This is a genomic window from Ruegeria sp. CH6 (genome assembly GCF_056537005.1).
The window spans coordinates 1-55,523 of the sequence record NZ_JBQFQS010000016.1 but is presented as its reverse complement, the minus strand read 5'-3'; the positions used below and the strand labels follow the sequence as shown (position 1 = coordinate 55,523).

General features: G+C 54.1%; 50 protein-coding genes and 1 pseudogene. 25 read left to right on the top strand and 26 right to left on the bottom strand.

Translation table 11 applies throughout. The annotated features are described in order from the left end of the window. Positions 1–346: 346 nt before the first annotated feature. A pseudogene (locus ACR0CW_RS20910) lies at positions 347–445 on the top strand (IS5/IS1182 family transposase); the annotation flags it as partial. A 49-nt stretch (positions 446–494) separates the two neighbouring features. Here ACR0CW_RS20910 and ACR0CW_RS20905 read toward each other — a convergent pair. From ACR0CW_RS20905 to ACR0CW_RS20890, 4 genes are all read right to left on the bottom strand, one after another. Further along, positions 495–1,130 carry an SGNH hydrolase domain-containing protein gene (locus tag ACR0CW_RS20905; protein ID WP_480789257.1) on the bottom strand — a complete coding sequence of 212 codons (636 nt, stop codon included), beginning with the start codon at positions 1,128–1,130 and terminating at the stop codon, positions 495–497. A 26-nt stretch (positions 1,131–1,156) separates the two neighbouring features. Further along, the gene (locus ACR0CW_RS20900) at positions 1,157–2,419 is read right to left on the bottom strand and encodes an acyltransferase family protein (protein ID WP_480789256.1); all 1,263 of its coding nucleotides are present in this window, start codon (positions 2,417–2,419) and stop codon (positions 1,157–1,159) included. A gap of 218 nt (positions 2,420–2,637) precedes the next feature. Further along, a complete protein-coding gene (locus ACR0CW_RS20895; protein ID WP_480789255.1) occupies positions 2,638–3,255 on the bottom strand; it encodes a prolyl hydroxylase family protein in 618 nt (205 codons plus the stop codon). A gap of 526 nt (positions 3,256–3,781) precedes the next feature. Beyond that, on the bottom strand, positions 3,782–4,666 hold the full coding sequence (locus ACR0CW_RS20890) for a LysR family transcriptional regulator (RefSeq protein WP_480789254.1): 885 nt from the start codon (positions 4,664–4,666) through the stop codon (positions 3,782–3,784). Positions 4,667–4,768: 102 nt separating this feature from the next. On the opposite strand from ACR0CW_RS20890, the gene ACR0CW_RS20885 reads away from it, so the two are divergent. From ACR0CW_RS20885 to ACR0CW_RS20860, 6 genes are all read left to right on the top strand, one after another. Next, on the top strand, positions 4,769–6,211 hold the full coding sequence (locus ACR0CW_RS20885) for an aldehyde dehydrogenase family protein (protein WP_480789253.1): 1,443 nt from the start codon (positions 4,769–4,771) through the stop codon (positions 6,209–6,211). After that, entirely contained in the window at positions 6,211–7,173 is a 963-nt protein-coding gene (locus ACR0CW_RS20880) for a membrane dipeptidase (RefSeq protein WP_480789252.1), read from the top strand. The genes ACR0CW_RS20885 and ACR0CW_RS20880 overlap by 1 nt, the downstream gene beginning before the upstream one ends. 11 nt (positions 7,174–7,184) lie before the next feature. Further along, on the top strand, positions 7,185–8,870 hold the full coding sequence (locus tag ACR0CW_RS20875) for a hypothetical protein (protein WP_480789251.1): 1,686 nt from the start codon (positions 7,185–7,187) through the stop codon (positions 8,868–8,870). Next, positions 8,867–9,496: a DUF3726 domain-containing protein gene (locus ACR0CW_RS20870; protein ID WP_480789250.1), complete on the top strand. Its 630-nt coding sequence runs from the start codon at positions 8,867–8,869 to the stop codon at positions 9,494–9,496. Before ACR0CW_RS20875 ends, ACR0CW_RS20870 begins: the two co-directional genes overlap by 4 nt. 12 nt (positions 9,497–9,508) lie before the next feature. Next, on the top strand, positions 9,509–10,519 hold the full coding sequence (locus tag ACR0CW_RS20865) for an Ldh family oxidoreductase (RefSeq protein ID WP_480789249.1): 1,011 nt from the start codon (positions 9,509–9,511) through the stop codon (positions 10,517–10,519). A 77-nt stretch (positions 10,520–10,596) separates the two neighbouring features. Further along, positions 10,597–12,411: a BCCT family transporter gene (locus ACR0CW_RS20860; RefSeq protein ID WP_480789248.1), complete on the top strand. Its 1,815-nt coding sequence runs from the start codon at positions 10,597–10,599 to the stop codon at positions 12,409–12,411. Positions 12,412–13,106: 695 nt separating this feature from the next. Here the strand turns inward: ACR0CW_RS20860 and ACR0CW_RS20855 are convergent. The 5 genes from ACR0CW_RS20855 to ACR0CW_RS20835 form a co-directional block, all read right to left on the bottom strand. Further along, positions 13,107–14,114: a DUF2955 domain-containing protein gene (locus ACR0CW_RS20855; RefSeq protein WP_480789247.1), complete on the bottom strand. Its 1,008-nt coding sequence runs from the start codon at positions 14,112–14,114 to the stop codon at positions 13,107–13,109. After that, entirely contained in the window at positions 14,104–15,168 is a 1,065-nt protein-coding gene (locus ACR0CW_RS20850; protein WP_170336192.1) for an HlyD family secretion protein, read from the bottom strand. Before ACR0CW_RS20850 ends, ACR0CW_RS20855 begins: the two co-directional genes overlap by 11 nt. Beyond that, positions 15,165–16,244, bottom strand: a complete 1,080-nt coding sequence (locus ACR0CW_RS20845) for an AI-2E family transporter (RefSeq protein WP_480789246.1) — start codon at positions 16,242–16,244, stop codon at positions 15,165–15,167. The genes ACR0CW_RS20850 and ACR0CW_RS20845 overlap by 4 nt, the downstream gene beginning before the upstream one ends. 179 nt (positions 16,245–16,423) lie before the next feature. Further along, positions 16,424–16,783, bottom strand: coding sequence for a potassium channel family protein (locus tag ACR0CW_RS20840; protein ID WP_480789245.1), 360 nt, complete (start codon positions 16,781–16,783; stop codon positions 16,424–16,426). Positions 16,784–16,971: 188 nt separating this feature from the next. Beyond that, complete coding sequence (locus tag ACR0CW_RS20835; protein ID WP_480789244.1) at positions 16,972–17,448, bottom strand: Lrp/AsnC family transcriptional regulator; 477 nt, start codon at positions 17,446–17,448, stop codon at positions 16,972–16,974. 140 nt (positions 17,449–17,588) lie between these two features. On the opposite strand from ACR0CW_RS20835, the gene ACR0CW_RS20830 reads away from it, so the two are divergent. The 4 genes from ACR0CW_RS20830 (at position 17,589) to ACR0CW_RS20815 (ending at position 20,378) form a co-directional block, all read left to right on the top strand. Then, positions 17,589–18,623, top strand: a complete 1,035-nt coding sequence (locus ACR0CW_RS20830) for a zinc-dependent alcohol dehydrogenase family protein (RefSeq protein WP_480789243.1) — start codon at positions 17,589–17,591, stop codon at positions 18,621–18,623. Between the two features lie 124 nt (positions 18,624–18,747). Beyond that, positions 18,748–18,942, top strand: a complete 195-nt coding sequence (locus ACR0CW_RS20825; protein WP_480789242.1) for a pyrroline-5-carboxylate reductase family protein — start codon at positions 18,748–18,750, stop codon at positions 18,940–18,942. Between the two features lie 120 nt (positions 18,943–19,062). Then, complete coding sequence (locus ACR0CW_RS20820; RefSeq protein ID WP_480789241.1) at positions 19,063–19,221, top strand: hypothetical protein; 159 nt, start codon at positions 19,063–19,065, stop codon at positions 19,219–19,221. 221 nt (positions 19,222–19,442) lie between these two features. Beyond that, the gene (locus ACR0CW_RS20815) at positions 19,443–20,378 is read left to right on the top strand and encodes a hypothetical protein (RefSeq protein ID WP_480789240.1); all 936 of its coding nucleotides are present in this window, start codon (positions 19,443–19,445) and stop codon (positions 20,376–20,378) included. Positions 20,379–20,673: 295 nt separating this feature from the next. Here ACR0CW_RS20815 and ACR0CW_RS20810 read toward each other — a convergent pair whose 3' ends face one another. Beyond that, positions 20,674–21,573: a LysR substrate-binding domain-containing protein gene (locus tag ACR0CW_RS20810; protein WP_480789239.1), complete on the bottom strand. Its 900-nt coding sequence runs from the start codon at positions 21,571–21,573 to the stop codon at positions 20,674–20,676. 138 nt (positions 21,574–21,711) lie between these two features. On the opposite strand from ACR0CW_RS20810, the gene ACR0CW_RS20805 reads away from it, so the two are divergent. From ACR0CW_RS20805 to ACR0CW_RS20785, 5 genes are read left to right on the top strand one after another with little or no spacing between them, the layout of a single operon-like run. Beyond that, a complete protein-coding gene (locus ACR0CW_RS20805) occupies positions 21,712–22,803 on the top strand; it encodes an aromatic ring-hydroxylating oxygenase subunit alpha (protein WP_480789238.1) in 1,092 nt (363 codons plus the stop codon). Next, the gene (locus ACR0CW_RS20800) at positions 22,800–23,528 is read left to right on the top strand and encodes a class II aldolase/adducin family protein (RefSeq protein ID WP_480789237.1); all 729 of its coding nucleotides are present in this window, start codon (positions 22,800–22,802) and stop codon (positions 23,526–23,528) included. Before ACR0CW_RS20805 ends, ACR0CW_RS20800 begins: the two co-directional genes overlap by 4 nt. After that, positions 23,525–24,172, top strand: coding sequence for an enoyl-CoA hydratase/isomerase family protein (locus ACR0CW_RS20795; protein ID WP_480789236.1), 648 nt, complete (start codon positions 23,525–23,527; stop codon positions 24,170–24,172). The genes ACR0CW_RS20800 and ACR0CW_RS20795 overlap by 4 nt, the downstream gene beginning before the upstream one ends. Then, positions 24,169–25,329, top strand: a complete 1,161-nt coding sequence (locus ACR0CW_RS20790) for a CaiB/BaiF CoA transferase family protein (RefSeq protein ID WP_480789235.1) — start codon at positions 24,169–24,171, stop codon at positions 25,327–25,329. The genes ACR0CW_RS20795 and ACR0CW_RS20790 overlap by 4 nt, the downstream gene beginning before the upstream one ends. 22 nt (positions 25,330–25,351) lie before the next feature. After that, complete coding sequence (locus ACR0CW_RS20785) at positions 25,352–26,182, top strand: alpha/beta fold hydrolase (RefSeq protein WP_480789234.1); 831 nt, start codon at positions 25,352–25,354, stop codon at positions 26,180–26,182. A 503-nt stretch (positions 26,183–26,685) separates the two neighbouring features. Here the strand turns inward: ACR0CW_RS20785 and ACR0CW_RS20780 are convergent. The 3 genes from ACR0CW_RS20780 to ACR0CW_RS20770 form a co-directional block, all read right to left on the bottom strand. Beyond that, on the bottom strand, positions 26,686–27,300 hold the full coding sequence (locus ACR0CW_RS20780) for a DUF2147 domain-containing protein (protein WP_480789233.1): 615 nt from the start codon (positions 27,298–27,300) through the stop codon (positions 26,686–26,688). A 122-nt stretch (positions 27,301–27,422) separates the two neighbouring features. Further along, complete coding sequence (locus ACR0CW_RS20775; RefSeq protein WP_480789232.1) at positions 27,423–28,643, bottom strand: sensor histidine kinase; 1,221 nt, start codon at positions 28,641–28,643, stop codon at positions 27,423–27,425. Then, a complete protein-coding gene (locus ACR0CW_RS20770) occupies positions 28,640–29,338 on the bottom strand; it encodes a response regulator (protein WP_480789231.1) in 699 nt (232 codons plus the stop codon). The genes ACR0CW_RS20775 and ACR0CW_RS20770 overlap by 4 nt, the downstream gene beginning before the upstream one ends. 229 nt (positions 29,339–29,567) lie before the next feature. Here ACR0CW_RS20770 and ACR0CW_RS20765 point away from each other — a divergent pair, with 229 nt between their 5' ends. Together ACR0CW_RS20765 and ACR0CW_RS20760 are read left to right on the top strand one after the other, a co-directional pair. Beyond that, a complete protein-coding gene (locus ACR0CW_RS20765; protein ID WP_480789230.1) occupies positions 29,568–30,617 on the top strand; it encodes an alpha/beta hydrolase family protein in 1,050 nt (349 codons plus the stop codon). 64 nt (positions 30,618–30,681) lie between these two features. Further along, positions 30,682–31,566 carry a sterol desaturase family protein gene (locus tag ACR0CW_RS20760; RefSeq protein WP_480789229.1) on the top strand — a complete coding sequence of 295 codons (885 nt, stop codon included), beginning with the start codon at positions 30,682–30,684 and terminating at the stop codon, positions 31,564–31,566. Between the two features lie 427 nt (positions 31,567–31,993). On the opposite strand, the gene trhA is transcribed toward ACR0CW_RS20760, so the two are convergent. From trhA to ACR0CW_RS20735, 5 genes are all read right to left on the bottom strand, one after another. Beyond that, entirely contained in the window at positions 31,994–32,641 is a 648-nt protein-coding gene (gene trhA / locus ACR0CW_RS20755) for a PAQR family membrane homeostasis protein TrhA (RefSeq protein ID WP_480789228.1), read from the bottom strand. A gap of 329 nt (positions 32,642–32,970) precedes the next feature. Then, entirely contained in the window at positions 32,971–33,492 is a 522-nt protein-coding gene (locus tag ACR0CW_RS20750) for a GNAT family N-acetyltransferase (RefSeq protein ID WP_480789227.1), read from the bottom strand. An 8-nt stretch (positions 33,493–33,500) separates the two neighbouring features. Next, positions 33,501–33,758, bottom strand: a complete 258-nt coding sequence (locus ACR0CW_RS20745) for a YjhX family toxin (RefSeq protein WP_155147823.1) — start codon at positions 33,756–33,758, stop codon at positions 33,501–33,503. 423 nt (positions 33,759–34,181) lie between these two features. Next, positions 34,182–35,093, bottom strand: a complete 912-nt coding sequence (locus ACR0CW_RS20740) for a hypothetical protein (RefSeq protein WP_480789226.1) — start codon at positions 35,091–35,093, stop codon at positions 34,182–34,184. A gap of 632 nt (positions 35,094–35,725) precedes the next feature. Continuing rightward, positions 35,726–35,953 (bottom strand): hypothetical protein, encoded by a 228-nt coding sequence (locus ACR0CW_RS20735; RefSeq protein WP_254436921.1) that lies wholly within the window; start codon positions 35,951–35,953, stop codon positions 35,726–35,728. 611 nt (positions 35,954–36,564) lie between these two features. Between ACR0CW_RS20735 and ACR0CW_RS20730 the strand changes: the two genes are divergently transcribed. Next, the gene (locus ACR0CW_RS20730; protein WP_480789225.1) at positions 36,565–37,227 is read left to right on the top strand and encodes a hypothetical protein; all 663 of its coding nucleotides are present in this window, start codon (positions 36,565–36,567) and stop codon (positions 37,225–37,227) included. A 429-nt stretch (positions 37,228–37,656) separates the two neighbouring features. Here ACR0CW_RS20730 and ACR0CW_RS20725 read toward each other — a convergent pair whose 3' ends face one another. Genes ACR0CW_RS20725 through ACR0CW_RS20710 form a run of 4 tightly spaced genes read right to left on the bottom strand, consistent with a single transcriptional unit; the run spans position 37,657 to position 42,986 of the window. After that, complete coding sequence (locus tag ACR0CW_RS20725; RefSeq protein WP_480789224.1) at positions 37,657–38,760, bottom strand: dimethylsulfoniopropionate demethylase; 1,104 nt, start codon at positions 38,758–38,760, stop codon at positions 37,657–37,659. A gap of 1 nt (position 38,761) precedes the next feature. After that, entirely contained in the window at positions 38,762–40,375 is a 1,614-nt protein-coding gene (locus ACR0CW_RS20720) for an AMP-binding protein (protein ID WP_480789223.1), read from the bottom strand. A 16-nt stretch (positions 40,376–40,391) separates the two neighbouring features. After that, positions 40,392–41,201: a methylthioacryloyl-CoA hydratase gene (dmdD, locus tag ACR0CW_RS20715; protein ID WP_480789222.1), complete on the bottom strand. Its 810-nt coding sequence runs from the start codon at positions 41,199–41,201 to the stop codon at positions 40,392–40,394. Between the two features lie 21 nt (positions 41,202–41,222). Further along, positions 41,223–42,986, bottom strand: coding sequence for an acyl-CoA dehydrogenase family protein (locus tag ACR0CW_RS20710; protein ID WP_480789221.1), 1,764 nt, complete (start codon positions 42,984–42,986; stop codon positions 41,223–41,225). Positions 42,987–43,098: 112 nt separating this feature from the next. Between ACR0CW_RS20710 and ACR0CW_RS20705 the strand changes: the two genes are divergently transcribed. Beyond that, a complete protein-coding gene (locus ACR0CW_RS20705) occupies positions 43,099–44,112 on the top strand; it encodes an AraC family transcriptional regulator (protein ID WP_480789220.1) in 1,014 nt (337 codons plus the stop codon). A 48-nt stretch (positions 44,113–44,160) separates the two neighbouring features. On the opposite strand, the gene ACR0CW_RS20700 is transcribed toward ACR0CW_RS20705, so the two are convergent. Further along, entirely contained in the window at positions 44,161–44,304 is a 144-nt protein-coding gene (locus tag ACR0CW_RS20700) for a DDE-type integrase/transposase/recombinase (protein WP_480789258.1), read from the bottom strand. Positions 44,305–44,481: 177 nt separating this feature from the next. Next, the gene (locus ACR0CW_RS20695) at positions 44,482–46,458 is read right to left on the bottom strand and encodes a TonB-dependent receptor domain-containing protein (RefSeq protein ID WP_480789219.1); all 1,977 of its coding nucleotides are present in this window, start codon (positions 46,456–46,458) and stop codon (positions 44,482–44,484) included. A 256-nt stretch (positions 46,459–46,714) separates the two neighbouring features. Between ACR0CW_RS20695 and ACR0CW_RS20690 the strand changes: the two genes are divergently transcribed. The 4 genes from ACR0CW_RS20690 to ACR0CW_RS20675 are packed head-to-tail and all read left to right on the top strand — an operon-like array spanning position 46,715 to position 50,257. Beyond that, on the top strand, positions 46,715–47,605 hold the full coding sequence (locus tag ACR0CW_RS20690) for a siderophore ABC transporter substrate-binding protein (RefSeq protein WP_480789218.1): 891 nt from the start codon (positions 46,715–46,717) through the stop codon (positions 47,603–47,605). 3 nt (positions 47,606–47,608) lie between these two features. Further along, positions 47,609–48,574, top strand: coding sequence for an ABC transporter permease (locus ACR0CW_RS20685; RefSeq protein ID WP_480789217.1), 966 nt, complete (start codon positions 47,609–47,611; stop codon positions 48,572–48,574). A gap of 49 nt (positions 48,575–48,623) precedes the next feature. Further along, positions 48,624–49,508: an iron chelate uptake ABC transporter family permease subunit gene (locus ACR0CW_RS20680; RefSeq protein ID WP_480789216.1), complete on the top strand. Its 885-nt coding sequence runs from the start codon at positions 48,624–48,626 to the stop codon at positions 49,506–49,508. Beyond that, entirely contained in the window at positions 49,505–50,257 is a 753-nt protein-coding gene (locus ACR0CW_RS20675) for an iron ABC transporter ATP-binding protein (protein WP_480789215.1), read from the top strand. Before ACR0CW_RS20680 ends, ACR0CW_RS20675 begins: the two co-directional genes overlap by 4 nt. Before the next feature lie 71 nt (positions 50,258–50,328). Here ACR0CW_RS20675 and ACR0CW_RS20670 read toward each other — a convergent pair whose 3' ends face one another. Beyond that, positions 50,329–51,171: an alpha/beta hydrolase gene (locus ACR0CW_RS20670; RefSeq protein WP_480789214.1), complete on the bottom strand. Its 843-nt coding sequence runs from the start codon at positions 51,169–51,171 to the stop codon at positions 50,329–50,331. Between the two features lie 104 nt (positions 51,172–51,275). Between ACR0CW_RS20670 and ACR0CW_RS20665 the strand changes: the two genes are divergently transcribed. Then, the gene (locus tag ACR0CW_RS20665; RefSeq protein WP_480789213.1) at positions 51,276–52,172 is read left to right on the top strand and encodes a GntR family transcriptional regulator; all 897 of its coding nucleotides are present in this window, start codon (positions 51,276–51,278) and stop codon (positions 52,170–52,172) included. A 446-nt stretch (positions 52,173–52,618) separates the two neighbouring features. Here ACR0CW_RS20665 and ACR0CW_RS20660 read toward each other — a convergent pair whose 3' ends face one another. Then, complete coding sequence (locus ACR0CW_RS20660; RefSeq protein ID WP_480789212.1) at positions 52,619–55,084, bottom strand: autotransporter domain-containing protein; 2,466 nt, start codon at positions 55,082–55,084, stop codon at positions 52,619–52,621. Between the last annotated feature and the right edge of the window lie 439 nt (positions 55,085–55,523).

Below are 55,523 nucleotides of genomic sequence, written 5' to 3'. Positions count from 1 at the left end.
TCCAGACCGCGATGGTCATCGGGGCGCTGCCATTCTCGATCGTCATGGCACTAATGTGCATCGCGCTGATCAAGGCCATCTGGAACGACGGACGCCGCGAAGCTGCAGGCGTCGCAACAACTATCTCGCCCGAGGCAACAACTATGCCTGCTGAATAAAGGTCGATTTGGTTTATATGAATGGCCTTCGATGTTTCGGAGGCCATTTTCTATACTACCCTTGGCCCGGCATAGGTAATCTGAATTCCCACCATTCTCTGAGTGTCAACGAAAAATCTGGTTCTCAAGCTGTAGCATACATTTTCTCACCACAACTGTCGTAGAACGGGCAACGCGGCCGCTGATGAGGTGGCTTCACGATCAAAATCCATCTCTTCGTCAATGCACACGGCCTGCCCATGAGGACGGAAATCACACCAGGCCAGACATCCGACTACCTCGGCTTCATCGACATCACACTAATCCGCCTCTGGCTGCGTCAATTGTAAACATGATCTAAGGTTCAATTATCGATCGCATGGAAGGATGATCTCTCAAACGCTCTCCGTAATATTTCATACCGGCTGGCGAAAAATGTTGAGAATCTGAATACAACAGATCATTGCCGACGATCACTGCGCATTTGAAATTCGGACAGACAACTTCACGTTTCAATACAAACGTGACTCCTGTCTCTTGCGCGATCTCTTGAAGCCTTTCGTCAATGCCATCGAAGTATGGGTGTCGCAGGGACCAAGCGCTGTCATTCAACTGCTCGACGTTATTAAAATCCCGGAAAATAGTCTCCGGCGTTCCGACCCACTGCGGCACCCTGCCCAGAACAACAATTTCAGCATTTGTAACGCTTTGCAGCTCCTCAATAGTCGCTTGGAGAAACTCCAATGACACCTTCCTCCAAGCCTCTGAAAAAACAATAAAGTCCGGTTTCTGAGCAGTTACGTGGTCCAGGAAACTCTGATGAAAGTCCAAGCACTTTTGGGCAGTAGCCTCCGGGTTCGTATGATTTTCATACAGCGCATCAAGCGAAATATTGATACTTCCGCTCGAAAGTGGGTCGCAGGCGCTGTTTCCGGAAAGCAATGTAAGATTGTATTTCTTCGGGGATAGCGAATACCTCAACGCTGCAAACACGTCATAAGCGTGAGAGTCTCCGAGAATCAGGATATTTTTTTCTCGCCATTGTAGTCTGGCCAGCTGATCTGCGAGATCTCACTTTCGGCAATTTGCACGACGTCTCGGCGTGCGGGGATCTTATCCAAGATTTCAGCGACCAAACCTCTATTGTGATGGATGGTCGAGTAGATGCGCTGATGCGTGAATTGGAAGGCCAGACCGAAAATGAATAGGCCAGCGACCATCCCGATCAGAGCTTTTGATCCTGTTTCCAATGAAATACGCGATGCGGGCTGCTCAATACAACGATACATGAACTCGGCGATGATCACTGTTGCGAGAATGAGCGCCAGAATGCCAATCGCTGAAATGTCTCCGGGGAAGTAAGTCTTGTAAACAACCACCAGGGGCCAGTGCGCAAGATAGATTGAATAGGAGATCAGGCCTATTCTCAGCATGGGAGCTGTTATGATTGTATCCTTTTGCAGCAATGGATGAGATGCGCTGATAATCCCAGCCGTACCCAGACATACTGCCAAAGTGCCCCAACTCGGGTTTGGATCGAGTTCCGAACTGAAGAAAAGTGACACTCCCACAAGCAGAAATGAAACGGGAAGCACGAATGCTCTGTAATGTACAAGTCTGGAGCTAAGAGCTGCGCTGGTTAGCAATGCGCCTATCGAGAACTCGTAGATCCTGAACGGGAACTGAAAGAATGTGGTTGAAGAGGAGAATGCGGGAACCAGTCCAAGCCCCAAGGAGAGCAGGCCCACGAGAACTATCGCTCTGGCATGTAGCCTGAGTGAAATGAGCATGAGAAACAACGGCCAAATTAAGTAAAACTGCTCTTCGACCGACAGAGACCATGTGTGCAGCAAAGGCTTGTAGATGCTCTCAAAGTCAAAATAATCAGCGCCTGACCAAAAGTGTATGTTGGAAAGATAGACGGAGGAAAAAATCAAAGATAACGCGAAATCCGAAATCAGATTCGGTGGGAATACGAAAAGAACAACGACCGCTGTAGCGAAAAGTGTAAACAAAAGTGCGGGATATAGTCGTCTGATCCTCTTCAGGAAAAATGAGGATAACTTAAAGCGCTCGTTTCGAATTTCACTTCGGATATGAGAGGTTATCAGATATCCGGAGATGACAAAAAACATGTCCACACCGAGAAATCCGCCGGAAAACCCAGGTGCCTCAAAGTGAAATAGAACCACCGCAGTTACCGCTACAAAGCGCAACAAGTCGATATCGCAACGTCTGCTTTTGGGATGAGAGTCTGGCCGATAGTCACTTAAAAGTTGCACCGCTACAGGCCTCTTCCTAATAAGCTCGTCTTGGTTGTTCGAACAGTTTGTTATAACAAGGTCGTGGGATCGTCCATCGTGTTACGCCCAATATCGGCCCTGAGCCGGAACTGTCGCAAACTCTAAGCTAGGTTGAGATGGATTGACGCTCGGGTTGGCCAATCCTGCCGACTGTACAACCTGTTTTTAGGGAGAGATTCCTGGCGTGCTTTGCGGCATCAGGCCTTAAAGACAGCAGCTTTGCGGGCAAAGCAGACGTAGGCTGCCTTCTCAAACATAACGTCAGTTCGTAAGACAAACTTCTCTCCGCTTATAACTGGGTCACCTCGGTGAGACAGCGGATGATTAAAGAAAAGTGCTTTTCCCGTCTTTGGCGTAATCGTGAAATCATTGAAAACATGCGGTGAGAACACATCGGCAAAGGATGTGCCGCCACCTTCGCAGGCTTCATTGAGGTATATCATCATCGTAAACATGCTGCGGTGACCAGTTGACGCCTGAAACTCGCCGTCCTGATGCCAATCGAAGAACTGATCGGCGCCATAGCGATACACGCGAAACCTTTCATTTAGGCCGACAGCGCGATGTCCTTTGAATGAGCTTGAAAACAGAGGATCCGCTTTTCTCCATAGTGCATTCGCTAGCTCCGGATCATCGAAGATCACTCGATCATTGTTACGAATTTCCTGTGCGACGCTTGTACCGCGTTCGGTTGTGATTGTTGCCGCACCAAAGCCAATTTTGTTGGCTCGACCAATTATCTGGTCACAAAATTCTGGTGTGCCCAAATCTGATACCTCAAAAACGAGGTGTTGCAGGCAAGTTGGAATGGTCATCGTCCATCTCCATGTGCAGTTCAAAAAAAGGGGTGTTCGCTAGATCGCCACGCGATCAACGATGGGAGCCCCTGAGAAGAGCTGAGTGGCAGGGCCACAGGAGGGAAATCGGCAATAGATCCATTACCGCTTATTGTCAGAAGGGCCTGTTTTAATCAACCAGTTTGCACTTGCAGCATATATGAATCTAGGCTCTTCGCTTACATTCTCTGCAAACGGGATCAATGTCTGCTACCAGGTAGACTTAAGTGATGGTGCATGGGATTCGCAGGGGAACTGACCACTCAACCACAGATCGCTTTACATACCACCGGTTCAGTGATGATCGTGTTTGGTGTGATACCCAACACACTCTTGGGAATCTGCGTCTTAGGCGAAAGCATAAGCTTCACCTCAGGCCCGAGTTACTGTGTGATGTCGACCTCAAGCAAACAATTCCTCCGCCATCTACGATGCCGTTAACACGAGTGCTTCATTTCAAACAGTCAGACTTTGTAGATTGCGACAGAACCCGAAAAGACAATAGCTACTCGGTTCGCCAATCATCAATACATTCCAAAATGAACGACTTGCACGCATCGGTTTGTTCCCGAAATCGTGTTCTGTTGTGGACATAAAGATAGACCTGTCTTTTATCCGGCAGGTCGGAAACGGACCGAAACGCTATGGTTTCCGGCATAAACCGTGAAACGGTTTGGGGCAGTATCGTGACCCATTTTCCGGTTTTGACCAAAGCAATCAACGAATGTGTGTTGTGGAGAGTTATCGCCGCGCCCTCCATTGCGCTCACGAAGGCTTGGGTTTGGATATTATCGCTCAGAGCGTTCCGCACGAACGGCGCGGCAACCACATCCTCGATTGTCGGAGGGGCCGTTTGCGTGATCAGAGGGTGATCCGCCGCACACACTAGTCCGAAGCGATCCTCAAACAGAGGGATCGCTTCAACGCCGTTGATCGGGTGGTAACCGGACGCGATCCCGATATCAGCCTCTCCTTCCGCAAGCGCATCCAGAACGCGCTGCGTGTCGGTATCGCGTATCTCGACTTTCAGTTTGGGAAACCGGGCTGCCAAGATGTCAAGAACGGTCGGAAAGATCAGCGCCCCAACCGACGGGACCGATACAATTCGAACCAGACCTTGCTCGGAATTTGCGGCTTCTCCGATGCTGTTTATAGTGTGTTCGAACTGGCGGACCTGTTTCAATGCCAGCTTAAACACTTCCTCGCCCAATACCGTTAGCCGGTTCTTGCGTTCGCCTTCGAACAGCGGCTTTCCGATGTGCTGTTCCAACTGCTTCAATGACATTGAAATAGCGGATTGTGTGCGGCCAAGCCGTTCTGCTGCTTCGGCAATGTTTCCGGTTTGCGCGACGGTGCAGAAGCAGCGCAGCATTTCGATTTTGATAGCCATACTTCAATTCCTCTGAAGTTCGGTCAATTTATTTGAATTTGACTGATGCAATTAAAAGAATCCATCCTTCTGCAACCCGAATTTCTGTTGGTGGGATCCAAAGTGACCAAATTGAACTTGATTGCTGGCGAGTGGCTGGCTGGCGAAAGCGAGATTGAAAACCGCAACCCGTCGGATTTGAGCGATCTGGTGGGCATGTTTGCCCAGGCCAGTGCCGATCAGCTGGACGCAACGCTGGATCAAGCCCGCATCGCACAGGCCGAATGGGCATCCTATGGGCTGGAGCGTAAGCAAGCCGTGCTCATGAACATCGGCAATGAGTTGATGGCGCGCGCTGAAGAACTGGGTACATTGCTCAGTCGTGAAGAGGGCAAACCACTGGCAGAAGGCAAGGGCGAGGTTTTCCGCGCCGGTCAGTTTTTTACCTACTATGCCGCTGAATGCTTGCGCCAAATCGGTGAGAACGCTGACTCCGTGCGCCCCGACATCGAGATCGACGTGCGGCGTGAGGCGGTTGGCGTTGTCGCGATCATCAGCCCATGGAACTTCCCTACTGCGACCGCCTCGTGGAAAATTGCGCCAGCGCTGTGTTATGGCAACGCGGTTGTGTGGAAGCCTGCGAACATCACGCCTGCCTCGGCTGTGGCGCTGACCGAAATCATCGAACGTCAGGATATTCCGAAGGGCCTGTTCAGCCTTGTGATGGGCTCGGGACGTTCAATCGGGCAGCGACTGGTAGAAAGCCCCAAGGTCAACGCGATTTCTTTCACTGGCTCCGTACCGGTGGGCAAGGGTATTGCCGCCGCTGCCATCCAGAACCTGACCAAGGTGCAAATGGAGATGGGTTCCAAGAATGCTCTGGTTGTCATGGATGACGCCGATCTGGATTTGGCGGTGACACTGGCATTGGGTGGAGCCTTTGGTGGTACAGGCCAGAAATGCACAGCCTCCTCTCGGCTGGTGGTGCATGAGGGTATCCATGATGCCTTTGTTGAAAAGCTGGTCGCGGGCGCACTGGGGATGAAGGTCGGTCACGCACTAGAACAGGGCACCCAAATGGGGCCTGTCGTGAGCCAACAGCAGCTGAACGAAAACCTCACCTATGTCGATCTGGGCAAATCTGAGGGCGCGGAACTGGCCTGCGGTGGTCAGCGGCTTGAGATGCCACATGACGGGTTCTACATGTCTCCCGGCGTGTTCCTGAACACTACCAACGACATGCGCATCAACCGCGAGGAAATGTTTGCGCCCCTGACCAGCGTCATCAAGGTCGGCAGCTATGACGAGGCGCTAAGCGTGGCCAATGACACCAACTTTGGTCTGACCTCGGGCATTGTGACCAAGTCGCTGGCCCGTGCCACCCATTTCCGCCGCAACGCGCGCACCGGTGTTGTGACCGTTAATCTGCCGACTGCAGGCACCGACTATCACGTGCCCTTCGGTGGCCGTGGTGACAGTTCCTATGGCCCGCGCGAGCAGGGCAAGGCTGCTGCCGAATTCTACACTACCGTCAAAACCGCCTATATCAGCGCAGGCCCTGTCTGATGCTGATCGATGGCCTGCAATATGCCAACTGGTCGGAAAAGATCTTCCGCCAACTGCGCGAAGGCGGCGTGGATGCGATCCACGTCACCATCGCCTATCATGAGAATTTCCGCGAAACTGTTCTGAACTTTGAGAAATGGAATCGCTGGTTCGAGCAATATCCGGACCTGATCATGAAAGGCCGCTGGGCCAGCGACATTGATTTAGCAAAGGAAACGGGCCGGACGGCTGTATTTTTCGGGTTCCAGAACCCTTCGCCCATCGAAGACGATATCGGTCTGGTCGAGATCCTGCACGATCTGGGTGCCCGGTTCATGCAGCTGACCTATAACAACCAGTCGCTGCTGGCGACCGGCTGTTACGAGGGCGAAGACACCGGCATCACCCGCATGGGCAAGCAGGTCATCAAGGAAATGAACCGCGTCGGGCTTGTGGTCGACATGAGCCATTCGGCAGACCGCTCGACCATCGAGGCGTCTGAAATTTCTGAACGTCCTATCGCCATCACGCACGCCAACCCGCACGAATGGTCTCCTGCGCTGCGCAACAAGCGCGAGGATGTGATCCGCGCGGTGACACATAACGGTGGGATGTTCGGGTTTTCGGTCTATCCGCATCACCTGAAGGGTAAATCTGACTGCACGCTGGAAAGCTTCTGCGAAATGATCGCCCGTACGGCCGACAAATATGGGGTAAAGCACCTGGGGATTGGCACGGACCTGTGTCAGGATCAATCCGACAGCGTGGTCGAATGGATGCGGGTTGGGCGCTGGACGAAAGAGATTGACTATGGCGAAGGCTCAGCCTCGGCGCCTGGCTTCCCTCCGATGCCGCACTGGTTCCGCGACAATCGCGACTTTGGCAACATCAAAGACGGGCTTCGCGCCGTTGGTATGAACGCCGAAGAGGTGGCGGGCATCATGGGCGGCAACTGGTATCGTTTCTTTACCGAAAACTTTTGATCGCAACAGTCATGACCACCACGCCCCAAAATGTTGATCGTCGTGACCCTGCCCGGGTGATGCGACTTTCGCGTCTTGGGTCATTGCATCAATGCCGGCTCAGCTTCATGCGCCAGCTCACCCGCCGCATGGCGGCTGAGAATTGGGTCTTTTCCCGGCCCGTTTTTGATATTGACGCTAACGGTGTGGGCCATGCGGTGTATTCCGCGCAAGGACCCGATCGCACCTATTCACTGGTCGCCTTCGCCCATGACCTGCCGCCTGAGCAGCGTTCGGATCGAGTGATAGCCGAGGCGTGGGATGCCACCTTCGCCTTGTTCGACGGTGTTCCCACCAAGGACGATATTCAACGTCTGTCCCGGAATGTACCGCTGCAAGAGGCCGGTCGGGTCAGCGAAAGCGAGTTGTCGCTGTCGCGTGCCAACCGCTCGGTTCGGTTGTGGGCCCATGTGGTAGACCGGCTGGCTACGGGTCAGCAACCGGATCTCGCGCAGATCTACAAGGTTGGGTATCTGATGCGCACCACAGCGGTTTACGGATCGGGCAAGTTCGGCGCGGCGGACCGGGAAAAGATCGCCGAACGCCCCGAGGTCAGCGGCCCGTTTCAGGCCGAGATGCTCTCGGTCTATCTGACCCGGATATTCGTACGTGATCTGGTGCAGCACATGGCAAAAGCCAAGGGCGGTGCGCAGACCGCGCAGCTTGACCCGAATATCGCCCGCTGGCTGGGGATCGGCAACTCGACCGGGCTGGGCATGGCGCCCTTCATCGTCAATCACCCGATCCTGTTCAACAATTGGATCATGGCACGCGAAGAGGCCATCGCCCGCGTTCGGTCCGTTGAGACTGCAACGGACGCCGAAGTGACCATGTTCCGTAGTGTATTCGAGCGCAGCAAATTGTCGATCTCGTGGTGGCTGTCTGAGCACCCGATCCAGATCGAAAAACTTGTCGCCCTGAATGCCGATCTGGACGCGATAGACGCGCATCTCGATCAGACAGATCTGACAAGAATCCAGCCCTGGGAACACCTGATCCAATGGTCTCAGACCGCCCTTAGCGAAGAAGGGCAAGAGTTGCTGGCCTCTCTGATCCTTGAACCATATGGCGAGTTGGTGGACGGGTTGAGCAGTTGCATGGCGGATGGCAACAGCGCGGCCTTTGCAATCGATGGTGCGATGCCGGTCAACCAGGTGCGCGAGCTGATCCGCACGAGCTTTGGCTGGGCGCTTGATCTGGATTGGAACGCCGCCGCACATTGCGCGCGCGCCTGGTATGTTTCCGAAGAAAAGCTTGAACCCCGCCTGGGGGAACGGTTCGACGAACCAATCGCGGACTATGAACAACCTCTTGCACCGGCGCGTGACGCGGCGCGTGCGTTTGATGCGCTGGACAAATGGTCGGGCGAAGCCCCGGTCGCAGAGTTCCTGTTGCGCCAACCGGAACATCGCCACACGGTGCGCCGCGCGCAGATGAACCGCGTCGCTCCGTATGGTGAAATCCGGGACAATACGATTGGCGCAGAGGTGATGCCCATCGACATGCTGCGCGCCAAACTCTCGTTTTTCGGCGCTACACATTTCGATCCGCGCTCAGACCGCTGGGTTCGCATCTGTATGTATGCAGGCGCGCCCTACCCCGAAGAGCTGAGCCCGGACAATGCTGATCTGTGGGTCTATCCGGAGCTTGCACTATGAGCTTTTCCCTCAACGAAGTCGAAGCCACCGCCAAACGTGCAACGCGCGGTGCAGGCTATGACTGGGGTGTGGCGGAAGAGGCTGGGAAGGCGACGCGCTGGCTCTGTTCGCAGGGTCTTGACGGGGTGGCCGAATTGGCACGCGTTTTGGAGCGCGGGTTTGCCAGTAATTTGGATGAACACGTCCCTAAACATATGGAACCCGACTGGGCAGGGGGTAAGGACTTGTGTCCGCTGATGACCGGGGCGTTGTTGTCGGATTGTTCGCATTTCCTGCAATCTGGGCCGCGACGGATCAGAAACTTGGCCACGCCTGCTGTCTTGCTGCCATTTGCGGCCCAAGCCGCACGTCGCCAATCCGCAATTGTTACCGTCATAGCGGGCGATTTCTTCGCAGCAACTGACGGGAGGCAACTGGTACTGAAAAACGAGTGTCCCGCCCACGCAAGCGTAATCGAGGTTGCGCTGGGTGATACCTTGACCAACCCGCGCGCGCAAAAGACCCGCGCGCTGCCCGATCTCGAGGCATGGAATACACTTAACCGCTTTGCACACCGCACCTACGCCCCGGCAACGGAAGAGTCCCGTATGCTCGGCGCTGGTGCAGGGCTTGCCGACAACGACTGAAAAGAGACCGTCATGATCCAGACCCGCACCCTGTCACTTGCTGAAATCGAAGAGCTGTCTTTCCGGGCACTGGTCGCTGCGGGCACAAGCGAGGAAAACGCGCGACCTCTGGCGGTCGCAACCGCCGCGACCGAAGCAGACGGAGTTGCCAGCCATGGCCTGGCATATATCCCGATCTACTGTGAGCATGTTCAATGCGGCAAGGTCGATGGGCAGGCCCGGCCGGTTCTGGCGAAGCCACGCCCCGGTGTGATCACTGTCGACGCTGCCACCGGGTTTGCACATGCAGCTATTGAGGTCGGGTTCAAAGCGCTGATCCCGGCTGCCCGCACGCAGGTGATTGCCGCGCTGGCGATACGCAACAGCTATAATTGCGGCGTTTTGGGGTATCACACTCACCAGCTGGCGCAGGCCGGGTTGGTCGGTCTAGGATTCACCAATGCTCCGGCTTCAATTGCACCTTCGGGTGGCTCTAAGCCGGTGGTTGGGACCAACCCGTTCTCGATCGCCGCTCCGGGCACCGATGGGCAACCTGCACTTCTGATCGACCAGAGCGCCAGCACCATCGCAAAAAGCGAAGTCATGAAACATGCCCGGGAAGGCAAGTCGATCCCTGTTGGCTGGGCGCTGGACCCCGATGGCAACCCCACCACCGACCCAAATGTCGGGCTCAAAGGATCGATGGCCCCTTCGGGGGGCTATAAAGGCGTCGGCGTGGCCTTGCTGACAGAGGTTTTGGCCGCGGCGCTAACCGGTGCCACGCTTGGAATCCACGCCTCACCCTTTTCGGGAACGGCTGGAGGCCCTCCCAAAACGGGCCAGTTCTTTATCGCGATTGACGCATCTGCGACCTCAGATGACGCTTTTTCGACCAAAATTGCCGATCTTGTCGAAGCGATCCGATTTCAGGACGGCGCACATTTGCCCGGTGATGGTCGCCGGGCAAAGCGTTTGGCGGCAAATTCTGAAGGTGTGGCCGTCAACGTGGCAACGCTGGAGAAAATTGAGGCCCTGCTCACTTAGGGCCCAAATGGTGAAGTTCCGGGACACCTGCCAATCTTTTCTGGACATCTGGACACGTGCGAACAGGGAGGTAACACATGTCAATGAAGGATCCTTTTACCGATCTGGAGATCAAGCGATCTTCGGGCGGTTTCTATGAAGGTCACAGCGTCGAAATTGCCTTGCTCAGCAAGTCGATCATGGTTGCGCTGGTCATCTGGGCACTGGTCTGGCCTGCAAACGCAAATGGAGTTCTGGGAAGCCTGAACTCGCGCCTACTTGAAGACTTCAATGCGTTCTACATTATTATCGTAGGCTTATTTGCCTTTTTCCTGTTTGTCGTAGCCGCGCTGCCGCAAACCGGTAAACGGCTTATGGGTCCCGAAGGTGAAAAGCCGGAATTCTCAGACTTTTCTTGGTTCTCGATGATGTTTGGTGCCGGTCTGGGTGTTGGTCTGATGGTCTTTGCGACCGCCGAACCTCTGGGCCTTTGGGGATCGAACCCGGTCGTTATTGCCGGGGACGTCGCCGGCAACACCGAAGAGGCGTTGCAGTCCGGGTATCGTTATACCTTCCTGCACTACGGGTTTCATGCGTGGTCGATCTATGTGGTGACCGGTCTTTCGCTGGCATACTACGCCTATACGCGTGACATGCCACTGACCATCCGTACCGCGCTGACGCCACTGTTTGGCAAGCTGATGAATGGTCTTCTGGGCCATGTCGTTGATGTACTTGGCGTGGTTGCGACCATTCTGGGTGTGTCGGTGACCATCGGCTACGGTGTCTCACAGTTCATTGACGGCCTGTATGCCATCTCGGGTATGGAATGGATGATGGACATGACCGGAGACGCACCTGCACCCAGCACCGTGGGTCTGCTGACAGGTCTGATCGTGATCATGGGTTTGTCGATCATTTCGGCGGTCTCGGGTGTTGGGCGAGGCGTTAAGTACCTGTCGAACCTTAATTTGGTACTGTCGCTGATCCTGCTTCTGGTCTTCGTTGTCTTTGGGTCGTTCCTATTTGCGATGACCACCTATGCAACAGCGTTTGTAGACTACATCCTGCACTTCATCTCGCTCAGCTTTGGTGCTTTCAACCCGCAATCGGCAACAGCGTTTGATGCGGCTCTGCCCAGCGAGGCCGCGCCGTTTGCCGACGCGCTTTATGCCGGTGCGACCAATCCTTGGGGATCGTTTGACGGGTTCGTGTCGGGCTTGGAAGGCGATGCTGCAGCGTTGCCGGAATCAGTTCTTGCTTCGGTCTACGCCGCAGGTGATCCTGGCCGTCAGTTCGGCTGGCAGGCTGGTTGGACTACGTTCTATTGGGCCTGGTGGATCGCGTTCTCACCCTTCGTCGGCCTGTTTCTGGCGCGTATCTCCAAAGGTCGCTCGGTTCGAGAGTTCATCATCGGCTGCGTGTTTGCACCGGCGCTGGTCTGCTTTGCATGGATGACCATACTGGGAGGCACAGCAATTGATCTTGAGCTGAACGGTACAGCCGAAGGTGCGATCATCGGCGCGTCGAACACAGCCAAGCTGTTTGTCACGCTGCAAGAGATGGTTACCGGCGGTTTGCTGTCGGGTATTACAGTGATGTGTGTTGTTCTGATCATGACCTTCCTGGTCACATCGGCGGACTCGGGCATTCTGGTGATGAACACCATCATGTCGGGTGGCGATCAGAACATCGGTAACAAGCACAAGATCATCTGGGGTCTGATCCTGACCGCGGTGATTGGTGCGCTGATCCTTGCAGCTGGCGAGAACAACCCGATGGATGCTTTGCGGAACGCGATGATCATCGGTGCCCTGCCCTTCACGATGGTCATGGGACTGATGTGCGTGGCTCTCGCCAAGGCCCTATACCGCGATGGCTTACGCCAGAAACTGACTGCCCCGGCTGAGTAGGCTCAATTCCGGGCAGTTGTAACACGATTGCCCGGATTTCCGCCCGACAGGGTTTGTTCTCGGATTTCGTGGGGCTCTCTTGCGAATATTTGGTAGGATGAAAAGTACGTGCCGTAGCAGCGGGGCTACCCTTCGAAGATATATTGTTTTCCAATGACGGCTTTGTCCCGCCGAACCGACGTTGAGCACCTCTAGCGCGGTGTTGGAGCCTAAACGGCTGCTTAGATGGGATGCATCGCAGCATTGTGACGACACGCTTAATGTCGGGAATGGGCGGTTCGTGACCTGCTGAACGCGCGAAGCCCGGGCCGCTGGCGAAAGACTGTTAAGGGCTCTTTCAGGCGGTTCTCAGCGCGTTAAATGAGGGACTGTCTTTCTATTTGTCTGAGTACGTAAATAATGGGGCTGAATTATTGGGACTCGCTTCCCATTGAATTCAACACCCTAAGATTTTTGTGCTTTTTTGAGTGTTTCGTCGGTTTAAGCCTACGTCAAACAGTAAGCCTATGAGCCGCTTCGCAATTTGGAAACCGGCGCAGTGGGTCTTATTTGGGCTTAGTTGATCAGCAGAATACCCTGCCCCAGCAGTCGGCCCAAACCCGATACTAGCGCGGACCGTAACGCTGATATCGAAGGGTAAACTTGCCGCTTACTTGTCACTGTAGTGGACTACTGGGCATCTTTTTTCAGACAACTCAAGAAACCTGCTTTTTTCTCTCAGGCCAGAACTCGTCCACTATGATATACGCAACAATCACGAAGAAGGCGGCGCCAGCGACTTGCAAAACGCGCGTGATGCTCTTGACGTCCGCCTCATCCGAAAACGGCGCAATCGATCCGCCATAAACGATCAGAACCGTTGTTAGCGCCGAGCCAGCCGCGGTGGCGAGCGGGATCTGAGATTTTCCAAGCGCTCCAAGTGCAAAACAAAAGAGCAGGCACAATAAAATGGGCGTCAGAATAACCGGTGCGATCACGTTCACCTCGTAGCAGATGATCGAAATAGCCGCCCCGAGCAGGTTTGCCGTAAGCATCGCTTTGGCGACGGCTTTGCCCATAGATGGCATGGCTGCCAATTGTTGACTAAGAAGAGCGACAAAGAACAGAACCAATAAAGCTGATGCGCCGGACACAAAAAATGCCAAGGCAAATGGAACTGTTACAAGCGACATTCTGACAATGCGGCGGTGTGGGTCAAAGTCTGGTGGCGTATCAGTTTTCTTCTGAGCGGCTGTCAAAGGTTCAGCTGGTATCAGCACAAACATCAGCGTCGATACGAACCCAGCAAATAGCAGGTTCATCGGTATCCAAAATACGAGCACCAGAGCCAGATCCTGCGATTGCAAAACAAGGTTCGGGATCATCAACGCCCCCATGAGCGCTATGACACCGGGCAAAACACCGGCACCTGAAACTGACCACATGAAGGACAGGATGATCCCGATGGCCACCAGAATAAGGAATACGATGGGATAAGGCGCGAAGACTGACGATAGTAGGAACGAGATGAACATCAATCCTATTGAGAAAACGAACAGCTTCGCGAATGCCGCTAACGGCAGCGCGGCAGGCGCTTGTAGGAACAGCGCGGTGAAAACTGCCCCCACAACTGCCAAAGGCCACCCCAGAAACAGGCCCAAGGCAAAAACGCCGGTTACACCCAGCGCGAGCCGAGCAATGGATTTTCGGTCCTCAATAGGCATAGGACAGGATTGAAACCAAACGGATATAGGTCCGACCGACCGCGTTCAGCAGAGAATTGTCGCTCAGATACATGATCACATCAGCCTGCCCATTAAGCTGGAAGCGCAGATCGTCTTCGGCACTACCGGCCTCATATCCCGGCAGTACGATCCGAACAGGGAACCGCTCTGGTTCGCGCAAGAAGCCTTTGGTGCTTGGCGGGCTCGCTAACTGGCCTGGCTCATCTCCACCGCTCAGGGATACTGCCGCGCTGAAGCTCTCAATGACACCCGGAACAATTTGACCGGGGTGCATATCCAATACGACATCAACAGGAGAACCTACCGCGGCCCGGCCAAGGTTGTTTTCGGTGAAATACGCCTCGATCCAAACGTCTGTTGCATCAAGGAATGTCAAAAGGTCCTGACCGGATCGGGCATAGGTTCCGGGGGCAATCAACAGATTAGATATGACACCTGTCGCCGGCGCACGCAGCTCAGTCCATTCAATGTTTAATTCTGCATCCGCCAAGGCCGCCAGTGCGCGCTGGATCTTTGGGTTTTCGATCCCTTCGTCACCCAACCTCTGCTTTGCTTTTTCCAGATCCGCTCTGGCGTTTTCATAGTTCGCCTCAGATTCCGCCAGCTGACCTCGGGCATCATCGGCCTTTGAGACGGCGATCAAACCTTTCTTCTCCAGCGCAAATACTCGCTCAGTTTGAATGCGCATGGTGTCGAGGTCACTCTGGGCGCGTGCCAGTTTGGCTTGTGCAGCACTCACCTCAGCCGAGGATGCGCCCACTTCCTGCGTGGCTGCCTCAAGATCAGCTTGCGCCTTGTCGCGTTGAATTTCGTATGGCCTGGAGTCGATCCGAACCAGAACATCACCTGCCGAGACAACCTGACCATTTTCGACAAGAACCTCTGTCACTGTCCCAGTGACCTGTGGGACGATCTGGGTCGCTATGGCCTTTACTCTGGCGTTCCCGGTAAACGGTGTCTTTCGGTCAGCGACAAGGTACCAGATCAGGAAGACAAGAATGACGGCCAAAGTGGTCCAAATCGTCTTTCTCATTTCGCCGCTCCTTCAGCGGCGGTTTCGGTTTCGACAGGCGCGTCGATCCATACTTTGAACAGCTCGTAGAAGACGGCGAACAGAACCGGCCCCATGAAGATCCCGATTAAACCGTAAGCCATCATGCCGCCAAGAACACCAATGAGGATGACCAACATAGGTGTTTCAAGCCCTTTCGAGATGAAAACAGGCCGTAAGAAACTATCCATTATGGTGACGGGAACGGCGAGTATAGTGAAGATCAACGCTGTGCCGCCTGACATAGTGCTCCAAGCGTAAATGATTACCGGCAATAGCACCAAACCAGGCCCGATCTGGATAATCGAGAGGATCAGGCAGATAAATGCCAACGTAGCGGCCGAGTTAATCCCGAACAGCACCAACAATAACCAAACGACGACTGCCTGAATGGCAGCAACGCCGATCACGCCTTTTGTCACATTGCGTATCGTCGCCCCGGCCAGTGTCACAAACTCGCCGCCGCGTGGTGCGAAGACACGGTTGGCAAAGCGCTGGAGGCCTTGCACAAGACTTGGCCCGGGGCTGAACAGTGCTCCCATGATCAACACGGACAAAGCCAGTCCCAAAAGCCCAATACCAATACCCAAAACCTTACCGAAAAGGGACTTTGTGATCTCTAGGATTTGTGCGCCATATTTGGCAAGCGCGCCATCCAGATTTCGTTCGAACAAGCCCCAAACGTCAGCTATTTTGTCCCCTACTAACGGCAATTCCTTTAAGCCTTGAGGCGCCGGTGGTATATTCAGCTCTCCTTTGTCAGCTTGTTCCGCAAATTCGGATCCAAGTTCTGCAGCTCCGGATACCGCTGTTGCGACCGGACCCAGGGTCAGAACGAGGCCCAACAAAACCAAGATTGTCGTGGCCAGTTTCTTCCTGCCACCCAACTTGGACTGCAGCCAATCGAAAACCGGATAAAGTGCGACGCAGAGTATCGTAGCCCAGATGACCACGCTTGCGAGCGGGGCAACCATAACCAGGGCGCTGTAGAGGAATAGTCCAAGAAACAGCAATCGTATCGCGAGATCGACAATCTTCGCGTCCTGGGTCTTTTCCATACCATCCCTCCATTATCAGTTTTCTAAATATTACACTCAAATAACGTGATATGTATATTTTTATTCCTTGGATGTTCCTGCAACATCTTAAGAACCCCGATGAAATCGGGTAGCGTCTTAGGCTGTTCGTTCAGAATAATATCTGTATAGAAATTCACTTTGCTTCGATTGGGAGTAACTCAATCGTCAGCCTTATCATCGCTCTGGGACAATATTGTATCTGCCACAGTAGTAGCCGCAGTTACGAAGATTCCGAGGCCCACGATGATATAGACCATAGTGAAGATTTTCCCCGCTGCGGTTTCAGGAGAAAAGTCTCCAAACCCTACAGTCGATATGGTCACAACGGAAAAATAGATGGAATCGAGCCAACTCCACCCTTCAACATAATGATAAAAAACTGAGGCCCAAAAGATCATACCAATCGTAAAGGCAAGAAGGCCTTTAACCCTGCCATCCTTTAAGGCGACGCCTATCCCTCGTGTTATTCTGGTTAGTGAGTTCATAAGGCCACCATACCAACAAATAAATACAATCAAATCTTTTAATGAATCGGCCAGAGTTTAGTCAAATCCAATTGACGGTTTCTCCAGCTTGCGTATCGCAATGGACTCAAGCATCGCTAGCGTCGCAACAGGATTACAGCTGCAGCGCAAGCCCGGAACAAGGGACGGAGTTGCCTTTAAATACGCATGCACAAATGTCTGCTGTCTGAGCGACGTGTTGATCATCGCTCCGAAACACGCACAGGCAGCTTGTTCGATGCCTTCATCTCTTTGAGTGAAAGGTTTGAGCGAATGCAGGTCACACCCGGCAGGCGCCGCAAAGTGCTGTCAACAAAGGCGCTGTAATCGTCCAAATCACGAGCGACCACGATAAGTAAGAAATCGCCCTCGCCCGTGGTGTTATGGCAGGCGAGAATATTGGGCGTGTTCTTGATAATACGTTGGAATTCGTCTGTAGCGGTCTGATCATGCTCTGAGCAACTAAGTTGAACAAAGGCCATGACGCCGAGCCCCAGCTTGCGGCGATTGAGGGGGGTCTGATAGCCTTCAATGATACCCGTCTCTTCCAGTTTCTTAAGTCGCCGCCAACAGGGCGTTTCGCTCATGTTCAGGTGCTCGGACAGTTTAGCATTGGTCATGCGCCCGTCGCTTTGAAGTAATTCAAGAATCTGTGCGTTGACTGTGTCGATGCTGTGCAAGGGAAGATTTTCCTCAATATTCCCTGGTGGCGAGGGCTTTCTGCTCAAAATGCTCTTAAAGTGAAGCAGATTAGCAAGTCAATTTCATCAGTGTTTGATAGCTTCCACTTAGCTAGTCGACACAACCGAAAGACCCCGCCATGAAAGCTGTCCTGTTCGAGAAGTTCCAAGAAGCCCCCAAGGTTGTGAGCGTGGCAGACCCGTCACCGGAACCGCATGGTGTTGTGCTTAAGGTCGAAGCCACCGGTGTGTGTCGCAGCGACTGGCACGGTTGGATGGGACACGACAGCGATATCGAGCTTCCACATATCCCCGGCCACGAGCTCGCGGGTGTTGTCGAGGCAGTAGGAAAGGACGTGAAGAACTGGAAGGAGGGCGACCGGGTCACCGTGCCGTTCATCTGCGGTTGCGGATCGTGCAGCGAATGCCATGCGGGTCATCAGCAAGTGTGTCTGCATCAGGAGCAGCCTGGTTTCACCCATTGGGGCAGCTTTGCGGAATATGTGCCGATCCACCAGGCTGACCTGAACGTGGTCGCCTTGCCAGAGGCGATGGATTTCGCCATCGCAGCAAGTTTGGGATGCCGGTTCGCCACATCGTTTCGGGCCGTGATCGACCAAGGCAAAGTCAGCGCGGGCCAGTGGGTTGCCGTGCATGGCTGCGGCGGAGTCGGATTGTCTGCTGTGATGATCGCCAGTGCGGCAGGGGCGAATGTGATCGGAGTTGATCTGGACCCTGCAAAACTGACCCTCGCCAAAAATCTTGGTGCGGTTGCGGCTATTGATGGCAAGGGGGACGTGGTCGAAGCGATCAAAGAAATCACCCAAGGTGGCGCGCATGTTTCGCTGGATGCGCTTGGACATCCGGCGACGATGACTAACTCGATTCTTTGCCTGCGGCCACGTGGCAAGCATATCCAGGTTGGCCTTATGCTAGGTGATCATGCAGCCCCTGCTGTGCCAATGCCTAAGATCGTGAGCCAAGAGATCGAACTGCTAGGTTCCCATGGGATGCAGGCTCATCGCTATGGTGCGATGCTCGATATGGTCGAGAACGGCAAACTCGACCCGGCTCGGCTGGTTGGCGACAAAATTAGCATCGACGCGGCTCCCGAGGCGCTCATGAACATGGACAAGTTCCAGTCCGTCGGCGCAACCGTCATCACGAACTTCTGAGCCATGGACAAGATAGCATTCATCGGCGGCAGCAACATGGCGTCGGCCATCATCCTAAGCTTGATTGCAAGTGGGTGAGTGCCTTTGCGGATTACGGTTGTCGATCCGAACCCCGACCAACGGAATGGGTTGGCAAATAAGTATCGTACTGGGGGTCAAGCCGCAGATCATCGCCGCTGTCGCCAGGCAAATAGACACAGACCTGTCCGGCAAACTGATCCTCAGCATTGCCGCCGGGATCACGATTGAATCGATTGAAGACCTCCTTGGTCCGGTGGCCAGCGCAAGCACTATGCTCAATACGCCCGCTTTTCTTTGACTGGGCGCGACAGGGCTCTATGTGAGCGGTCGCACAACCGCAGCGCAACGCGTGGCTGCTCAAGTGGTCATTGAGGCCTTCGGGATATGCGTCGCCGTCGAGCTGGGAAAGGGATAGGCCATGTTTGAAAAGGTTGAGCACTATCCCGTCGATCCCATCATGATCGGCGCTGACTATTTCGCTGCTGATCCTGGCAAGGACAAACACAACCTGATCGTTGGTACTTATCAGGACGAACAGGGCCAAGCGCTTGAAAAATTCAAAACTCTAAGTTGCTGATTTTGCTGTAACCGCAGCCTCACCATTAAGGTGCTCCGGCAACCATTGTCGGAGTGCAAAAACAATGGGGCTAAATTATTAAGACTCGCCTCCCATTGGATTCAACGCAAACTCTGTCCTCCCTTCTCGCCGGGAGCTTTTCATGTATTGGTGATCTAAGGGATCTAATTTGCGTCCGTACAGTTATAATAGATTTGCCTTTGAGGCAGGAGGCTAACTCAATGCGTCTAATTTGTTTTTTTGTATTGTTTCTATTTGTGAACAGTGCAGCGGCTCAGGACGCACTACCTCTCCCTCTGCAAACGCGCTTTGGAACACTCGAAGAAGGTATTGAAGTAGGATGCAACCGCACTGGAGACGTCTGCCTTGAGAATGCAACGACCTTGTTCGACGGTAAAAAGCTCTGGACACACAGCAATCGCGTAGCACCCGAGTTTTTACGTGTTTTTCAGTGGGGGGAAGACAAAGATGTTGTTCTTGTGCGCAATTGGTCTGGCGGAGCGCATTGCTGTACCGGCTACGTTTTGTTGTCACTCAAAGCAGACGACGTCACTTTCTCAGAGGAGTTTGGCGCTCATGGGCACACCCCAAGCAAGTTCAGAGTCTCCGAGGAAGGAATTTCATTTAGATTAGAACGCGACTTTCCAGCCACAATCGACCATCTGGAGGTAATGTTTGATGGTGAAAAAACCAGCATTCGAACTGTCTATGAGGATGACCGCGACGCAGGGATAGCCGGTGCAGATATCGAGGTCGCAAAGTGGTTGGGACACCGCCCCAGCGAGTTTTGGGAAGATGGGGCCGAACGTAACAGGTTCCGTCAGATCATGCCGGAGGAAGCATTAAATTGTCTGAGGACATCGACCAGTGTTGGATCAGAATTTGAGCTGAAAGATGGGTACTTGCTCGCCAGCGGTATGTGGCCAAGCCAAGGTGGTTTGCGACACGGCTACATCGCAATTGAAGTCAGCACAGGTCTGCCATTTGCTGCGCAAATGTGGGGCGATTATGTGCATATCTTTGGCGCCCAACAAGGAACGTATTCCGGGATTTTGACTGATTGGGTTCAGAAGGATGTTACGCGGCTAAGAGAGCGGCATCAGGGTGTCTTCGGAAGCGGTGTGGCAGAGCTAAGCTACACAAGTGCCTGTTCATGACTTTTTAAGGATCTTAAGTTCTGTGTTCTGAGGGCTTCTTGACCGCCCCTCTTCGCTTCGGCAGGAAATCACATTGTTGGAGACGGTCTGCCCATTGTGGTCGCTCGCCACAGCAACCGGGTGCTGCGATGCGACCCGCCAGAGGTGACATTCGCTGCAGGTACATGTTTCGGGATTAGGCGCACTCACGCATCCGGGACTGTCCAGTCGTTCACTGCGGGAGCTAGTTGCAAGCATGGACAAGTCCTTTGAAGCCAAAGGCTTACAGGCTAGATGCGCAATCCAATCATGCTGGCTAGGGGTGTTTCAGATTGGCTTCATCAATAATCCAATTCCGGAAGGCCTTCAGCTGCGGTTGATCCATGGCATCGGGTGGGTAGACCAGATGGTAGGACCGGGACGGAGTAAATTTATCGCTGAACGGCCGTAACAACTGCCCAGAGTGCAACTCGTTTTGAACAAGAGGAAGCAACCCAAGCGAAACTCCCTGCCCCGACAGGACCGCCCGCAACAGAACACTGGAGTCGTCGATTACGACACCGGGCAAGTGTCCATTGGTTTCGACCCCCATAGCGGCGAACCATTCCAGCCAATCGAACTGATCTTTCCAATGCAGTAATGGCCGAGTCAGCAAGTCAGCCGGATCGATTAGACTCGTTTTGCCCGCCAACAGGGATGGGCTGATTACCGGTGAGGTATTGAATCGCAGCAACGGCTCGGAGATCAACCCGGGCCAGCGGCCGTCGCCCCAGGCGAGCATCATGTCTGTCTGTCCGTCCGAAAATTCCACCCCGCCGGGGGAATACTGCAGGTGCAGCCCGGTCTCGGGAAAGCGTTGCCAGAAACTGAACAACCGTTTGGACAGCCATTGCGAGCCGATCAACGCGCCGACCCCCACTGTGATCGAAGTACGGCTGGCGGATTGGCGCACCTCCTGCACCGCCTTGTCCAGCCGTACAAAGATCGCGTCACAGGCCTCTGCGAACTGACGGCCGGACTCGTTCAGTATGACTGACTGGGCGTTGCGGTCAAACAGCTGGCAGCCGAGGTATGCTTCTAGCGATTTGACCTGGGAGCTAACGGCAGTTGGTGTCACGCCCAGCTCTGCTGCGGCGCGCTTGAAGTTCCCGTAGCGTGCCGCAACGGCAAAGACACGCACCGCCCCGAGTGGAGCCTGATCTGAGGGGTTCAGCATGGATAGGCCAACTTTGAATTACCCTAGGTTTAAAATCTTTCTATCTATTCACATCGACTGCAACAAGGCAGGCTGCGGCTCGACAGGGAACAAGCAACGCGGCAGAGGCGGGAAATATCCGCCAGAAGCGGAGGGCAGATGTCACGGGATACGCCATTGGCAGCGCGGTATTACGTCGAGCCGGAGTGTTTTGAGAGGGACAAGGAACGGATATTCTTCCGTAGCTGGCAGTGTGTCTGCCATGTTTCTGAGATCGCGGAACGGGGTGATTTCAAGACCTTTACCATCGTTGATGAGGATGTCTTTGTCATTCGTGCGCCGGACGGCGGGATCAAGGCCTACTACAACATCTGCCGCCACCGCGGGCATCCGATTGTCGAAGGCAGCGGCAAAGGCAAGCGGGTGCTGGTCTGCCCCTATCACGCCTGGACCTATGAGATTAACGGCAGGCTGCGCCGCGCGCCGGGATCGGTTGAGAGTGACGGGCTGAGCTGTGACCAGATCAACCTACGCAAGATCAGGGTCGAGGAGTTTTTTGGCTTTGTCTTTGTCAACCTTGACGAAGATGCTGCGCCAATGGGGAAAGATCTGGAAGAGTATCGCCAGAATATGCTCAGCTTTCACCCCGACCCAACCAAGCTGAAGTTCGTCTGCGAAACCGAGATCGCGCATGACAGCAACTGGAAGCTCTCGGTCGAGAACTACAACGAGTGCTACCATTGCCCAACAGTGCATGCCTCCTCTCTGACCCACGGCGTGCTTGAGATGGAAGGCTATACCACCATCCCCAAGGGCAAGACGATCTGGCATGACGGCAAGGCGCAAACCAGAAACGAAAAGCAATACGACTACGACCTCACGACCAGCCCGCGCGCAGGTGACTACGGGGCCTATTGGATTTTCCCCAATGTCTCGATGTGCTGCTATCCGGGCGGCTATTTCACCATCCGCCAGTTCCTGCCCATCGCCTGGAACAAGACGGTCTATCGCTACCGCTGGTTCTCTAGCGGCGATATTACAGACGAGGACGTGATCGCGCTGATGCACAAGCACAAGGCAACCACCGGAGCCGAAGATGAGGTTGTTGTCTCGAAGATTCAGAAAGGTATGCAAAGCCGTGCTTTTGAGCCGGGGCCATATATCATCGGCGATGGTTGCGGCGCGATGAGCGAGGTCGGTTTGCGCCATTTTCACAACCTTTACCGGGATGCTTTGGGAGAGAGCGAATGAGCACTGCAATCCGCCAGGAATTGGCCGCTCTTTACCGGCTGGCGCATCACTATGGCTGGACCGACCTGACCTCCACCCATATCTCAGCGCGCCTGCCGCAGGATCCGGAGCATTACCTTCTGAACTCGCATGACCTGATGTTCGACGAGATCACCGCCTCGAACCTGACCCGCATGTCGTTTGATGGCGAGGCGGTGGATGATCAGCCCGGCAGCAGCAGGGTTATCAATCTGGCCGGGCATATCATCCATTCCGGCATTCTGAATGCTCGCCCTGAAGTGAACTATGTGATCCACAGCCACACCCGCGCAGGTGTCGCGGTCTCGGCGATGCCCGAGGGGCTGCTGCCGCTGTCTCAGCACGCCGGATTTGTGCTCGGCACCTTGTCCAGTCATCCCTACCAAGACTCCACCGCGGTCGAAGACGAAGGCGCGCTGTTGGCCCGCGACTTGGGTAGCAATTTCGCCATGCTGCTGCAGAATCACGGGCTGCTAGCGGTAGGACGCACCGCAGCTGAGGCCTTTACCTATCATTACTACCTTGAGATGGCTTGCAAGATTCAGGTGGATATTCTGGGGGCTACGGACAAGCCTACCGCCATCACCAAAGACGCCATGGCCGCCCTGCATGATTGGGGCGCGCCGGAAAACGGACCCCACGGCGGGGTACAATGGCCCTCGCTCATCCGGATGCTGGAGCGCACGGTTCCGGAGTACTGTTCATGAACGAAGACAGCCTGATCCTTACCCGCCGCGAGGACGCGTGCCTGATGGTGACCATCAATCGGCCAGGTAAGGCTAATTCGCTGACTACAGACATGCTGACCGGGCTGCGGGATATCTTTCGCGGCGCTGCCAGTGATGATGAACTGCGGGCCATCATCATAACTGGAGCCGGCGAAAGGGTGTTTTGTGCCGGCGCGGATCTGAACACGCTTTACGACGAACTTGACGGCCCCGATCTCTGGGACGAAATGGCCGCAGCGCTGCGCGCTGTCCCGGTGCTGACCGTGGCGGCTATAAACGGGCCCTGCATCGGCGGTGGGCTGACTCTGGCGCTTGGCTGCGACATTCGCGTCTGCGTGCCCGAAGCGCGGTTTTCCTATCCCGTACTCAAAAACAACGTGCTGCCCGGTCAGTATGACGTTGACAAATTGCAGGCGCTGACCGGCCCGGGCCGCAGCGCCGCAATTCTGCTTGGCGGTGACGTTGTGAGCGCTGAAGTCGCCGCCGCCTGGGGGCTGGTGGATCGGTTGGCGCCGCGTGAGGCTCTGGGAGACACGTGCCGCAGCCTCTGCGCCACAGCGCTGGCCGCCGAGGGCGCACACCTTAAAACACTCAAGTCCATGCTGAGAGGAACTGCATCATGAAAGGCATCCGCGTTGTCGATATGACCTCGGTGTTGTCCGGTCCGTTCTGCACCTGGCTGCTCGCCAGCCTCGGCGCTGATGTGATCAAGGTAGAGAACCCGAACGGTGATCTGGCGCGCGGTACGCCACCGTTTGAGGACGGCATCAGCCTTTATTTTGCCTCGCTGAACCGTAACAAACGGTCGATGAAACTGGACCTGAAGACCGCTGAAGGCAAGGAAGCCCTGCACAAGCTACTGGCCAATTCGGACGTCTTTGTCGAAAACATGCGCCCCGGAGTGCGCGACCGGTTGGGCTGCAGTGACGCTGATCTCCAGCGGATCAATCCGCGGCTGATATCCGCCTCGATCAGTGGCTTCGGTCAGACCGGCAGCCTGTCGCACCGCCCGGCATACGACATCGTGGTGCAGGCGATGAGCGGCATGATGAGTATCAACGGCGAACTGGACGGCGACCCTACCCGTGTCGGCTTCTCTGTTGGCGACATCGCCGCCGCGCTCTTCACCACCATCGGCATTATGCAGCGCCTCTATGAGCGCGATGCTAAGGGGGCGGAGGAAACCAGCCATTTGGATGTCTCCATGCTGGCTTGCCAGTGGGTGTGCCTGGAAAATGCCTTTGCCCGGTATCTCAATGCGGGCATCGTTGCGGGGCCAATCGGTTCGCGCCACCCGTCGATGACACCGTTTGAACCTTACCCGACCGCTGACCGCGACATTGTCATCGGATTGGGCAGCGAAAAGGATTGGCCGCGCTTCTGCGAGGCAATCAGCTATACCGAATTGCTGGACGACCCGCGGTTTCAAGGAGACGAAGCGCGGCTTGCCAACCGCGATGCTTTGGACGGCGTTCTGGGCGCGCACCTAAAACAGCATCCTTCGGCCTATTGGACAAAGGTCCTGATTGGCAACTCGATCCCCTGTTCGGTGGTTGAAAATATCCAGACTATCGCCGACAGTCCAATTGCCAAGGAATATGTTGCCTTTTCCACTGTGAATGCGAATGGGCGCCACATGCAATTCGCGCGCAACCCAATTGCAGAAAAGGATTTGCAGGAAAGTCCGGCGCCGCAGCTGGGAGAGCACACCCGCGAGATTTTGGCAGAACTGGGCTTTGCCCCGGCTGCCATCGACACACTGACCGCAGAAAATTCCTAACGGCCAACTCAGGACACAGTACATGCCCGAATTTCAATCCTTCGACGGCATTTCAATCTACTACGAAGAGGCCGGGGCCAGCGCCCCTATTGTCTTTGTCCACGAATTCGGCGGCGACTACCGCAGCTGGCATCTGCAGGTGGAGGAACTGAGACGATCCTTCCGCTGCATCACCTTTAGCGCGCGCGGTTTTCTGCCCTCGGCCGTTCCGGAGAAGCGCAGCCAATACGGGCAATCCCAGTCTACAGGCGATCTGCTGGCCCTGATGGATCACCTCGGACTGGAAAAGGCCAACATCGTCGGGACGTCCATGGGCAGCTTTACCAGCCTCGACTTTGCGTTGAACCATCCTGACCGCGTCGCCAGCGTTACCCTTGTCGGCAACAGTTCCGGCCCCCGCGATAAACAGGAGCGGATACGCTACAGGCAGGAATGGGTCAGCTACGAAGCTAATCTGCGCGAGGCGCACGGCGGTGATGGCGCAGTTTCGGTACTCGGAGATGATCCTGCCTATCAGAGCTTTCAGAGAAATGATTCCGAGAATTGGGCCATCTATGCGACGAACCTGCGCAACCAATCTCCCGAAGGCGCCGTTCATGTGCTATCTACCGTGCATTGGAACCGGCGGTCCTTGTTTGAGGATGAGGCGCGGTTGAAAGCCTTCGAAAAGCCGGTGCTTCTGGTGACCGGGGACGAGGATTACTATCTGGTAGGCGAGACAAATGCCTTCCTGCAAGACACTTTGCCTAACGCCGTATGGCACCAGTTTCCCGGGACTGGCCATTTGGTCAACATCGAGCGGGCCGCGGAATTCAACCGCCTGTTCGCCGAATTTGCCAGAGAGCCGGAATGACGGGTTACATGTGGCCGTCTCTCTCCTAGCCAACCTGTACTTGGCAGCGGGGTACGATAGTACAAGCTAACATGAATGCCCGAACGTCAGCTTCCTTGTATGACGTCAGGAGATATCGAAGTTGCGGAGAAGGTCTGCAAACTGCCCGTCGTTTTCAAAACCACTTTACCGGGAACGCGACACTAGAAAAGTGGTCTATTGGTGCGCGGCCTAGTCTGATTGATTTCATCAGAGCATTGGCAAATGCTATAGCGAAGTCTCTGAATTCACTTTTGTTCTTGGTATATGATCGCTCCGACAGACCCTTTTCAAGCGTCAATTTCAAGTGGAGTACCTTAATCCAGGCTATCTGCACATGATGGTTGTCACGCAACTCCAAGACGGTCGATGAAGACATGTTGGGTATACCCAATTGCGTCCAAAAGAGTGAGCCGTAAGTATTATAAACTGCTGTGTTTTCTTACTGGAAGAATGGCGCGGCATTCAGAATCGTGTTCCTTTGTTCAACTGCACTGCTGTTGAGGCGACTCCGTGCGTGTCCAGGTGGAGTTTTTTCCCAGATGCTTCTTGCCGATGCTTGCGCGGGTGGCAAAGGAGATAGTTTCAAAGATAGGCAACTCACCAGTGACTGCGGATACGCCCAGATTAACGGCCTCATCTACGCTGGCGCCGTAAAAGGCTCGCGCTTCAACAAAGTCGGCGGATTTCATCAGTACGATGAGATTCAGAACTTCTCCCACGTCAGGATCATACAGGCGCCCAGTGTATAATTGTGGTTCCTCTGTGGGGGTCAAATCGAAGACAATAACGCTGTTGCAGATCTTTTGCCCCCAGCTGAGGAGGTCTGGGTTCAGCACGTCGCGCGCGTTTGGTTCGCCTTCGAAGACAACAAGTTTGCCGCAGAGCTTTTCTGACCCGGCCTCGCAGGGTTCCAGAAAAACAGTTTTAGGTGTCTCCCCCAAGCTCCAGTAACCTTCTAATGGGCTTGGGTTTCTTGACACCGTTCCCTTGTCTTGGTCCGCTTGGGCGCAGGCACCAAGGACAATTGACGCGACAAGTGCCAAGTCTCGAACGGGATTGTTCTGCCTTGGTCTGCACAATCTTGCGCCGATCTTCATGGCTCACTTCCTCCAACGCGCCGAGTTTCCTGCAAAATAGCGGCGGAGCGTTAGGAGGTTGCCCAGACCTGGTGGAGGTTGTGTGGAGATGTGTGCTTATGCGATTTGGCAAATCGATCGTTTCATCTAAACCCATGAAAGCGATGCGGTTTTGCAATCGTCTTCTCACAGCCTTCCGCTGAAGACTGCAGCGGAAGTTTCATTGTAAACACCACTCCTCGTTCACCGTTTGACTGTGCTCCAGTGTCACCTCCATGCGCCCTGGAAATCGCCCGAACCACCGACAATCCTAATCCTGTTCCTCCTTCAGTGCGGTTGCGAGAGGTCTCGCCGCGCCACCAGCGCTCGAAGACCTTGTCGCGATCAGAGGGGGCGATCCCGGGGCCACGGTCAGCGACCGAGAGATAGGCGAATTGGCGGTCAGTATACGTCCCTATCTTTAGATATTCACCACAAGCTGCATATCGGCTCGCATTTTCGATCAGAGCTGCCAGCGCTTGACGAATAAGGACCGGATCAGCAATCAGATCCACCGGTTTCAGCGAAAACTCCATCCGCATACCAAGCCGGTCCAGATCGGGGCGCATCGTTGTTATCACCCGCTCGACCTCTTCAACAAGATCCACCTCAATACTTTGCGGAACGAAACGACCTGCACTCAGTCGCGAGAGCAGGCCGAGTTCGTCAACAATCCGAGAGAGAGAGTCTACCTGCGCGATCAGCCCGTCAGTCATTTCCTTCGACAGCGAGAAAGCCCCATCACCCAGGCCCTGAAGACGGCCACGTAAAATGGTAAGAGGCGTTCGCAACTCATGTGCAATTGCAGCAGAAGACTCCGTGGCTTCACGCTCGGCCTTTTCCAGGCCTTGTGTCATAACTCGAAAAGCGGCCAGCAACTCCTGCGTTTCGGAAACCCCGCCTTCGATTGCCGGAATATCCAGCCTCAGATTGCCTTGCGCGATCTCATGCGCGGCGCGCGTTACGCTTTCAATTGGTGCGCTCAACCTGCGCGCAACCAACATTCCAGTCACGACAGGCACGAGCGCAGCAATTGTAACCAGCGCAATCAGAGCGGCCAACTCCGCCTGCGCATACCCGCCTTCGCCCCAATAGATCGAAAACGCACTAACGAGAGATGTCAGGGCGTCAGGCGAGATGGATTCGTCCCTGATCAGGGCCTGCAGTGTGGCCTGGTTTGTAACACTGAGACTGGTAAGCCAAATGTCTTGCGCGACTAAATAGAAGGTGACCATGCCAACGATGAAAACTCCGAGCGCCGTTAGAGCGATAAAAATCATCGAGAGCGACAGTCGGGTGCGGAGCTTCCACTGACGGCTGCTCATGTCAACGGTTCCAGCCGGTAGCCAACGCCACGGACCGTATCCAGAAAACCCAAAACGCCCGCCTCTTCGAGTTTGCGGCGCGCATTTGAGATGTGGCTGTCAATCGTGCGTTCCAACACATCGCCTTCGGGCACACAGGCATCGATCAGCTCTGCGCGGGAAAATGCACGCTGAGGCGTGCGACACATATGAGCAATAATCGCATATTCCGTCTGTGTGAGCGGGACAGGTGCGCGTGTGTCATCGTCAATTGCGAAGACAGAGTAAGCGCTCTTGTCGATGACTAGTGCGCCGACTGTCACCGGTCGTTCCTCTGGCCAGGCGCCCGGGCCCGAACGGCGCAGCACGGCCTTGACCCGCTCCACCACCTCCAGAGCATTGAAGGGCTTGACCACATAGTCATCCGCGCCCAGCCGGAGCGCCGATATCTTCTCAATGTCTTCGGCCATTGCGGTGACCATGATAACCGGCGTGTCCGAGCTCTGCCGGATCACGCGCAGTACCTCGATACCGTCCCTTTTTGGCATCTTGACATCCAGCAGGACCAACGCGGGCTTGAGCTGGCGAAAATGAGACAATGCGAGATCGCCATCTGCCGCAGTTACGGTGCGGAATCCGACGCGCTCCAGATAGGCTTTGATTATCTCTGCAATCTCGCGCTCGTCCTCGGCGATGAGGATCAGATCATTGCTCATGGTCAATTTCCCTTCTGGTTGCCGCCACCCTACCCCGCGCGCGTGCAGTCCTTAACCACGCATTGTGGAGATTTGGTGAAGACAGGGCGCAGCGCTCCACCAAATCTGGACCGTTTCTCCGCCGCCGTTGGATGATCAGTGGCCATCTCCTTGGCTGACAACTTGATTGGCGAAGTCGGTGAAGGCAGCGCAGCAACCCGCACCGAGAGACCAAATTAGGAGACCGGACATGTCTTTTTCGAGTCACGTTGCCTGTGGTGTGTTTATCGCGTTTTTGGGCTGCTTGCTTTTGCTGCAGGGTGCGTGGTCTGACGCGGCAGGCACAGAGCGGCTGAATTTCAGGCATTCAGATGATACGCTTGCCGGAAGGCTCCTTCTGCCTGAGACACCCGGGCCCCATCCGGCAGTCATATTAGTGCATGGCGACGGAGCCCTTCGCTGGGACGCCTACGGTTACTATAAACCTTTCATCCAAGCCCTCAACGATGCCGGCTTTGCAGTTTACTCCTGGGACAAGCCCGGTGTTGGCGACTCCACGGGCAACTGGTTGAATCAGTCCATGCAGGACCGCGCCGATGAGGTCGCGACGGCTGCTGCCAAATTACGCAGTGATGCACGGGTTCAGCCGGAAGGGATCGGGCTCATGGGGTTCAGTCAGGCGGGTTGGGTCATGCCGAAAGCTATCGCCCAGCATTCTGGTTTCACTTTTATGATTTCCGTTTCCGGTGCGATCAACTGGATTGATCAATCAAAATACACGACCCGTAACAGACTTCGACTGGAAGGCGCCACCAATGCGGAAATCCAGAAAGCCCTCGTTTTCGACCATATGATCGTGGCGATGATGTACGAAGACGCGGATTATCGGACCTATAGCCATTTCATGAAGGATGCCCCAGATTGCTGCCGCGATACTATGTCAGAGGATAGATGGCACTTCGTAAAAACGAACTTCCAGAGCGATGCGCGGGCTGATTTGCGTAAGGTAGATGTGCCCGTTCTTGCGCTGTTCGGGGATAAGGACCTGAATGTGGACTATGCGGAAAGCGCCTCGGTCTATCGCGATATTCTTACGCGAACACCTGGAGCTGATCGCATTGTTGTATTGCCCGGAGCGGATCACTCACTGCTTCCAGCGGAATCTGAACGGCTGGCAACCACGGGGCCAGCTTTGACAAAACGATTGATTGCGATCGACCTGTTCGGCGCGGATGCCTTTGCCGATGACGCGCCCGGTCTCGTTGCCCGGTGGGTCTTATCGGCTCAGCACCAGTTTTGAGTAACGGCCACCAATCTGACCAGCCCCTTACGGCTGGAAATCAACTGAGTGCTGGGAGTACATTATGGATCAACTGGAATCAGAATTTGCCGTCTACGAAGCAGTCTTTCAGGCCACTGGGATACTCGGGCTGGCGTTTCTCTTCGCCGTCGTGTCCGAGACCGTTTGGGATGTCGCGCGAGGACGCCGTAAATCCTATGGCGAAACTCTGGCAAACGGGGCTATTGCCATCGTAAGCGCGCTTCTCGAAAGAACGGCCTATGGTCTGGTTTTTGTTGTCGGCTTGCTGATTGCGACTCCTCTGGCGGTGTTCGATGTACCTCAGGGCTGGTGGACAATTCCGGTCGCGGTGCTTGTGGCGGATTTTACTTACTACTGGATGCATCGCTGCGAACATGAAGTGCGCTTGTTCTGGGCAAACCACAGCGTTCATCATTCATCACCCGAGTTCAACTTCTCAACTGCTCTGCGTATCTCATGGATGGATGCACTCATAGAATGGGTTTTCTTCATCCCTATGATCCTGCTCGGCTTCAGCGTCGCCGAAACAGTTGTTGGCCTGGTCGTCGTTGTCGCCTACCAGAGCTGGATCCACACCGAAAAGGTCGGCAAGCTGGGATGGCTTGAGGGGATTTTGAATACACCTTCGGTTCACCGCGTTCATCATGGATCGAACGCAAGATACATCGACAAGAACTACGGCGGCATTCTCATCATCTGGGATCGTATGTTTGGCACCTATCAGCCCGAGGTCGAACCTGTCGCTTATGGCATCACAACTCCAGTCAATTCCCACAATCCTCTTGTGATCAACTTCAGGGAATACACAAACATCTGGCGGGATATGCGTTATGCCGAGAGTTGGACCGATGGCGTAAGATATCTTTTTCGTCCACCCGGATGGCGCGCAGAGGCCCGGCAAGACGGAAAGAAACGAGCACAAAGATGAAACGCGCCATTGTCCTTTCTGGCATCGGTTTTCAGGCTGGCCGCGCAGTTTTCTTCGCATGCCGCGTCCTCAAGACCCAAGAGCGCAGCACTACCTAGTCGAACAGGTTGAATTTGCCGGGGGTGGCAGCGCCACCCTTGATGGAGAGTTTACCAAACTGCCAGCGGAAGGACCGTTTCCAGCAGCCATTTTACTGTCTGGTTCAGGCCCGAGCGATCGCGATGAAACGACCGCTGGCCATCCAATTCGCCGATACGGGTCGCCGTGTTGCGGCGTCTCGACGGAATGGCGATGGCGGCTATAGGCTTAATGAAGCTGTTCTCTGCTGTGAGACATAATAGGTCCTATGAGTCCTAAGCAGACCTATTTTCCCCTGTAGTATCCAGCATACCGGTTGCGAAACAGTTACTCCCTGCCTCTACAAAATTTACCATTGAGTGGATAAGGCTATCCATATGCCCGCAAACATCAGGGCTCCGCCAATGTTTACCCATGTGTGCCAAACAGCATACCGGTAAGGCAAAGTTTTTTGGGCGTAAAACACCGTTCCAATAACGTAGGCGACGGACCCAGCCAGGATGCACCACAGTGTCGTGATAGGTACATTCGTGAGGTCAGGTAGGGCGCTCAGCCCAATCGCACCCAGTCCAAGATAGGATGCAGTTGACCATCGAGACTTGACCGTTTCGTTTGTGATCTTGTTCCAGACGGCCACGGCTGTCAGCCCCCAACAAATCCACAGCAAGGCCATCGTCCACGTCGTATCTGCCAAGACGAAAAAAGGTGTGAAGGTTCCCGAAATGCTGGAGTAGATCGCGGCGTGATCAATGCGTCGCAATAGTCTGCGCCTGTGGTGCAATTTAGAAAAGTGATAGGCGACGGATGCCAGATTGGAAGACAGAGCACAAAGCACATAAACCACGACCGCAAGAACCAGTTTGGGTTCGAGGCCGAGGATGGACTTATAAACAAGTAATCCGCCTGCCGTCAGGATTGCCACCAACCCGATCGCATGCACGACAATGTCGGCATGGCGGTGTGCTTTGACAGGGCTTGGATATGTCGTTTCCGTCATTTTGGTTCCGGGCAAAGGTTTGTCTGGCGCTACATCGAGAGACGTGGAGTGTCCATGCTTCCGGCACGTCAGATCTCGATGCTATGACAGATGACCACTCTGTCTGCGAATTCGCCTTTGTTCTTAAATATGTCCAACGTCTGGTTTTGTTTGTTTGCGATATGCCGCAAGAGTCAGGTTCAAAACATCGGTCAATGTTGGCTCTGGGGCTCGTTCTGGACATGCGAATTCTCGATAGCAAGCAAATGTGGGCTGCGCGGGTGAACCAGACATTCAACTTGCGAAATTGAATGTCTGGTTATTGCTTGAGTTGAGGTTAAACTATGGTTTCACCCGTGCTGCGACGTGTCCCACCAATGTGAGTGCATGAACGGTGTGATCGCTGTCGTTTTACCGCTCAGCCTTTCGACCGAACCTGCAGTTAGCTCCAGTGTCATCCATGCCTCCGGCGTTGTCAGGAGATCTGGATACGGCGTCTGCTTGTCGGTCGGGGTAAACCCAAAACGGGGGTAGAATGACGGCACTCCCAACACGAATACAGCGTCTGTCCCTATGGATTTGAGGTGATTTATGCTGGCTTCCATGATCTCCTTGCCAACACCATGGCCTTGATACTTCGGCGAGACCCCGCAAGGTGCCAGCAAGTAGCAACTTGTGTCAGGGTGGTCTTTGAAAACAAACGGTGTGAATAACACGTTGCCCGCGATCTTTCCATCGCGCTCAGCACTGATCGAGATTGTCTTTGGTCGGTCGAGAAAATCTCTCGCGAGCTGAGCTATTTCTGCTCCTTCAGCCTCGCCAAACGCCTGTCGGTGGACTTCCACGATGGCTTCAATTTCTGCGTGGTGCATTTTCATTCCTATCTTTGGTTCATTTGTGCGCGAACGGATTGGTTGCCCAAATGGGTAATCCGGTAGGGACCGCCATTTTTTGATTTGATGAAGCGCTTGTCCTTGAGACGTTTGAATACGTCCATTGTGCAGGCCGAGAAGACAAAGCCGTCGCGGGTATAACACTGAACGGATTTTACTTTTCCGTTGTCGGCGCGCGTGTATTTAATCTCGCCACCTAAGGCGAGTTCATGCAAAACACGTTGCTCGTGTTTTGAGATGTTCATTGGGATGTCTCGATTTTATGAAGGTACAGAAACAGGTCACTCAGCATAGCGCGTGAGTGAGCCTATAAATGTTGGTGTTCCTGCATTTGCTTCGCCAGGAACGGGCGTTAGGCCCGGGACTCTTTCATAAAATCTCCATAACGAGAGGCGATCTGCCTCAAGTGTGCGACGCACCTAGTCTTCGTTCCAAGTATCGTCAATACGAGTGTGTTAAAAAAAATTCCAAGCATGTGAATAAACCGCCATTCGACCGAACTGCAGTATTCGGCAATAACAGGCTCGTTCCGCCAACTCGCCGCATCAGATACAAGTGACCAGCCCAGGACGCACCCGTATTTCGCTACGTCGTGCACGAACTGGGGCTGGGCGGACAAAGTTGTCGTCGACATAAAACTCCCCAATGTCGGCTAACAACATCGAGCCTCAGATACAGAGCATTGGCGGTAGCCATGTTTCTCTTAGCGGGGATTGGTCCGGTTTTACAAAAGTCACGCGGAAGCTCGTTACATTTTGCTGAAATGCTAATAGAGCCGCGCCATGTTCCGAATTACACAATGGTTTTCTCAGCCAGCTTGCCGCTTTGCGAGCCGCCATGTTGCCAGTCCAAGTCCGAAACTCGTTCGGTCTTCGAACTTCAATCGTCAGCGTAATCATCTGATCTGAGATGGCGCCTCCGACAAAGCTGAAATCTCGCGACGGTCGGGTTTCTGAAGCTGCAGACAAGATACCTGGCCCAGATTCCCTCAGCGATTGTTCTCGGCCACTATCGTTTTTGATCCAATCCTGAATCTGGAGATACGTTTGCAGGTTGGCCGAATCTCGCCGCTTGGTCGGATTGCGCCGCCACCGCGATGTCATCTGAGACTCATTTTGTGGCAAGGCAAAAACGTAATCGGATGATAGTTCGTAGGCATAGCTTTCAACGACACCTTCTGCGGCATTCACAACCATGACACATAGAATGAACTTGTCATCGGGATGCGCAATCGTGGTTGCCCAAATGCGTGCTTCGGCAGTACAGCGTTCTCGCGACAAAGAAACTGGTTGATGATTGGGTGCGTCCCAGAGCAGCCCAATGACCGCTTTGGGAGATGCATCTTGGTCATAGATGCCATCAAACTCATCAGGTTTCTCGGCGACAACACGGCAGACCACATAATTTGAATAAGCAAGCGCGAGGTCTTTGTCGTTCGTCAGTGCCTCGCCACGGTGCGGTTCTAAGCACGAATTTCCAATGATGGGCGAAACATCGGGGTGCTGGGGCCAGTCAGGGCGCATAGTTTCGAACCAGAGACTCTGAGGGTTTTCAGTTGCAAACTTGAAATCTTCAAGCATTCGTAACTGGTATGAAAACTCCTGAGTTCCTTTGTTACCCGTCTGAAAACGTACATATGCGTACAGGTGTGGGTAAATTTTCCCAGCGACTGGTTGGGGTCCGACCTCGATAACGGTTATTGCGGTAGTTGCAGTCCTCGAATTTTTAGTGCCCATCCAATTCGCGCGAATTGGATCGTAGAACAGAACCAACGCAAGAATAAGCCCAACAACACAAATCAGGACTGAGATCGAAACCGAATATCTTACGAACATTATGTATCACCGAAATGCACTTGTTTTCATGCCTAAGTAATGTTGGCTTGCAACGCAATCACCCTTCGGATGTGTTGGTAATCCTACCCAGTTTTGTCGTAACCGCAGTCTGATCATTAAGGTGATCCGGCAACCATTGTCGGAGTAAGTAAATAATGAGCCCGAATTGTTGAGACTCACCTGCATTGAATTCAACACCTTAGAATTTATGCTCTTTTTTTTGTTTCGACGATCCAAGCATTGCAAGTAATGTCGGCACGCGTTGAAACGCCCACTGATCTAAAGAACTGGCAACAGTTCGATATCCGAGGCGCTAGTGTGATGGAGGCTTCTTACCGCATCAACCTAACATCAGGCGCAGCGGTGGGGGGTGCAATTTATCCTCCCACGTAAACACCGCTTTTGGGTCGGTAGAAAATCTTCTGATCATGAAGCCTGCCTAAGAGCGATTGAATACGGCGTAATGACTCTTCCCGTTCCAATCTTTCACCCTCAAGCTCACCGGTTGTTTCATGAGATAGTGAAGCCATTGCGCGTCGCAGAGAGGTTTCGATAAGATCAATGTCCTCGACCGACAGTTCGAACATGTCATTATAAAGGGGCATTCTAAGACCTCGTGCTTAGGCGTGGATCTTCAGATTGCCTCAGCCAGCCTCTTTTTTCCAGTTGTCTCCAATGACGACCCCATCCGTGCTTCATTGTAAAACTGTCGTGCCATCTTTCCAGTAGACTGGCGGTATCCTAATTTGAAACCAACGTCAGCTCGGGGCTTATAGCTGGCCTTGTAGGCAGAGCAACTCCTGTTCGTGGGGTCATCAGGATCGCCATCAATTGCGGCTCAAAACTGCCATTTACCCCAAGCAACGATTGATGCGGTGCTTCATACTGGTCAATACCAGAAAATGCAGCCTCTAGAGCTGGTTGGCCCATCAAAACGGCCACAAAGCTGCAGTTCGCCGCAATTGCGAGATTGAGTGAAACTAACGACAACCATGCGCAGAAAGCGGATTTTCAGATCGACCTTGTGAAATTTGAGGCGGAGCGGCGCTAGGTTAACGAGCCGAATGCCCCTGAAGAACTAAATACGACAAAATCACCGGCCAAGTCACAGCGTGGCTGGTTGATGAAAAGCCCCAAAAAACTGAGCTCTTCTCACAATAACCAAAGCTGTCTCGTTCCTAAGTTGGAGATGTAACCGCAAGATAGGGAGATAAAAATGGAACGCTTCAGCACAATCAAAAACCTCATTGTCGTACCCGCACTGGTGATTGCACTGACGGCAGGATCGGCCATGGCAGGACCGGGTCAACACTCGGGTGGCACTGCTAATCAAAGCACCCAAATAGGCCGATCTGAGGCGCCCCGGAACATGGCATATGAAGCAGCGAATACTTCGACAACCGTCACCGGGAAAATTGCTAACCTCTCACCATTGGAAGCGACGCAAGATATGGGAAACGCCCAGGAGTTTCCGACTGTCACTGGCAAAGTGGTCAATCGTATCACAAACCTCTCCCCGCTAGACGCATCGCAGAATGTGGGCACCGGTCCTCTTGACACGGGCGGGTCACAGAAAGCGGACAGTGATTTCTACCTTGATGGTGAAGCACATTTCCTGTCAGCCAGCACGGATATTGAAAACGTCTCAACTGAGACGAACGCGCGTGTCGGTGCTACTGATGGAGCCATCACACAGGACGCAGAGCAGAGAATTCAAGACATGTCCGCTAGTCAGTACATTGATGCGTTTGGGAAAGCCATAACCGGAGCCCTTAAGTTCAATGCATGGAAAGATAACCCCAACAAACCGCCAATCGGCCGCCCAATCGGAGATACAAGAGCAGCGCATACTGCTCAATTTGAGACAAATCAGAGCTAATAAGCGTTTCGTTCTTGGTCACAGCTTTAGTGCGCGTGAAGATTACAATGAAACGGAACTAAGTTTTTAATCAAAGGTGGTCGGGTAAAGTGATTGACCCAGCCACCTAAAAGCCATTCTGGATATGTAGTCGGCTCTTTACCGCGCTTCGAGCTGATCAGTTTTCAACAGCTGGCATATCTGATTGGTTTGATTAAGCGCGACATCCGGACGGTCTCAGATCTTGAATTGAAGATGATCTGTGACCGCCTCAATGCGACACAAAGAAAGTGCCTGAGATGCAAGACGCCCACAGAGGTGTTTCCGGAAAAAATGCTAGAGGAAAGCGATGAGGCCCCTACCCTGACTATCTACAGGTGTTGCAGCTTAAGTATAGCTCACAGCTTTCGCTTGGCTTAGGGTTCCGCACTCTCACGCAACCAACCTAGACTATATCCAGAACGAACCTCGTACGTCTGCTCGTCGGAAACCCATTGGAGTTTGTACTTCAAGCTCCGTACCGGAGTCCCAGTAACCGGCATCCACCATTCCAATTGCAACGTTTGTATCGAAGTCTGGTGACCAAGCAGCTGAAGTAACCTGACCAACTCGCTTTCCACCGTCGAACAGAGGCCAAGCCGAGCGAGCTGGGGGCACGGGATCACCTGGTATGGAAATCGCGCGAATCTGTCGGGTCGAGCCAGTTTCAACTTCGCTGGCAAGTGCTTGCTTGCCAATGTGGTCACTGTTCTCGTTCGGTTTGCAGAATTTGCCCAATCCGCACTCCAGCGGCGAGTTTTCCATGGTCATATCGTTGCCATAGCTCAACAATCCGCCTTCGATCCGTTCGATCAAATTTGGACACCCCGGACGAACATTCAGATCATCTCCGGCTTCGAAAAGGGCGTTCCATAGTGGCATACCGTAGGCACCATTTTCGACATAGATCTCATAGCCGCACTGCTTCGAGTAGCCAGACCGCGCCACCACAAATGACGTGTCCTGAAACGCTAATCGTTTATACCTGAAAAAGCGGATGTCGCGCACCTCTTCGCCAAATACCCGGGCCATCAGGTCATCAGATTTCGGTCCTTGCACTGCCAAGGGTGAAACGTCAGGCTCAAACACGCGTACATCCATGCCCGCACCAACGGCCAACCCTTTGACCCACAACAGCAGATCGCTGTCTGCAATCGAGACCCACCAGCGATCCTCGCTGTGTTTGATCGCCACCGGGTCGTTCAGCATGCCACCGTTTTCATCAACAATTGGTACGTAGTAGCACTGGTCTTCCTGCATGTTCTCAAGATTGCGAGGTGTCAAACGTCGCATCAGGCGACCAGCATCCGGGCCGTTTAGTTCGATTTGCCGTTCGCAGGATACATCCCAGACCTGAACATGAGTTTTGAGATGCCGGTAGTCGGCCTCGACGCTTTCGAAAACCGTCGGCAGCAGCATCCGGTTGTAAACGGTGTAGGCGGTAACGCCCTTGTCTTCGACGCCTTCGGAAAAAGGTGTCTGGCGCAGGCGACGGGATTGGGACAGCAGGCGCATTTCAAAGGTCCATTGCTTTGGCGCGATCCCGAAGCTGGAACTTCTGAATCTTACCGGTGGAGGTTTTGGGAAGAGTTTCGAAGACGACGACTTTGGGGGCCTTGAACCCGGCCAGATGCTCGCGGCAGAAGGCTATGATCTCGTTAGATGTTGTTTCGGCACCTTCGCGCAATTCGACAAAGGCGCAGGGGACTTCGCCCCACTTATCGTGTGGCATCGCAACCACGGCAGCGGCCTGCACGGCATCATGGCGATAGAGGACTGCTTCGACCTCGACCGAAGAAATGTTTTCTCCACCGGAAATGATCACGTCTTTTAGCCGGTCACGTATCTGGATGTAGCCGTTTTCATGTAAGACAGCGCCGTCACCAGACCAGAACCAGCCGTCCTCAAAAGCTTTCGATGTGGCTTCGGCGTCCTTGTAGTATCCCGCCATCACCGTGTTGCCCCTAACGGCGATTTCGCCCTGTGTAACACCATCGCTCGGTATAGATGCGTCACTGCTACGGTCGATCACCGTGACCTCTTCGACCATCGGAAAGGCGATGCCTTGCTGCGCCTGCAACTCGGCTTGCTCCGCTGAGCTGAGTTGATCCCAGTCATCCTGCCAAAGGCACTGCGAGATATGGCCGTAGGTCTCTGTCAGGCCGTAGACCTGCATGACATCCAGCCCCATCGAGCGGGTTTTTTCCAGTACCGATGGCGGCGGTGGTGCACCCGCCGTCAAAACGCGGATTGCCGGATCGAATGGGGCCGCCTCGCTCGCGGCTTCGGCCAACATTTGCAACACGATGGGCGCCGCACCGAAATGAGTCACGCCATGGGTACGGATCGCGTTCAGAATACGGTCTGCCGCCGGAGCACGAGTAAACACGACAGTCGCGCCAAGCATGGCCATCAACCACGGGTGCCCCCAGCCGTTGCAGTGGAACATCGGCACCACCGACAGATAGACCGGGTAAGGCGGCATCTGCCAGGCCGTCCCTGTGCCGAGCGCCATCAGATAGGCCCCGCGATGGTGATAGACAACGCCTTTCGGGCGCCCGGACGTACCGGACGTGTAGTTCAACGCAATCGCATCCCATTCATCATTGGGCAGTTCTATTGGTAGCGGTGTGGCTTCGGTCAACGCGTCATAGGTTTTACCACCAAGGCTCTCACCCGTAACCGCAGGATCGGCGATCTCGACCACTGGCAAAGATCGCCCGAGAAGATCAAAGGCTTTGGACAGAAGCGGTACAAGCTCCTGATCCACGATCACCAGCTTCGTGTCCGCGTGATCCAGAATGTAGGCGATAGTTTCCGGCTCCAGCCGCGTGTTCAGCGTGTTGAGGACAGCGCCTGTCAGCGGCAGAGTAAAGTGCAACTCAAAGAGTTCCGGGACATTCGGGCTCAGAACCGAAACCGTGTCGCCCTTCTGCACGCCAAGTTCTACCAACCCACCGGCCACAGCGCGAATGCGGCTTGCAGTTTCGGCCCATGTTCTTTGAATGTCACCATAGATCACCGCCGTTCGCGCACCGTGCAGGTTTTCGGCGCGGCGCAGGAAGGATATCGGCGACAAGGGCACATGGTTGGCCCGGGTCTTTTGAAGAGCTTCGAATTGCTGACGCATCCCGGTTCCGCCTGAGTTAGCTGTTGGGCCGCACGCGGGCGGCGGTTTTGTTTGCAAAAGCTTCCAGGCGCGCACGGGCCGCAGGTTGGGTATTGACCACTCCGCCCACCACAGCCTCTGCATAGGCCGCATCCATGCCCGACATGTTGTTCAAGTGGCTGATCGCAGAGCAGATGGCAAAGTTGGTCAGCGGCAGGTTCTGCGCAATTTGTTCCGCCAACTCCATCGCCTTGGCCATGCTGCCGCCATCTTCGGTGATGTATTGTGCCAACCCCAGGTCGACGGCTTCTTGCCCCTGATAAACGCGGCCCGTCAGGATCATGTCGATCATGCGGTACTTGCCGATCATGTCTGACACCCTGATGGTCGCTCCGCCACCAGTGAAAATTCCGCGCTGACCTTCGGGTAGAGCGAAATAGGTTCCCGGGTCGATCACCCGGATATGCGCCGCGCTGGCGAGTTCCAGTCCACCGCCGACAACGGCACCTTTGAGTGCAGCAATGATCGGCACACCGCCATACTCCATCTTATTGAATGCCTCATGCCAGCGCAGGCAGACATGCATGAAGTCATCCGGGCTACGGTCGGCTTTCCAATGCTCGACGAGATCAAGTCCCGCGCAGAAATGGTCGCCTTCACCGGCCAGAACCACAGCTTTGACACCGGCCATACGGGCACCACTGAAAAAGCGGATCAGTTCCTCGATTGTGGCCACATCCAGTGCGTTGCGCTTTGAAGGGCGGTTCAAAGTTACGACGTACAGGCCGTTCTCACGCTCTGAAATCGCGAGGCTTTCGTAAGTGTCAGGGTTCACGACATCATTCATGGGTCAGGTCCTTTCGAGGGATTATTCGGCAAAAGCCGCATCAAGCAGGCTGCGCGAGCCGTACAGAATGCGAGTGTGTTCGGTCATGCATTCAGGCAAAATGTGCTGCGCAAAGAAAAGGGCGGTGGCAATTTTCTGGGACATGAATTGCGTATTCTGTCCAGCATCCAGCGCAGCCTGCGCGGCTAACGCACCCTTCGCCAGCTTCCATCCCGCCGCCAGCGTACCCGTCAACATCAGGAACGGGACCGAGCCCGCAAAGGCTGCATCGATGTCCTTTCGGCTGTTTTCCAACAACCAATCCAATGCGGTTTCAAACGCGCCGCGCGCCTGCGCAAGACTTGTGCTGATAACTTGCGCCGTTGCGTCACCGTCGGCCAGTTCCGCTTCGGTTGCCTTTATCCGAGCTGCGAAGCGGCGGGCAGTTTCGCCGCCGTCGCGAATTACCTTGCGCCCTAGAAGGTCGTTGGCCTGAATGGCGGTGGTGCCTTCGTAAATCGGCAGAATGCGTGCGTCGCGGTAATGCTGCGCGGCACCGGTTTCCTCGATAAAGCCCATGCCGCCATGGATTTGCACGCCCAGCGATGCGACCTCAACTGCACGTTCCGAGCAGAAACCTTTGACCAGCGGAACCATGAATTCGGCCAGGGCAGCCATCTCCGGATTGTCTTGATGATGTGCGATGTCCAACAACCCAGCGGTCGCCGCTGCCATGGCCCGACCGCCTTCCGTCAGGCTGCGCATCCGCATGAGCATACGGCGGACATCCGGGTGTTCAATGATGGCGACTGCGTCTTTGGCCTGACCATTCACCGGACGGCTTTGCACCCGCTCGCGTGCATAGGCCAGGGCACGTTGGTAGGCCCGCTCAGAAGTCGCAATACCTTGCACACCAACGGAGAACCGCGCTGCGTTCATCATGATGAACATGTACTCTAACCCGCGATTTTCCTCGCCGATCAAGAACCCTGTGGCATCTTTGTATTCCAGAACCGCCGTCGGACTGGCGCGAACACCAAGCTTGTGTTCGATGCTCACACAGTTGACCGTATTTTCTGATCCTACCGTCCCGTCCGCTTCCACAAGCTTCTGCGGCACGATGAACAGGCTCAGCCCCTTGGGCCCGGCAGGTGCGTCGGGTGTACGGGCCAATACCAAATGGATGATGTTCTCGGTCAGATCATGAGCGCCATATGTGATGAAAATTTTCGTTCCTGAGATGCCATAGCTGCCATCCGCACGTTGCACCGCTTTGGTCGCCACGCGCCCCAGATCGCTGCCCGCTTGTGGTTCCGTCAGGTTCATCGTGCCGGACCAGCGTCCAGCAATCAGCGGTTCAAGGTACATGGCTTTCTGATCATCCGAACCCGTCAGCAGTAGCGCCTCAATGGCCCCATCAGTCAGGAGTGGGCAGAGGCCAAAGCTCATATCAGCGGCATTCAGCATTTCCACCGCTGCTGCGCCGACGGTTCGCGGCAACCCCATGCCACCGTATTCCACCGGGTGGGTCAGGGCCTGCCAACCCATCTCGACGAACTGTGCATAGGCCTGCGCGTCGCCCTCAGGCATAGTCACGCGCCCGTTGTCAAACCGGGCCCCCAACGTGTCTCCAATATGGGACAAAGGGGCGATCTGCTCACCGCAGAACCGGGCATAGCCTTCGAGAACAGCACCAATATCCTCCAAGTCGTAGTCCGAATATGCGGCCAGCGACGACACCTTCTCCCAGTGGGACAAGTGCTCGACACAAAACATCAAATCCTGAACGGGTGGCTGATAGGACATTCCAGGCTCCCTGGCGGTCATTATGGTTTCGCGTCATCTATCTGCCCTATGGATTGTCGATAAGCTCATTTTTTGACAAAATAGTATCCGATTACGTCAAACAGAGATTCTTATGACCAGCAATGACCCCATCTCTCTGACGACGGTTTCAGCGGCATTTATTCAGGATTGGCTAGATGCACTTAGGTCTCGCTGCACCCCGGAAGAGATGGATTCGCTGCTGGAACGCTCGGGCCTTCAAACCAGTCCGATGGCACCAACTCAACGTGTCACACTCAATGAAATAGCCCGACTGTATCAACTTGCCGCGCCTGAGACTGGGGATGAAATGATGGGTCTCTGGAGCCGACCGATCCGGCCACGCGCATTGCAGCATCTTGTGACGGTTCAACGCGGAGCGAGCAGCCTGACCTCGGCTCTCTATCGGTTTTCGACGTTCTGGAACCTGCTTCTGGATGACTTCTATTTTGACTTGCGGAACAAACCGGACGAAGTGGAGTTGGCATTGGTGCCTTACTTAGGCGAAACTCAGCCGCAGCGTTTCGGTCACATGCTGATCCTGAAGCTGGCGCATGGGCTGCTATCCTGGCTCAGCGGGTCTGAAACACCGGTGCAAACGGTTTGCTTTGCCTTTGCCCGCCCGGAATTTGCAGCAGATTACTCGGTTGTCTTCCCGTGCCCCGTCGAGTTCGATGCCCCACAAACCAGCATTCGCTTTGATCCACGCCAGTTTATGCGCCCTGTCAGTCGAAGCCCCGCTGAGGCATCCGTGTTCCTTGAACGTGCACCGTTGGATTGGATCTTTACCGGCTCGCGTGCCCATACAAATAGCCTTCGTGTCCGAGCCTTTCTTTACGGAGCGACCTGGCAGATTTGTCAGCTTCCGGATGCGGCCCGGGCTCTTAAGATGACGCCTCGGACTTTGAACAGACGCTTGAAAGATGAGGGGACATCCTTTCAGGACATCAAAGATGCCCTGCGCCGAGACATCGCGATCCGTTCTCTTCAGCAAAGCACGGACAGCATAGATCAAATCGCGTTTGACACGGGCTTCTCGGCCCCTGCGAACTTTCATAGGGCCTTCCGAAAGTGGACAAACCGAACGCCTGGGTCTTACCGGACATAAGAACTGAGCACCGGCGAATTAAGGTAAATCGCCTTCATTTAACCTAGGCTATTTCATGATCCAGTTCCTAAAGGAACGGAGTTTCCCTGCTTTATCGACAGCCCGATAGAGGTACATCCGCTTGCCGAGAACACGTAGATAGATTTCGTTGATAGGCCAGGATTTCAGCGTTGGCTGCTTCTTCGATTGCACCCGCGCTGCAACCAACGGCGAGTACCTCTTCACCCACCAGTACAAACTCAATCAGATTCATGTATGCGATCTCTAAAGGTCGGACACGGGCAGGCATTGGTAAAAAGCTCCGACCGCAATGAAAATGGGGGCTGACAACATTCAATTGCCAACCCCGTTTTTTCTCTCGATTACGTATCAGAACTCGATCTCTGCCATGAGGCGCAGCGAACGACCTGGTTCGTTCAGAGCAACCACTTCACCTACGAATTCTTGCCCATAGGTTGCGCGGTTCGCATAAGTCTCATCGAGTAGATTGCTAACCTCGGCCCGAAGGGTCAGGTTTTGCATCTTTTTGGGAGAGTATTGAGCAAATACGTTGACCACGGTGTAACCTGGCAGTTCTGGACCACGCCCGCCTGTAGCGAAATCGTACGTGTCATCGTAATCAAACGCCACTTGTGCATCGCCACCGATCAGAACCCCGTTGTTGAACTGATGCGCCGCTTGCAATGATACAAACTCGCCCATCGGCATAGTCAGATAGTTACCGGTGAAGGAGTCCGCGGTGCGGCCATTGATGTCCGTATCAATGTTGGCATAGCCCACTCTTACGAAGCCACCATTCCACGCATATCCAAAGCCCAGTTCGTATCCCTTAGATTCAAGATCCGCTGTCTCCGCAGGCCCGGCGCGATAGGATGCAGCGCGGGCATTGTCAATTTTAGTGTGGAAGTACTTGGCGTTAGCCACCCAGACTCCAACATCATACTTGGCCGCGACAAACACGTTTTCGGAGGTAACATCTTCGATCCCTGTTGCCGGATAGCTCCAGGCTGGGTTCATGATGAAGTTCTCAGCCAGTTCGATGCCGCCCCAGACGTTCGAATATCCTGCGCTTACAGTGAATTGATCCGTGATGTTGTATTGTGCTGCAAAGTTACCCGAAATTCCGCTGGTAGACTGTTTAGAACCGTCAACTCCGGTGAAGTCTTGAAAATCACCACGCAGACCGAAGGAAAGGTCAGTCCGATCATTGGGCCGCATACGGACCTGCGCAAAAACACCAATGTTCCGCAGCTTCTCTGAAGCCGCTTCATCCCGATTTGAGAACCGCAGGGACTTGTAGTCCGTATCAGCAGTATCATTGTAGAAATCCAGTCCGGCATTGATTTCGGTCCACCCAAAATCGAAGCGGTTGGAGATCTCACCGTTGAAACTGTCGGTCTTGCCGGAAACAGTCTGGTTCGTCGGCAGACCGGATTCGTCCAGGAACAGTTCGGAACTGCTATATGCAAGAAGAACTTTGGGGTCCCACAACCCCTTGGGGTCGGCTTCGGTATAAGTGAAAACCACGTTCTCGCGTTTCAGATCATATGGGCGTGTGAGTGGCACGGGACGCCCACCAATGATTTGACCGATATTAGCCCGATAGGGTCGCACTTCGTCATCTCTGACGCGTTCATACGACAGCTCGAACCGGCTGCCTTCCTCGGTTTGATATGCGGTTTTTACCAATCCGCTTAACAAGTCTGTGGCGGACCCGATGATTTCGTTTCCACTACCATCCTTTTGCGTGTTCCCGGTCGCGTATTTTAGGTAGCCCAAGTATTCGAAGCCACTTTGTTGGCCATAGAGTGTGAGGCTGTTGGCTACGATGTCACCGTTCGACTGATACTCGAACCGGTACCTACCCCCGAAGTTGGCGTCTTCGGACAGCAGGTCCGCTACATCCTTGGTCTCGTAGGCCAAGGCCCCCGCAAGTGCACCGGGACCTGCGTCCGCAGGGGCGACACCGGGATCAATCCGCGCGGCCTTGAGCAACCCCGGATCGACCAAAGTCGTCGTGTTGTGGTGGAAGATCTTGTTGTTCTGGCGCGCTCCGTCGATAGAGATTGCCAGATTGTTTTCCTCAATGCCGTTGACGTAGAGTTTCTGAGACAATGGGATCGAGCTGCCAACCTGTACAGTCGGCTCCGCCACAAACAACTCAGAAAGATCTGAAGGATTGGTAAGTGCCAGTTCGTCGCTGGTGATATCGATTTCCTCACCTTCCGGATCTTCCAGAGTTGGTGCTGAAATCAAAATTGTCCCCAAGAATATGTCATCTTCTGCATGTGCTGCCAGCGGCAGCAAGCCAGTGGCAACATAGGCCAGATATCGGTGTGCTTTCATGTCCTAACCCGTTCTTTTGTATTTTTTTATCGTTTGGCTAGGTGGTTGAATGGCTACCGATTTGCGGTTATTTGGCACAGTCAAAATTGTACTTCAACACATAAAATACAATCATGGAAGAAACACCGATCCTGCCACACTAAAATCACTCACTCAGAAAACCGACCTAGTTCTGGCCTGCCCCATGTGCCAGAACACTATGGACCCCCGCTCAGCCAGTCATCGTGACAGCCAAGCCTTGATCATGAGGACTGTTATGTACAAAAAGCTCGCTGTTGCGTTGTGTCTGCTGGCATCACCACTTTCGGCGCAAACTGTTTCAATCGAAACCTATCGTGGCCGTCAGGACGTACCTGTCACACCAGGCAAAATCGCTGTGTTTGACATGGCTGCTCTGGACAGTCTGCTGGCTCTGGGAGTCGTGCCAGATGCTACGATACACCCAGTCTATGTGGACTATTTGGCAGAGGTGACCAACAGCGCCGCGCATGTCGGTACGTTGTTCGAGCCAGATTACGAAGCAATCGCTGCAATTGCTCCTGATCTGGTGATTGCCGGCGGTCGGTCTTACAAGGCTGTGCCCAAGCTGAACAAAATCGCCCCGACAATCGACATGACGATCTGGGAAGACACAGTGGGTCAGGGCCTGGACCGTTTGGAAGCTTATGGCGAAATCTTTGACAAGCAGGCAGAGGCCGCCGCGCTTGCGCAAGCGTTCGAAGCTAAAGTTGAAGCGACGCGCAAGTCCACCTCGGGTCAAGGATCAGCCCTTGTCGTAATGACCAACGGTCCCAAAATCTCAGCCTATGGCCCCGAAGGACGCTTTGGCTGGTTATACGACACGGTGGGGTTGAAGCCGGCTGTCGAAAATATCGAATCCTCCACCCATGGCGAAGCGATCAGTTTTGAGTTTATCCATGACGCCAATCCCGATGTTTTGATTGTTATCGACCGCATGGCCGCCATTGGACAAAATGGTGACGCCGCGCAGACCGTTCTGGACAACGCATTGGTGCAGGAAACCAAAGCCTGGGAGACCGGTAAGGTCATCTATCTTGACAGCACACCGCTCTATATCGCGGCAGGCGGCATCCAATCCATGACGCTGACCTTGGATCAGATCGCAGCTGCATTTGAGGCTGATTAATCTGTGCGCACACTGCGATTAGAAATATGGATAGGGCTAGGTATAATTCTGGCCCTGTCAGTTGTCTCGCTCGGCGTTGGTGTGATCAACCTGTCGTGGGAACAGGCCTTTAGTGATCCCGAAGCATTACGCGTTCTGATTGTCAGCCGGCTACCCCGCACTCTGGCCGTTCTTATCACAGGCGCTGTTCTGGCCATGGCCGGCATCATTCTGCAGGCCATCGTTCGCAATCGGTTCGTGGAACCCATGACGACGGGCACCGGACAAGGGGCAGCTTTGGGGATACTGTTGGCTACAATTCTAATCCCGACCGCGCCATTGATCCTGCGCATGGGATTGGCAGCAACAACCGCCTTGGTCGCTTCGCTGGGATTTCTGGCCATCGTTCGGCGACTGCCGATAACCCAGCCTTTGCTGGTTCCGCTAGTAGGGCTGATCTATGGCGCGCTACTGGGGGCAGTATCCGTGTTCTTCGCCTATCAGTTTGACTTGCAGCAAAGCATTGCAATCTGGACCACGGGTGAGTTTTCCGGCGTTCTGAAAGGCCGCTACGAACTGCTGTGGCTGGCGGCGTTGGCTGGGGGGCTGGTCTATCTGATTGCAGATCAATTGGCGATCATCGGTATGGGGCAAACCATGGCGACCGGGTTGGGTGTGAACTATCGGCAGATCATGGCGGCAGGGCTGCTGGTGATTTCCCTGGTAACGGCGCTGACCGTGGTAACCGTAGGCATGATCCCCTTTGTAGGATTGGTCGTACCCAACATTATCTCGCGGCGCTATGGCGACAACCTGCGCCAGACCCTGCCGTTAGTAGCGCTGACCGGAGCCGGGCTGGTGCTGATCTCTGACATATTGGGGCGCATACTGCGTTTTCCCTTCGAAATCCCGGTGGGCTCGGTCTTTGGCGTGATCGGAGCAGTGTTTTTCTTGATGATCCTGTATTCGAGGTCACGCAGTGCCTACTAAATTGTTGGTCGGCCTGAGCCTGGCTTTCGCCCTGATTTGCATCGCTTACATGACTGTTGACGCCAAAGCGGGTTGGGACTTTATCCTTCCGTTTCGTGGCGCCAAGTTGTTGGCCCTAGTGGTGGTTGGTGTGGCTGTCAGCACCGCCACCGTTTTGTTTCAAACAATCTCGGGGAACCAGATCCTCACTCCGTCGATCATGGGGTTCGATGCACTTTATGTATTGATCCTGACCGGGTCGGTTTACGCTTTAGGCGGGTTGGTCGTGGCTGATCTGGCACCCATCAAGACGTTTCTGATAACGGGCTCGATGATGGTGGCTGTTTCTCTACTGCTTTTTGGATCCCTGCTGCTGGACAACAGGCAGGATTTGTTCCGCATGATCTTGACCGGAGTGATACTGGCTACACTGTTCCGGTCGCTTACCTCATTCCTGCAAAGGATAATCGATCCCAACGAATTTGCGTTCATACAGGTGGCCAGCTTCGCGAGGTTCAACGACCTGTCGATTGACACGCTAGCCATTGCAGCTCCGCTGACAGCACTCGCCGTAGTCACCGCCTGGTCTATGCGATTTCGTCTGGATGTACTCATGCTAGGTCGTAACATCTCTATCGGCTTGGGTGAAAATCCTCATCGCGGATATCTGATGACTTTGCTGCTGGTGGCGGTATTGGTCTCGGTATCCACTGCTCTGGTCGGTCCCGTGGCCTTTTTGGGCCTGCTGGTTGTGTCCTTGGCGCGGTTTGTCCTACCCAGCCCTTACCACTCCCATCTCTTACCGGTTGCTGCATTGATCTCGGCCATCACGCTGGTCGGAGGGCAACTGCTGTTGGAGCGTGTTTTTCGCCTAGTCACACCTTTGTCCGTGGTCATTGACCTTGTCGGTGGGCTGGTGTTCCTGACCCTTATTCTGAAGAGTTTACGCAGATGATTACAGCCTCCAACATCACTCACCAGCATAACGGAAAACCAGTTTTGAAAGACGTTTCCGTTCAGATCCCCAGCGGCGGGATCACGGCGCTGGTCGGTCCAAATGGGGCTGGAAAATCAACGCTGCTCAGTCTGATCGCACGATTGCAACCTTTGCAAAGTGGGCAAGTCTTGGTCAACAGACTGGACGTGCAGACCACGCCTGCACGGAACATGGCCCGGACATTGGCAATCCTGCCCCAAACGACCGAGGTCACCCCCCGCCTCACAGTCGCCGAACTGGTTGGCTTTGGACGCTACCCGCATCATCGTGGGCGTCCGGGATCGCAGGACGTTGCCAAAGTCGATGAGGCAATTGAAACATTTGATTTGATAGATTTCCGCGATCGACCCTTGGACAGTCTTTCTGGTGGCCAACGCCAGCGTGCATTTGTGGCAATGGTTTTCGCCCAGGACACCGAATATGTGCTGCTGGACGAGCCGCTAAACAATCTCGACATTGCCGCCAGCCGTTCTCTGATGCAGACTCTGCAGGGTCTCACACGTGATCATGGCCGAACGGTGGTGATCGTACTGCATGACATCAACTATGCATGTGCCTACGCAGACACCATGATTACTTTGACTGACGGGCGGTTGGGCCCCTGCGGCACTCCCGGTGATATAGTTTCGGATGCTATGATGCAGCAGGTCTTTCGAACCGACGCTCGTATCCTCAGAGTTGGGGGCAGGGTGTTGGTTGAAGCCTGATTGAAACACATCAGATGACTTAGACGATTGCCGCGGCGGCAAAGCACGACACCAGTTTTTGCCTTGCCTATTCAGGTCAGGTGGTCCTTCAGGAACGCCTGCACCGACGCCACCAAGCCCCGCTCGTCATGTGACACACCGGAGATGAGATCAAACTGCACAGAGCACCCCGCTGTTTCAAGCGAAGTAGCCAGACTGCGAAGCCTGTCAATTCGGGTACGTCCAGTATCGTTGATACCTGGGGTCCAGAACAGCTCGCCAGGTTCTACCGTGATCTCCCAAGTGTCGGTGTCCTTCGAGCCAACCACGCATTGGACCGGCACGTGCTCGATCAGATCGGGCTTGATCTCACCACCCAGATAATCGGCCATTCCGTCCAATCCCAATGGATACCGCTTGGTTTGATCACACAGCGTTACCACCCCGGGTGCGCCAATTGAGACAGCGCTCAGACGGTCGGGGTGTGCATAGAGAAACCGATGGGCGAAATGTCCGCCTCCGGAAAAGCCATGAAGCAAGAACTTGTCGGATTGAACGCGGTAACGCGCGGCAACCTCGTCCACCATCGACAACAGGGAAAGATCGAACCGGAAATCCCGTGCTCGCAGCAGTTTGTAGTTCTCTTGATCGCCAACAAACAACAGATTGCACGGAAACAAAGGTGCAAGCACGATCGCTTTTTGCTGTTCAGCAAACTCGGCAAACCCGTCCCGATACAGATGTGCCCCTCTTTCCGTACCGTGCACCAGCACCACCAGCGGATAGATCCGGTCATCATCTGTTTTGTAATCCATCGGCACATACAGGCAGTAGCTGAGCCGCGGTTCGCTTTGGAGCGCATAAAACGGTGTGTACCCCTTGTCATAGTACCCAAGCGGGAACGCTGCATTTACGGCTTGTGCCTTCGATTCCATCTGCTTTCTCCACCGGTGGGTACACGCTGCGCTCGTCAGTGATTTGCATTTTTCGCGACAAAGTACACTTGCGATTAACCTTTGAAAACCGTAAAGAAAATAGCATGTCAGAAATTTCGCCTCCTGCTCGGAAGGTATCGGATCTTCAACGCGAGCTGGCAGCACAAATTATGGATACTGCCAAAAAACGGGGCCTGGATTCTGGTGACCCTCTGAGAGAATCTGTATTTGCCAAGGAACTATCGGTGTCCCGAACTCCGGTCCGAGCCGCGTTGGATTTCTTGTGTGAAATCGGCGTAGCAGAGCATCGGCCTCGCCGGGGGTATTTTCTATGCATTGATGCCGACAAGTTGCCCAATCTGGACTATCAGACAACCGGTCAGCAGGCTTACAAGCTTTATCACAAAATTATCGACGCCTATTTCGCAGGCGATCTGTGTGATCGGATCAGTGAGGCCGAACTGATGCGACGCTTTCAGACCGAGCGCGCTCCCTTGCAAGAAGCCCTGTTCCGCCTATCCAACGAAGGTTTAGTGCGACAGAATCCAGGTTATGGATGGCAGGTCACACCATTGGCAAAATCGCGCGAGGCGGAAGCGGAGGATATGTTCCGGTTTCGACTGCTTCTGGAACCAGCCGTTTTCCTAGAGCCCGGATACACCGTGGACCCAGAGAGGATAGCCGAACTCCGACTTGAACAGACCCACCTGATCGACACGATCATGACAGATTTCGACCTGACGTTGGTATATGAGTCCAACATCCGCCTGCACGGCACCTTAATCTCTTTTTGCCGGAACAGGTTCTTCATACGCGCGCTGGATTCCGATGAACCAGCTGGTCGGATAAAGGAGTATCAAAACTACCAGAACAAGGTGCGCACTTTGCAGGCCTGCCACGAGCATGTTGCCATTCTGGATGCCGTCGATGCGGGCGATCTGGACCGGGCTTCGGACTTGATGCGAGCGCATATCTTATCTGCCAAAGAGGCGAGTAAGTGAACAAACCAATATTTGATGAGCAGGGCCGAGGGAATCTGTTGCAACTGCTCAGGTTAGACCGCGAAGAGTGCTGCGTGAGTGCAATGTCGGCAATGTCCAATAATTCGCCTTTATTCTGTTCCAAATCCAATATCTGATTTGCACCGCTCGTAACTTGCTGCACGCTTGACACTCAGGCTACTTATCAAGCTCCGCTTTGGGCTCGAAGCGAATGCAGAGGTGAGGTACTGGGCAGGGCTTCCACCTTTGCACACATGATCACTCCTTGCTGCTGGACGCCTCGAGCATTCGGAAACAACCTCATACTTGCCCAACACAGACTCGGTCAGAATTGGTACTGGTGGCAAGTACAAACAGAATTCCAAGTAACCCAGAGCAGTTACATCCTGTAAGCATACTTCTTCCTTGTTTAAACATGGATTGATTGGTGGAGGATTTGGTTCGTCCTAGAAGACATATTGAAAGGACAGTGTTCCACGAATCTCGTAGTTGTCGCTGCCTCCGAAAAACCCGTCCGCACCCACTGAGAATACCCCGCGACCATCGCGTGTCTGCTGGCGGAGCCCACCCCCGATAAACCCGCGAATGAGCTGGTCATCATAGGTTGGGTTCAAGGTAATCTCAGAGCCTAGTACACTTGCGTTTCGCGACGCGTCTCCCAGTGTGAACTGCCCGTCGAAACCGGCCGTTAATTCCAACAGCGCGTCCGGACCTGCGCCCAGAGAGAACTCGTGTGGTAATGTGACCTGAGCCCGGGCATTCACGTAGTCACTCTGACTGCCATCTACCGTGATTGGGCTGGCAACCCCAGTTTCGGTGTATCCATCTTCGGATGTATGTAGATAGCTGAGCTGCAGGCTGGCCAAAATCGGTCTGTTCGCCAGCACATTATCGAGCCGAGCTCCAAACTCGATAGAAGGCGACAGGAAGTAACCATCATAGTCGTAAGTGCCGGTCTCAACCCCACCTGCAGCCAGGTTGTTAAATACTTGCCTGTTGCCATCAGAACTTAGCTGCCCTCCGACAATCGATGCACGAATGTAGTTGGATCCAAAGTCGCTGTGGTACCGACCACCGACGAAAATAGATTTAGTGGTAAGCGAATTGCCTGAGTTTTCTGAGGTTATGTCACCGGTTGCAACACCACCGAATAAACCAATAAGCGAGCCGTAGGCTGTAGGTAGGTCCACACCACCAATCACACCACCATAGCTATCTTGAAGAATACCAGCCCCTGATACCTGATTTTGCCCTCCGAAACCTGTAAACCAGACATTTTTTTCGATCCCGTTTTCGCGCCTGATCAAAGGAATACGAGTCCCAGTGTTGCCTGCGACATCAGAAATTGAGCGAACCAGATCGTTGGCAAAGATGTCAGATCCGGCGAACCCGGCAGGGTCGATCACAACGATCGTGTCATTACTAACCACAAAAGGCGAACCTGCAGTGTCTCCAACAGAAGGCACATCGTTCTTGAACGTCAGATCAAGGTTCATTCCGGGATCAGTGTTCAGGGTGCTCGAACCGACAATATCGATCAAACCTTGGATGTTGGACCCCTGGCGCAGAAAGAGATCCGTGCCAGTGCTCGCATTGATTTCGAACGCCACAGTGTTGCCTTTGATCAAACCGCTATTGGTGAAAGCTGTGGCGTCATTCAGAACAACACCAACGTCATCTCTGCTTGAAATCGTTCCGGTGTTAACGAATGAGGATATGACACCGGTGTTTTCAAAGCCTGCGTTGAGCCGTCCGGTAATGGTACCGTGGTTTTCGAAACTGCCTACGTCTCCGTCGATACCAAGCCCGAGCTCGTGACCTTCAATCCGACCTGCATTGAAAAAGGTTTTGATTTGTCCAGTAATCGCGCCCGAAGCGTTATCGCTGGAAATAGTGCCGGTATTGACGAAATTTTTGACGTCCCTGAGCGCAAGGCCGACACTGCCGTTACCGTGAATCACACCACTGTTGTTCAACGATGTCATGGTTCCGTCGCTAAGAACACCTACTTGAGCGCCGCTTATTGTGCCCGAATTTGCAAATGTCGAAATCCCGCTACTGGCTGTCACACCATTGCCATCGTGAGAAATAATCTGTCCAGTATTGTCCAATAGGGCGACTTGGCCGTCGATGGATACTCCGTCACTATTTAGCGATTCGATGAAACCATCATTTCTCAATACCCCCAAACTTCCACCAATTGCGATCGCGTCTTGCCCCCCGCGAATGACCCCTTGATTAGAGAGCTCGCCCACATTCCCGACGGAGCGAATGGCGTTAAATGTGCCCAGTATCTCGCCGGAATTCAGGATCTGACCAATGTCAGCCTCACCAAATATTCCGAAAACATCCGTGCCTTGGATTCTACCCGTGTTCTGGATCGTGCCGATCGATCCTGTTCCATGGAATCCGACGTCATCGCCTAGTATCAACCCGTCGTTTACAACGGTCTGGCTCGTACCTCCGACCCGAACCGCGGTTCCGGAGACGCCGCTAATGACACCGGTCGCATCATTATGAAGGTAGGTCAGTGATGAGCTAGGTGAAAGCAGATGTATCCCGTCGACATTGCCAACAATTTCACCAGAGTTCTCGAGTCGAAGCGTGCTTGTTGCCAACCAGAGCGCTGTAGCGTTGACCGAACGTATTTTACCGTTGTTGATGACCTCAAGCGCTGCGTCCGCTTCGCCTGCCAATACAGTACTACCGAGGTTGGTTACAGACCCACCGCTTTCAACGCGCAAGGTCGAGTTATCAAACAGCAATACTTGATCGTTTATCGCATCCCCTGGATTCACAATCAGAGTGTCACCGGGATCGACGATCACCTGCGCTGAAACCGCCCCAACTGTAAGCAGCGCTGTAATCGATGTACTGCCGAACAATTTGATCAGATGTGTCTCTGGAAACATGCGTACTCACTTCCCCGTTGTAATTTTGAGGGAGCGATAGAATGCCGACATGTCAGGCTTGTTTCGGGTAATGTATCAATTATGTCAGTACCTTGTTCAATTCTTGGAAGAAGGCACTCTTAGAAACGCAGAGGTCTTTCTGGTCATTGATTGGTGCGACACGGCAAACAGGATTGTCGGCGTCTTCGCGATTTCGAAAATCAAGCGATCCTGCTGACGACGGGACATTCCCGGTTGAGACCGCAGCAGGACCGCTATCACCACTTAGGTCTCGTATTCTTCTAATACGTACCCGCTCAGATAGGACTTGGATGCGATCTTTTTGAAAGAATGCGGACTTACCTTACCTGTAGTGGTTCCGATGTGATCTGACAGCTGGCCGTTTTTCTGGCGGGTTCTGTCAGGTCAAGTTTGGTTCAGGAACTTTTCCTTCCAGATT

What these genes read in the sequence shown, in the direction of transcription:
- ACR0CW_RS20890 (WP_480789254.1), bottom strand. Translation starts at nt 4,666, where the DNA reads ATGGCTATCAAAATCGAAATGCTGCGCTGCTTCTGCACCGTCGCGCAA.
- ACR0CW_RS20740 (WP_480789226.1), bottom strand. Translation starts at nt 35,093, where the DNA reads ATGCTTGAAGATTTCAAGTTTGCAACTGAAAACCCTCAGAGTCTCTGG.
- ACR0CW_RS20845 (WP_480789246.1), bottom strand. Translation starts at nt 16,244, where the DNA reads ATGGAAAAGACCCAGGACGCGAAGATTGTCGATCTCGCGATACGATTG.
- ACR0CW_RS20875 (WP_480789251.1), top strand. Translation starts at nt 7,185, where the DNA reads ATGACCACCACGCCCCAAAATGTTGATCGTCGTGACCCTGCCCGGGTG.
- ACR0CW_RS20760 (WP_480789229.1), top strand. Translation starts at nt 30,682, where the DNA reads ATGGATCAACTGGAATCAGAATTTGCCGTCTACGAAGCAGTCTTTCAG.
- ACR0CW_RS20825 (WP_480789242.1), top strand. Translation starts at nt 18,748, where the DNA reads ATGGGTTGGCAAATAAGTATCGTACTGGGGGTCAAGCCGCAGATCATC.
- ACR0CW_RS20880 (WP_480789252.1), top strand. Translation starts at nt 6,211, where the DNA reads ATGCTGATCGATGGCCTGCAATATGCCAACTGGTCGGAAAAGATCTTC.
- ACR0CW_RS20815 (WP_480789240.1), top strand. Translation starts at nt 19,443, where the DNA reads ATGCGTCTAATTTGTTTTTTTGTATTGTTTCTATTTGTGAACAGTGCA.
- ACR0CW_RS20780 (WP_480789233.1), bottom strand. Translation starts at nt 27,300, where the DNA reads ATGAAGATCGGCGCAAGATTGTGCAGACCAAGGCAGAACAATCCCGTT.
- ACR0CW_RS20860 (WP_480789248.1), top strand. Translation starts at nt 10,597, where the DNA reads ATGTCAATGAAGGATCCTTTTACCGATCTGGAGATCAAGCGATCTTCG.
- ACR0CW_RS20745 (WP_155147823.1), bottom strand. Translation starts at nt 33,758, where the DNA reads ATGAACATCTCAAAACACGAGCAACGTGTTTTGCATGAACTCGCCTTA.
- ACR0CW_RS20730 (WP_480789225.1), top strand. Translation starts at nt 36,565, where the DNA reads ATGGAACGCTTCAGCACAATCAAAAACCTCATTGTCGTACCCGCACTG.
- ACR0CW_RS20680 (WP_480789216.1), top strand. Translation starts at nt 48,624, where the DNA reads ATGACTGTTGACGCCAAAGCGGGTTGGGACTTTATCCTTCCGTTTCGT.
- ACR0CW_RS20795 (WP_480789236.1), top strand. Translation starts at nt 23,525, where the DNA reads ATGAACGAAGACAGCCTGATCCTTACCCGCCGCGAGGACGCGTGCCTG.
- ACR0CW_RS20705 (WP_480789220.1), top strand. Translation starts at nt 43,099, where the DNA reads ATGACCAGCAATGACCCCATCTCTCTGACGACGGTTTCAGCGGCATTT.
- dmdD (WP_480789222.1), bottom strand. Translation starts at nt 41,201, where the DNA reads ATGAATGATGTCGTGAACCCTGACACTTACGAAAGCCTCGCGATTTCA.
- ACR0CW_RS20670 (WP_480789214.1), bottom strand. Translation starts at nt 51,171, where the DNA reads ATGGAATCGAAGGCACAAGCCGTAAATGCAGCGTTCCCGCTTGGGTAC.
- ACR0CW_RS20710 (WP_480789221.1), bottom strand. Translation starts at nt 42,986, where the DNA reads ATGTCCTATCAGCCACCCGTTCAGGATTTGATGTTTTGTGTCGAGCAC.
- ACR0CW_RS20695 (WP_480789219.1), bottom strand. Translation starts at nt 46,458, where the DNA reads ATGAAAGCACACCGATATCTGGCCTATGTTGCCACTGGCTTGCTGCCG.
- ACR0CW_RS20665 (WP_480789213.1), top strand. Translation starts at nt 51,276, where the DNA reads ATGTCAGAAATTTCGCCTCCTGCTCGGAAGGTATCGGATCTTCAACGC.
- ACR0CW_RS20720 (WP_480789223.1), bottom strand. Translation starts at nt 40,375, where the DNA reads ATGCGTCAGCAATTCGAAGCTCTTCAAAAGACCCGGGCCAACCATGTG.
- ACR0CW_RS20675 (WP_480789215.1), top strand. Translation starts at nt 49,505, where the DNA reads ATGATTACAGCCTCCAACATCACTCACCAGCATAACGGAAAACCAGTT.
- ACR0CW_RS20775 (WP_480789232.1), bottom strand. Translation starts at nt 28,643, where the DNA reads ATGAGCAGCCGTCAGTGGAAGCTCCGCACCCGACTGTCGCTCTCGATG.
- trhA (WP_480789228.1), bottom strand. Translation starts at nt 32,641, where the DNA reads ATGACGGAAACGACATATCCAAGCCCTGTCAAAGCACACCGCCATGCC.
- ACR0CW_RS20800 (WP_480789237.1), top strand. Translation starts at nt 22,800, where the DNA reads ATGAGCACTGCAATCCGCCAGGAATTGGCCGCTCTTTACCGGCTGGCG.
- ACR0CW_RS20660 (WP_480789212.1), bottom strand. Translation starts at nt 55,084, where the DNA reads ATGTTTCCAGAGACACATCTGATCAAATTGTTCGGCAGTACATCGATT.
- ACR0CW_RS20820 (WP_480789241.1), top strand. Translation starts at nt 19,063, where the DNA reads ATGTTTGAAAAGGTTGAGCACTATCCCGTCGATCCCATCATGATCGGC.
- ACR0CW_RS20805 (WP_480789238.1), top strand. Translation starts at nt 21,712, where the DNA reads ATGTCACGGGATACGCCATTGGCAGCGCGGTATTACGTCGAGCCGGAG.
- ACR0CW_RS20750 (WP_480789227.1), bottom strand. Translation starts at nt 33,492, where the DNA reads ATGCACCACGCAGAAATTGAAGCCATCGTGGAAGTCCACCGACAGGCG.
- ACR0CW_RS20770 (WP_480789231.1), bottom strand. Translation starts at nt 29,338, where the DNA reads ATGAGCAATGATCTGATCCTCATCGCCGAGGACGAGCGCGAGATTGCA.
- ACR0CW_RS20895 (WP_480789255.1), bottom strand. Translation starts at nt 3,255, where the DNA reads ATGACCATTCCAACTTGCCTGCAACACCTCGTTTTTGAGGTATCAGAT.
- ACR0CW_RS20735 (WP_254436921.1), bottom strand. Translation starts at nt 35,953, where the DNA reads ATGCCCCTTTATAATGACATGTTCGAACTGTCGGTCGAGGACATTGAT.
- ACR0CW_RS20850 (WP_170336192.1), bottom strand. Translation starts at nt 15,168, where the DNA reads ATGAGAAAGACGATTTGGACCACTTTGGCCGTCATTCTTGTCTTCCTG.
- ACR0CW_RS20765 (WP_480789230.1), top strand. Translation starts at nt 29,568, where the DNA reads ATGTCTTTTTCGAGTCACGTTGCCTGTGGTGTGTTTATCGCGTTTTTG.
- ACR0CW_RS20785 (WP_480789234.1), top strand. Translation starts at nt 25,352, where the DNA reads ATGCCCGAATTTCAATCCTTCGACGGCATTTCAATCTACTACGAAGAG.
- ACR0CW_RS20870 (WP_480789250.1), top strand. Translation starts at nt 8,867, where the DNA reads ATGAGCTTTTCCCTCAACGAAGTCGAAGCCACCGCCAAACGTGCAACG.
- ACR0CW_RS20790 (WP_480789235.1), top strand. Translation starts at nt 24,169, where the DNA reads ATGAAAGGCATCCGCGTTGTCGATATGACCTCGGTGTTGTCCGGTCCG.
- ACR0CW_RS20690 (WP_480789218.1), top strand. Translation starts at nt 46,715, where the DNA reads ATGTACAAAAAGCTCGCTGTTGCGTTGTGTCTGCTGGCATCACCACTT.
- ACR0CW_RS20725 (WP_480789224.1), bottom strand. Translation starts at nt 38,760, where the DNA reads ATGCGCCTGCTGTCCCAATCCCGTCGCCTGCGCCAGACACCTTTTTCC.
- ACR0CW_RS20855 (WP_480789247.1), bottom strand. Translation starts at nt 14,114, where the DNA reads ATGCCTATTGAGGACCGAAAATCCATTGCTCGGCTCGCGCTGGGTGTA.
- ACR0CW_RS20830 (WP_480789243.1), top strand. Translation starts at nt 17,589, where the DNA reads ATGAAAGCTGTCCTGTTCGAGAAGTTCCAAGAAGCCCCCAAGGTTGTG.
- ACR0CW_RS20865 (WP_480789249.1), top strand. Translation starts at nt 9,509, where the DNA reads ATGATCCAGACCCGCACCCTGTCACTTGCTGAAATCGAAGAGCTGTCT.
- ACR0CW_RS20810 (WP_480789239.1), bottom strand. Translation starts at nt 21,573, where the DNA reads ATGCTGAACCCCTCAGATCAGGCTCCACTCGGGGCGGTGCGTGTCTTT.